This is a genomic window from Amycolatopsis alkalitolerans (assembly GCF_006152065.1).
Classification (GTDB): domain Bacteria; phylum Actinomycetota; class Actinomycetes; order Mycobacteriales; family Pseudonocardiaceae; genus Amycolatopsis_E; species Amycolatopsis_E alkalitolerans.
Window position 1 is genome coordinate 1 of the sequence record NZ_VDFW01000043.1, and the last position, 50,352, is coordinate 50,352.

At 71.4% G+C, this 50,352-nt stretch carries 45 protein-coding genes and 1 pseudogene; 23 read left to right on the top strand and 23 right to left on the bottom strand.

Annotated elements, in window-relative coordinates; genetic code table 11:
* Positions 1 to 90 precede the first annotated feature (90 nt).
* Both FG385_RS30785 and FG385_RS30790 read right to left on the bottom strand, forming a co-directional pair.
* Positions 91 to 537, bottom strand: a complete 447-nt coding sequence (locus tag FG385_RS30785) for a CBS domain-containing protein (RefSeq protein ID WP_139100318.1) — start codon at positions 535 to 537, stop codon at positions 91 to 93.
* A gap of 230 nt (positions 538 to 767) precedes the next feature.
* Positions 768 to 1,949 carry an APC family permease gene (locus FG385_RS30790; RefSeq protein ID WP_235022900.1) on the bottom strand — a complete coding sequence of 394 codons (1,182 nt, stop codon included), beginning with the start codon at positions 1,947 to 1,949 and terminating at the stop codon, positions 768 to 770.
* Between the two features lie 112 nt (positions 1,950 to 2,061).
* Between FG385_RS30790 and FG385_RS30795 the strand changes: the two genes are divergently transcribed.
* From FG385_RS30795 to FG385_RS30805, 3 genes are all read left to right on the top strand, one after another.
* Positions 2,062 to 2,814: an arsenate reductase/protein-tyrosine-phosphatase family protein gene (locus FG385_RS30795; RefSeq protein ID WP_139100320.1), complete on the top strand. Its 753-nt coding sequence runs from the start codon at positions 2,062 to 2,064 to the stop codon at positions 2,812 to 2,814.
* The gene (locus tag FG385_RS30800; protein WP_139100321.1) at positions 2,811 to 3,188 is read left to right on the top strand and encodes a VOC family protein; all 378 of its coding nucleotides are present in this window, start codon (positions 2,811 to 2,813) and stop codon (positions 3,186 to 3,188) included. Before FG385_RS30795 ends, FG385_RS30800 begins: the two co-directional genes overlap by 4 nt.
* A gap of 74 nt (positions 3,189 to 3,262) precedes the next feature.
* A complete protein-coding gene (locus FG385_RS30805) occupies positions 3,263 to 4,153 on the top strand; it encodes a 2OG-Fe(II) oxygenase family protein (RefSeq protein WP_139100322.1) in 891 nt (296 codons plus the stop codon).
* 8 nt (positions 4,154 to 4,161) lie between these two features.
* Here FG385_RS30805 and FG385_RS30810 read toward each other — a convergent pair whose 3' ends face one another.
* A complete protein-coding gene (locus FG385_RS30810) occupies positions 4,162 to 5,025 on the bottom strand; it encodes a phytanoyl-CoA dioxygenase family protein (protein WP_200834742.1) in 864 nt (287 codons plus the stop codon).
* 101 nt (positions 5,026 to 5,126) lie between these two features.
* On the opposite strand from FG385_RS30810, the pseudogene FG385_RS35370 reads away from it, so the two are divergent.
* From FG385_RS35370 to FG385_RS30840, 6 genes and pseudogenes are all read left to right on the top strand, one after another.
* Positions 5,127 to 5,237 (top strand): annotated as a pseudogene (locus FG385_RS35370) (adenosine deaminase); the annotation flags it as partial.
* Between the two features lie 179 nt (positions 5,238 to 5,416).
* On the top strand, positions 5,417 to 6,526 hold the full coding sequence (locus FG385_RS30820; RefSeq protein ID WP_139100323.1) for an ABC transporter substrate-binding protein: 1,110 nt from the start codon (positions 5,417 to 5,419) through the stop codon (positions 6,524 to 6,526).
* Positions 6,527 to 6,701: 175 nt separating this feature from the next.
* Positions 6,702 to 7,367: an ABC transporter ATP-binding protein gene (locus FG385_RS30825; RefSeq protein ID WP_235022901.1), complete on the top strand. Its 666-nt coding sequence runs from the start codon at positions 6,702 to 6,704 to the stop codon at positions 7,365 to 7,367.
* The gene (locus FG385_RS30830; RefSeq protein ID WP_139100324.1) at positions 7,367 to 8,143 is read left to right on the top strand and encodes an ABC transporter permease; all 777 of its coding nucleotides are present in this window, start codon (positions 7,367 to 7,369) and stop codon (positions 8,141 to 8,143) included. The genes FG385_RS30825 and FG385_RS30830 overlap by 1 nt, the downstream gene beginning before the upstream one ends.
* Positions 8,140 to 8,958 carry an ABC transporter permease gene (locus FG385_RS30835; RefSeq protein WP_139100325.1) on the top strand — a complete coding sequence of 273 codons (819 nt, stop codon included), beginning with the start codon at positions 8,140 to 8,142 and terminating at the stop codon, positions 8,956 to 8,958. The genes FG385_RS30830 and FG385_RS30835 overlap by 4 nt, the downstream gene beginning before the upstream one ends.
* A gap of 4 nt (positions 8,959 to 8,962) precedes the next feature.
* A complete protein-coding gene (locus tag FG385_RS30840; protein WP_139100326.1) occupies positions 8,963 to 10,600 on the top strand; it encodes an ABC-F family ATP-binding cassette domain-containing protein in 1,638 nt (545 codons plus the stop codon).
* A 30-nt stretch (positions 10,601 to 10,630) separates the two neighbouring features.
* On the opposite strand, the gene FG385_RS30845 is transcribed toward FG385_RS30840, so the two are convergent.
* Entirely contained in the window at positions 10,631 to 11,962 is a 1,332-nt protein-coding gene (locus FG385_RS30845; RefSeq protein ID WP_139100327.1) for a Rieske 2Fe-2S domain-containing protein, read from the bottom strand.
* Positions 11,963 to 12,171: 209 nt separating this feature from the next.
* Positions 12,172 to 13,509, bottom strand: a complete 1,338-nt coding sequence (locus FG385_RS30850; RefSeq protein WP_139100328.1) for an MFS transporter — start codon at positions 13,507 to 13,509, stop codon at positions 12,172 to 12,174.
* A 69-nt stretch (positions 13,510 to 13,578) separates the two neighbouring features.
* On the opposite strand from FG385_RS30850, the gene FG385_RS30855 reads away from it, so the two are divergent.
* A complete protein-coding gene (locus tag FG385_RS30855) occupies positions 13,579 to 14,013 on the top strand; it encodes a MarR family winged helix-turn-helix transcriptional regulator (RefSeq protein ID WP_139100329.1) in 435 nt (144 codons plus the stop codon).
* Between the two features lie 6 nt (positions 14,014 to 14,019).
* Here the strand turns inward: FG385_RS30855 and FG385_RS30860 are convergent, their stop codons facing one another.
* The 3 genes from FG385_RS30860 to FG385_RS30870 all read right to left on the bottom strand — a co-directional run bounded on the left by FG385_RS30860 (position 14,020) and on the right by FG385_RS30870 (position 22,374).
* On the bottom strand, positions 14,020 to 19,497 hold the full coding sequence (locus tag FG385_RS30860) for an ATP-binding protein (RefSeq protein ID WP_139100330.1): 5,478 nt from the start codon (positions 19,495 to 19,497) through the stop codon (positions 14,020 to 14,022).
* Positions 19,498 to 19,927: 430 nt separating this feature from the next.
* A complete protein-coding gene (locus FG385_RS30865) occupies positions 19,928 to 20,605 on the bottom strand; it encodes a hypothetical protein (protein WP_139100331.1) in 678 nt (225 codons plus the stop codon).
* A gap of 41 nt (positions 20,606 to 20,646) precedes the next feature.
* Positions 20,647 to 22,374: a serine/threonine-protein kinase gene (locus tag FG385_RS30870; RefSeq protein WP_160148930.1), complete on the bottom strand. Its 1,728-nt coding sequence runs from the start codon at positions 22,372 to 22,374 to the stop codon at positions 20,647 to 20,649.
* An 80-nt stretch (positions 22,375 to 22,454) separates the two neighbouring features.
* On the opposite strand from FG385_RS30870, the gene FG385_RS30875 reads away from it, so the two are divergent.
* The 3 genes from FG385_RS30875 to FG385_RS30885 all read left to right on the top strand — a co-directional run bounded on the left by FG385_RS30875 (position 22,455) and on the right by FG385_RS30885 (position 25,202).
* Positions 22,455 to 23,252, top strand: coding sequence for an FHA domain-containing protein (locus FG385_RS30875; protein WP_139100333.1), 798 nt, complete (start codon positions 22,455 to 22,457; stop codon positions 23,250 to 23,252).
* A gap of 73 nt (positions 23,253 to 23,325) precedes the next feature.
* Complete coding sequence (locus tag FG385_RS30880) at positions 23,326 to 24,129, top strand: ribosome hibernation promotion factor (RefSeq protein ID WP_139100334.1); 804 nt, start codon at positions 23,326 to 23,328, stop codon at positions 24,127 to 24,129.
* Positions 24,126 to 25,202, top strand: coding sequence for a CapA family protein (locus FG385_RS30885; RefSeq protein ID WP_235022898.1), 1,077 nt, complete (start codon positions 24,126 to 24,128; stop codon positions 25,200 to 25,202). The genes FG385_RS30880 and FG385_RS30885 overlap by 4 nt, the downstream gene beginning before the upstream one ends.
* A gap of 1 nt (position 25,203) precedes the next feature.
* Here the strand turns inward: FG385_RS30885 and FG385_RS30890 are convergent, their stop codons facing one another.
* Both FG385_RS30890 and FG385_RS30895 read right to left on the bottom strand, forming a co-directional pair.
* Entirely contained in the window at positions 25,204 to 25,410 is a 207-nt protein-coding gene (locus FG385_RS30890; protein WP_139100335.1) for a DUF1918 domain-containing protein, read from the bottom strand.
* Complete coding sequence (locus FG385_RS30895) at positions 25,391 to 25,996, bottom strand: CBS domain-containing protein (RefSeq protein ID WP_139100336.1); 606 nt, start codon at positions 25,994 to 25,996, stop codon at positions 25,391 to 25,393. The genes FG385_RS30890 and FG385_RS30895 overlap by 20 nt, the downstream gene beginning before the upstream one ends.
* A gap of 124 nt (positions 25,997 to 26,120) precedes the next feature.
* Here FG385_RS30895 and FG385_RS30900 point away from each other — a divergent pair, with 124 nt between their 5' ends.
* Entirely contained in the window at positions 26,121 to 26,738 is a 618-nt protein-coding gene (locus FG385_RS30900; protein WP_139100337.1) for a DUF2267 domain-containing protein, read from the top strand.
* On the opposite strand, the gene FG385_RS30905 is transcribed toward FG385_RS30900, so the two are convergent.
* On the bottom strand, positions 26,732 to 27,793 hold the full coding sequence (locus FG385_RS30905; RefSeq protein WP_139100338.1) for a baeRF3 domain-containing protein: 1,062 nt from the start codon (positions 27,791 to 27,793) through the stop codon (positions 26,732 to 26,734). The genes FG385_RS30900 and FG385_RS30905 overlap by 7 nt on opposite strands.
* 151 nt (positions 27,794 to 27,944) lie before the next feature.
* Here FG385_RS30905 and acsA point away from each other — a divergent pair, with 151 nt between their 5' ends.
* From acsA to fbp, 6 genes are read left to right on the top strand one after another with little or no spacing between them, the layout of a single operon-like run.
* The gene (acsA, locus tag FG385_RS30910) at positions 27,945 to 29,699 is read left to right on the top strand and encodes an acetate--CoA ligase (protein WP_139100339.1); all 1,755 of its coding nucleotides are present in this window, start codon (positions 27,945 to 27,947) and stop codon (positions 29,697 to 29,699) included.
* Entirely contained in the window at positions 29,696 to 30,670 is a 975-nt protein-coding gene (pdhA, locus tag FG385_RS30915; RefSeq protein ID WP_200834743.1) for a pyruvate dehydrogenase (acetyl-transferring) E1 component subunit alpha, read from the top strand. Before acsA ends, pdhA begins: the two co-directional genes overlap by 4 nt.
* Complete coding sequence (locus FG385_RS30920; RefSeq protein ID WP_139100340.1) at positions 30,667 to 31,641, top strand: alpha-ketoacid dehydrogenase subunit beta; 975 nt, start codon at positions 30,667 to 30,669, stop codon at positions 31,639 to 31,641. The genes pdhA and FG385_RS30920 overlap by 4 nt, the downstream gene beginning before the upstream one ends.
* A gap of 1 nt (position 31,642) precedes the next feature.
* Positions 31,643 to 32,845: a dihydrolipoamide acetyltransferase family protein gene (locus FG385_RS30925; RefSeq protein ID WP_139100341.1), complete on the top strand. Its 1,203-nt coding sequence runs from the start codon at positions 31,643 to 31,645 to the stop codon at positions 32,843 to 32,845.
* Positions 32,842 to 33,087: a phosphopantetheine-binding protein gene (locus FG385_RS30930; protein WP_139100342.1), complete on the top strand. Its 246-nt coding sequence runs from the start codon at positions 32,842 to 32,844 to the stop codon at positions 33,085 to 33,087. Before FG385_RS30925 ends, FG385_RS30930 begins: the two co-directional genes overlap by 4 nt.
* A 23-nt stretch (positions 33,088 to 33,110) precedes the next feature.
* Positions 33,111 to 34,223, top strand: a complete 1,113-nt coding sequence (gene fbp, locus FG385_RS30935; RefSeq protein WP_139100343.1) for a fructose-1,6-bisphosphate aldolase/phosphatase — start codon at positions 33,111 to 33,113, stop codon at positions 34,221 to 34,223.
* Here the strand turns inward: fbp and FG385_RS30940 are convergent.
* The 6 genes from FG385_RS30940 to FG385_RS30965 all read right to left on the bottom strand — a co-directional run bounded on the left by FG385_RS30940 (position 34,217) and on the right by FG385_RS30965 (position 38,350).
* Positions 34,217 to 35,536: a nicotinate phosphoribosyltransferase gene (locus FG385_RS30940; protein WP_139100344.1), complete on the bottom strand. Its 1,320-nt coding sequence runs from the start codon at positions 35,534 to 35,536 to the stop codon at positions 34,217 to 34,219. The genes fbp and FG385_RS30940 overlap by 7 nt on opposite strands.
* The gene (locus tag FG385_RS30945; protein WP_139100345.1) at positions 35,533 to 36,015 is read right to left on the bottom strand and encodes an adenosine-specific kinase; all 483 of its coding nucleotides are present in this window, start codon (positions 36,013 to 36,015) and stop codon (positions 35,533 to 35,535) included. The genes FG385_RS30940 and FG385_RS30945 overlap by 4 nt, the downstream gene beginning before the upstream one ends.
* 13 nt (positions 36,016 to 36,028) lie before the next feature.
* Positions 36,029 to 36,619, bottom strand: a complete 591-nt coding sequence (locus FG385_RS30950; RefSeq protein WP_139100346.1) for an Rv1733c family protein — start codon at positions 36,617 to 36,619, stop codon at positions 36,029 to 36,031.
* Positions 36,616 to 37,173, bottom strand: coding sequence for a flavodoxin domain-containing protein (locus FG385_RS30955; RefSeq protein WP_139100347.1), 558 nt, complete (start codon positions 37,171 to 37,173; stop codon positions 36,616 to 36,618). Before FG385_RS30955 ends, FG385_RS30950 begins: the two co-directional genes overlap by 4 nt.
* A gap of 108 nt (positions 37,174 to 37,281) precedes the next feature.
* Positions 37,282 to 37,992, bottom strand: a complete 711-nt coding sequence (locus tag FG385_RS30960) for a dienelactone hydrolase family protein (protein ID WP_139100348.1) — start codon at positions 37,990 to 37,992, stop codon at positions 37,282 to 37,284.
* Between the two features lie 28 nt (positions 37,993 to 38,020).
* A complete protein-coding gene (locus FG385_RS30965; protein WP_139100349.1) occupies positions 38,021 to 38,350 on the bottom strand; it encodes a cupin domain-containing protein in 330 nt (109 codons plus the stop codon).
* Between the two features lie 71 nt (positions 38,351 to 38,421).
* Here FG385_RS30965 and FG385_RS30970 point away from each other — a divergent pair, with 71 nt between their 5' ends.
* Positions 38,422 to 38,868, top strand: coding sequence for an SRPBCC family protein (locus FG385_RS30970; RefSeq protein ID WP_139100350.1), 447 nt, complete (start codon positions 38,422 to 38,424; stop codon positions 38,866 to 38,868).
* Positions 38,869 to 38,876: 8 nt separating this feature from the next.
* On the opposite strand, the gene narI is transcribed toward FG385_RS30970, so the two are convergent.
* The 6 genes from narI to FG385_RS31000 form a co-directional block, all read right to left on the bottom strand.
* A complete protein-coding gene (gene narI, locus FG385_RS30975) occupies positions 38,877 to 39,605 on the bottom strand; it encodes a respiratory nitrate reductase subunit gamma (RefSeq protein ID WP_139100351.1) in 729 nt (242 codons plus the stop codon).
* A complete protein-coding gene (narJ, locus tag FG385_RS30980; RefSeq protein ID WP_139100352.1) occupies positions 39,602 to 40,192 on the bottom strand; it encodes a nitrate reductase molybdenum cofactor assembly chaperone in 591 nt (196 codons plus the stop codon). Before narJ ends, narI begins: the two co-directional genes overlap by 4 nt.
* Entirely contained in the window at positions 40,189 to 41,841 is a 1,653-nt protein-coding gene (narH, locus tag FG385_RS30985; RefSeq protein ID WP_139100353.1) for a nitrate reductase subunit beta, read from the bottom strand. Before narH ends, narJ begins: the two co-directional genes overlap by 4 nt.
* The gene (locus tag FG385_RS30990) at positions 41,841 to 45,485 is read right to left on the bottom strand and encodes a nitrate reductase subunit alpha (RefSeq protein ID WP_139100354.1); all 3,645 of its coding nucleotides are present in this window, start codon (positions 45,483 to 45,485) and stop codon (positions 41,841 to 41,843) included. The genes narH and FG385_RS30990 overlap by 1 nt, the downstream gene beginning before the upstream one ends.
* A gap of 79 nt (positions 45,486 to 45,564) precedes the next feature.
* Positions 45,565 to 46,014, bottom strand: a complete 450-nt coding sequence (locus tag FG385_RS30995) for a hemerythrin domain-containing protein (RefSeq protein ID WP_139100355.1) — start codon at positions 46,012 to 46,014, stop codon at positions 45,565 to 45,567.
* Entirely contained in the window at positions 46,014 to 47,216 is a 1,203-nt protein-coding gene (locus FG385_RS31000) for an MFS transporter (RefSeq protein WP_235022899.1), read from the bottom strand. Before FG385_RS31000 ends, FG385_RS30995 begins: the two co-directional genes overlap by 1 nt.
* 226 nt (positions 47,217 to 47,442) lie before the next feature.
* Here FG385_RS31000 and FG385_RS31005 point away from each other — a divergent pair, with 226 nt between their 5' ends.
* Together FG385_RS31005 and FG385_RS31010 are read left to right on the top strand one after the other, a co-directional pair.
* Entirely contained in the window at positions 47,443 to 49,602 is a 2,160-nt protein-coding gene (locus tag FG385_RS31005; protein ID WP_139100356.1) for a phosphocholine-specific phospholipase C, read from the top strand.
* A 31-nt stretch (positions 49,603 to 49,633) separates the two neighbouring features.
* Positions 49,634 to 50,263 (top strand): LysR substrate-binding domain-containing protein, encoded by a 630-nt coding sequence (locus tag FG385_RS31010; protein WP_139100357.1) that lies wholly within the window; start codon positions 49,634 to 49,636, stop codon positions 50,261 to 50,263.
* Positions 50,264 to 50,352: the final 89 nt, after the last annotated feature.

Consider the following 50,352-nt stretch of genomic DNA (forward strand, 5'->3'; position numbering starts at 1 on the left):
ATCTTCGGGACCCGCTCAGACGCGATCAACAGATAAGCCACCACAAACACCACAACCGCCACCACGGTGCTCATCACACCGCCCCAGCCGTCAGCGTGGGTTGAGCGCCAGCTCCAGCAACCGGGACGCGGTGATCACCCCGACCAGCTCGCGCCCGGCCAGCACCGCGACCAGGGGCGAGCGAAGCCGCGCCATCAGTGCCGCGACCTCGACGATCGTGTCGTCGGCGTGCACGGTCGGCAGCTCGCTGTTCTCCGCGGGCAGCAACGCCTTGACCGTCTTGCCGGCCAGCTTGTCGGCGACCCGGTCGGCCATCGACTCCGACAGCACCCCGGCCAGGGACGGATCGTCCTGCACGTACGTGGGCACCAGGAACCGCACCACCTGCGAGGCGGGCAGGACCGAGCACGGGCACCCGGAGGGGTCGGTCACCACGATGCCCGGCAGCCTGCGGTCGGCCAGCAGCCGGGCGGCCTCCAGCGCGTCCGAGTCCATCGCGACGACGGGGAACTCCTCGGCCATCTGCGACGCGTGCATACCGGCAGAGTACGACCAATCGGTCAGGCACGCGCCGGCTGTTGCCACAATCTTGACGCGAGGTCACCGCGTCGAACACCACCGGCACCCGCACACTCCCGCCGTCGCCGAGCTGCCCAGCCCCGGTTCCGGGGGTGGGATGCCGACCAGACTTCCCGGCGCGCCGTAGGTAAACATGCCGCAAAGACCCGGGCGAGGCAAACCTGCCACGCGGCGACGTGACCGGCGCCTCAGGCCCGCCGCACCGCCGCCCGGCCGGCCAGCCCGATCGCGAACATGATCACCCCGGCGAGCACGGACTGCCAGGGCAGGGTCGCGACCAGCACCAGGCATCCCGCCACGCCGAGCAGGTTGAGCGCGCGCGGCCACCGGCGCTGCCCGGCGGGCTGGGTGAACGCGGCGGCGTTCGCGATGGCGTAGTAGATCAGCACGCCGAACGAGGAGAAGCCGATCACCCCGCGCAGATCGACGGTGGCCACCAGCGCGCTGACCACGACGGCGAGCGCGATCTCGGCGTGGTGCGGGACCTGGAACCGGGGATGGACCGCGGCCAGCCACCGCGGCAGGTCGCCGTGCCGCGCCATCGCGAGGCTGGTGCGGCCGATCCCCGCGATCAGCGCCAGCAACGCGCCCAGCGCCGCGAGCGCCCCGCCGACACGCACCACGGGCGCGAGCCCGCCGGCACCGGCCGCCTGCACCGCCGTGGTCAGCGGCGCGGCGGACGCGGCGAGCCGCGCCGGCCCCGCGGCCAGCAGGACCGCCACCGCGACCACGAGGTAGACGGCCACCGTGATCAGCAGCGCGATCGGGATCGCGCGGGGAATGGTGCGCCGCGGATCGCGGACCTCCTCCCCCATCGTCGCGATCCGGGCGTAGCCCGCGAAGGCGAAGAACAGCAGCCCGGCGGCCTGCAGGATCCCGTAGCCGCCGCCGATCGCCGGCCAGCCGCCGAGGTTCTCCGGACCGGCCCGGCCACCCGCGGCGATACCGGCGACTACGACCGCCAGCGCGGCCAGGCTCGTGGCGACCAGGATGCGGGTCAGCTGCGCGGTTTTCGTGACGCCCCGGTAGTTCAGCGCGGCGAGCGCCAGTACGCCGGCGACCGCGACCACCCGCTGCGCCCACCAGGGTCCGGGCACGGCGTAGGAGGCGAAGGTGAGCGCCATCGCGGCGCACGAGGCGGTCTTGCCGACCACGAACCCCCAGCCCGCCGTGTAGCCCCACCAGTGACCGAGCCGCTCGCGGCCGTAGATGTAGGTCCCGCCCGAGGTCGGGTACGCCGCCGCGAGCTGCGCGGACGCGGTGGCGTTGCAGTACGCGATCACGGCCGCGATCGCCAGGCCGATCAGCAGGCCGGTGCCCGCGGCGCGCGCGGCGGGACCGAACGCGGCGAACACCCCGGCGCCGATCATCGAGCCGAGCCCGATGACGACCGCGTCCGCGGTGCCCAGCCGCCGCGCGAGTGGACCGGACACCCGGCCACCTCCCTAGTCCATCAAACTATTTTGATGTATCCTGCTGGGCATGACCTTCCCGGGTCAAGCCGCCCCAGCCTTCGTCCGCCTGGCCGCGCATCCGGTCCGGTGGCGGCTCCTGAGCGAGCTCGCCACGAGCGACCACCGGGTCCGGGAACTCGTGCGGTCGCTCGGCGAGCCGCAGAACCTGGTCTCCTATCACCTGCGGCTGCTGCGTGACGGCGGTCTGGTGACGGCGCGGCGCAGCAGTTTCGACGGCCGCGACAGCTACTACCACCTCGATCTCGAGCGCTGCGCGGACGCGCTCGCCGCGACCGGTGCCGCGCTCCATCCCGCCCTCCGGCTCGCGCCGCCCGCGCCCGCGGGCCGGCCTCGCGTGGTGTTCGCGTGCACCGGGAACAGCGCCCGCTCCCCCATCGCCGAGGCCCTGCTCCGGCACCACACCGGCGGCCACGCCGAGGTCACCAGCGGCGGCAGCCACCCCAAGGAGCACCTGCACCCGGGCGCGGTCCGGGCGCTGCGCGAGCGCTACGGGATCGACGTCGCCGGACAGCGGCCGCGCGGCCTGGACGGGCTGACCGGCCGCCGCTTCGACTACGTGATCACCTTGTGCGACAAGGTCCGGGAGGTCTGCCCGGAGTTCCCCGGCCGCCCGCGGCTGGCGCATTGGAGCATTCCCGATCCCGCCACGGAAAAGGGCGGCTACCGGGCTTTCGCGCGCGCCGCCGCCGAGATCGACACCCGCGTTCGCCAGCTGCTTCCGGTGCTCGCGAGCACGACCGAACAGGAGGTCCGACCATGACCGAGCAACTCGCCGGAGTCCGCTACGTCGTCGAAGACGTGCAGGCCGCCGTCGACTTCTACACCAAGCACCTGGGCTTCACGGTGCGGCTCAACGCCGCTCCCGGGTTCGCCGACGTCGTCCGCGGGCCGCTGCGGCTGCTGCTGTCCGGCCCGGCCAGTTCCGGCTACCGCGCCACGCCCGCCGACGCGGCCGTCGCCGGGCGCAACCGCATCCATCTCACGTTCGACGATCTCGACGCGGAGATCGACCGCCTGCGCGCCGCCGGGCTGTCCTTCCGCACCGAGGTCGTGAGCGGTCCCGGCGGGCGCCAGATCCTGGTCGCCGACCCCGCCGGCAATCTCATCGAGCTGTTCCAGCCCGCGGTGCGCTAACCTGGGCAGGAGATCGGGTATCTACCAGCCAACGGCGGTATGGCGGCCCTCCGACGCCCTCGCTGGAGCAGCCCATGAAACCCGCCCCTGTCCCCGTCCTCGATCTGGCCACCGCGACCGGTGCCGAGCTGGTCGCCGGGCTTCAGTCGTCCTCGTGCGTGTTCCTCACCGGGATGGCCACGTTCGGCGCCGACCTGGCCGCGATGCTGGCCTCGGCGCGCGCGTTCTTCGCCTTGCCCGAACGGGAGAAGTCGCCCGTCCGCTGGGACGGGACCGGTCCGTGGCAGGGCTGGCAGCCGGTGTACGACAGCGGTCCGGCGGCGAGCCCGATGGAGCGCTTCGAGCTCGCGCTGCCGGATCCGGATCCCTTCCCGGATGCCGACGAGTGGGCCGGCGCGTTCGGGCAGTGGCCCGGGCATCCGGCCGAGTTCAGGTCCACCTGGGCGCGCTATTACCGCACGATGCGGGAGCTGGCGAACCACCTCGTCACCGAGCTCGCGAAAGCGCTTTCCGCACCGGCGGCGGACCTGCCGGCGTGGACCGCGCGCCAGCATTCGAACCTGTGCGTCAACCACTATCTGGCCCAGGCCGAACCACCGGAACCCGGCGCGATCCGGTCCGGCGCGCACACCGACATCGGCGGGATCACGTTGCTGTGGGCGGAGAACAACCCCGGCGGCGGGCTGGAAGCACGGCTGGACGGCGCGTGGGTTCCGGTCGTGTTCCCACCGGACGCGTTGCTGCTGCAGGCCGGGGACCTGCTGCGCTGGTGGTCTGGCGGGCTGATCCCGGCCAACGAGCACCGCGTGATCAACCCGCGCCGCGCTCCGGACGTCGAGCAGACCGACCGGTACTCGGTGGTGTTCTTCCACCATCCCGATCTCGACGCCCCGGTCGGCCCCGCCGCCACCGCGCGGACGCACGTCATGCGGCGGCAGCAGGACTCCTACACGCTGCCGTCCTGAGTAGACGGTCAGCGAGCGGCGTTCTTGAGGAACTGCCCGGCCTGCTCGCTCGCCCGGTTCCCGCCGAAATACCCGCCGCGCACATGGCGGCGCGTGGTGTTCTCGTCGGTGGCCCGCGCGGCGGAATGCCACAGATAGGCGTCGTGCAGGATGATGTCCCCGCGTTCGGTGTACACCGGGATCTCACCGGGAACCGCTTCGAACCGCATGGGCATCTCGTAGGGCGGTTCCACATCGGAGTAGCCGCCGGCGGGTTTCGCGTCCGGCGGCACTTCGATGTCGTTGACGTTCTTGTACGGCGCCGGGGTGGCCCACTGGTGACTGCCGGGCACCACGCGGAGGAAGCCGTTCGCGGGTGAGGTTCCGTCAAGGTGGAAGGTGAACGCGGTGGACGGCCAGATGTCCAGGCTCGGCGCGGACTGCCAGTCCGAATGCCAGCCGATGCGGCTGTACCCGGATTCCTTGCCGGGCCTGGCATCCTGGTACACGATGCCGAACCGGCTGCCCTCGCGCAGCCACGCGTCCTCGCCGAGCAGCCGCCGCAGCACGGCGACGAGCGCGGGATGGGTGGCCGCCTCGCGGACCGCGGGCGAAAGCTCGTTCACGAACTCCACATAGTTCGCGAATCGTTCGGCTTTGGCGGCGTCGTCGAGGAACACCGTCGAGCCGTAGCGTTCCGGCAGCTCCCGCGCCACGACTTTCCGCTGGGCGTCGACACATTCGGCTTCCATCCGGTCCGTCAGGTCCACGCTGAAGACCCCGCGCAGCACCACGAACCCGTTGTCCCGGTAACACAGTTCGAGAGAATCCATCGTGGCCTGGTCGAGCACCGGCCCGAAGACCGCGGCCTGGGCGGCGGGAAGAATCGGCATGCCTTTCAGTATGCGCAACGAATTCCGCCCGGACCGGACCGCCGATTCATTTAACGTGACCGACACACGCTTTTTCTCCCGCCGCGCCTATCGTCGTCGGTATGACCGGTCGTTCACTGCGAGCGCTGCCGAAGGCCCGCCTGCACGTGCACCTGGAAGGCGCGATGCGCCCGTCCACGCTGGCCGATCTCGCGCGCCGCTACGGGATCGAGGTGCCCCCGACCCGCGGTTACGGATCGTTCACCGAGTTCGTCGGCCAGTACCGGGCCGCCTGTGCGGTGTTGCGGACATCGACGCCTGGCTGTCACACGGCTGAAACCGGCGCGACGCTCGCGGAAACGTGCCGCCCCTACGCTGCACGCCCAGACAGCCGATCCACACAGGAGTGTTCATGCGCCCATCGCCCCAGCTTTCCGGTCCCGTCCTCGGCAGGCGACGCCTGCTCCAGCTCGGCGGTCTCGGTGCCGCCACGCTCGGCGCGGGCGCGCTGCTTTCGGCCTGTGGCGACGGTTCGTCCGCGAGCGGCTCGGGCGGCGGCTTCGGGGATCTGTCGATCCAGCTGTCGTGGATCAAGAACATCGAGTTCGCCGGCGAGTACTTCGCCGACGCCAAGGGCTACTACAAGCAGGCCGGGTTCGGCAGCGTCAACCTGATCGCCGGCGGCTCCGCCGGGACGAGCGCCGAAGCCGCGGTGGCCACCGGCAAGGCACTGGTGGGCCTGTCCTCACCGACCATCACCGCGCCGGCGATCATGAAGGGTGCGCCACTCAAGACCATCGCCTCGACGTACCAGAAGAACCCGTTCTGCATCCTTTCGCTCGACGCCAAGCCGATTCGCGACGTGGCGGCGCTCAAGGGCAGGAAGATCGGCGTGCAGTCGGGCGGCAACACCACGATCTTCAACGGTCTGCTCGCCGCGAACGGCATCGATCCCTCGGCCCTGTCGATCGTGCCGGTGCAGTACGACCCCACGGTGCTGACCACCGGAGAGGTCGAGGGATACATGGCCTACACCACCAACGAGCCGATCCTGCTCGCGGGCAAGGGCGTCAAGACCGCGGTCCTGTCCTTCGCCGACGCGGGCCTGCCGTTCGTGGCCGAGACGATGGTCGTGAGCCAGAGCGCGATCGACAACCAGCGCGACAAGCTCAAGGCGCTGCTGGTCGCCGAGATCAAGGGCTGGACCGGCGCGGTGGCCGACCCGCGGCAGTCCGCGACCTACGCGGTGACGCAGTACGGCAAGGACCAGAACCTCGCGCAGAACGAGCAGGAGCAGGAGGCCGGCGCGCAGAACAAGCTCGTCGTCACGCCCGACAGCGTCAAGAACGGGCTGTTCACGATGACGGGCGCGCTGGTCGAGGAGAACATCAAGTCACTGGAGGCGATGAAGATGCCGGTGTCCGCGGACAAGCTCTTCGATCTGTCGCTGCTGAGGGAGGTCTACACCGAGCACCCGGAGCTCATCAGCGCGTTCGCCGCGGCGGCAGGCCCGGCGAAGTAGGGAGGAGGGGGCGTGTCGCAGTCACTCACCGCACCGGCCGGTACGGACGGGTCCACCCCGGCCGCCACGGGAATCAGCTTGCGCGGGCTCGGAAAGACGTTCTCGCTAGGCCGTCGCGAGGTCCTCGCGCTCACCGAGACCCGACCTGTCCAGCGAACGCGGCGAGTTCCTGTCGCTGCTCGGGCCGTCCGGCTGCGGCAAGTCCACCATCCTGCGCATCCTCGCCGGGCTGGAGACCCCGACGGCCGGGGCGGTGACCGTGGACGGGATGAGCCCGGCCCAGCTGCGGCGCGAGCATCATCTCGGCATCGCGTTCCAGGACCCGGCGCTGCTGCCCTGGCGGAGTGTGCGGACCAACATCCGGCTGCCGCTCGAGGTGGCGGGCTTGCCGGTCGACGCCGGGCTCATCGACGAGCTCATCGATCTGGTGGGGCTCGCCGGGTTCGAGAAGGCCAGGCCGGCTCAGCTGTCGGGCGGGATGCGCCAGCGCGTGTCGATCGCGCGGGCGCTGGTGGTCAAACCGTCGGTGCTGCTGCTGGACGAGCCGTTCGGCGCGCTGGACGATATGACGCGGCAACGGCTGAACCAGGAGCTGCTGCGCATCTGGACGGAGAAACCGGCCACCACGCTGATGGTCACGCACGGCATCGCGGAGGCGGTGTTCCTCTCCGACGTGGTCGCCGTGATGTCCCCGCGGCCCGGGCGCGTCGTGCGGACGGTGCGGATCGGGCTGCCGCGGCCCCGGCATCCGGAGATCCTGCGCACCCCCGAGTTCCACGCCTACCACGACGAGCTGTCCGAGCTGCTGTTCGGGCACGGCGAGCAGGCGGCGACGGACTGATGGGCAGGCGCTTCGGCGGGGTCGCCGGTGCCGTCCTGATCGTTCTCCTGTGGACGGTGCTCGCGCTCACGGCGTTCCGGGCCAGCGGCGCGGTCCCGACCCCGCTCGCGGTACTGCGGCAGTACGGCACCGACGGGTTCGCCTTCTACTGGCACAACATGAGCGTCACCCTGCGCGGCGCGCTGCTGGGCTTCGGCTGGGGCAACGCGCTGGGCATCGCGATCGCGCTGGTGGCGTTGTTGCTGCCCCGGTTCGAAGGCGTGGCGGCCCAGCTCGCGGTGATCTCCTACTGCATCCCGCTGACCGCGATCGGCCCGGTGATCCTCGTCGTGCAGGGTGGCCGCGCGCCGACGGTGTTCCTGGCCGGCATGTCGGTGTTCTTCACGACGCTGGTCGGCGCGCTGCTCGGGCTCAAGGCGGCGGACGAGACCTCGCTGGACCTCATCCGCGCCTACGGCGGCGGGCGATGGCGGCAACTGGTCAAGGTGCGGATCATGGCGGCGCTGCCGGCCACGTTCGGCGGGCTGCAGATCGCCGCGCCCACGGCGTTGCTGGGTGCGATCCTCGGCGAATACCTGGGCGGGGTGGACAACGGGATCGGGGTGGCGCTCACGGCTTCGCAGCAGTCGTACCAGGTCGCGCGGACCTGGGGCCTCGCCCTCGCGTGCGGGGTGGTCGCGGGCGCCGGGTATCTGGCGATCGGCTTTCTCGGGCGGCTGCTGACCCCGTGGTCGGGACCTTCGCGGCAGGCTCTCGCGCAGGGAGGTGGGGCATGACGGCGCCGGCCGAGCGGTCGCACGCCATCGCGCGGGCCACGTGGTCGCTGCTGTGGCCGATCGCGGTCGCGGTGGTGATCATGCTCGCCGCCTGGGTGGCCTATCTCGGGTTCTTCCACGTGGACTCGTCGGTCGGCAAATCCCCCGCGGCGGTGTGGCAGTACCTGGTGACCTCCCCGGGCGCCGCCGGGCACCGGGATCTCGTGTTCGGCGCGCTCGCGAAGACGCTGGCCGACGCGGCGCTCGGCTACGTGAGCGGGCTCGTCGCGGCGGTCGTACTTGCCGTCGCGTTCGTCCTTTTCGGACCGCTGGAGCAGGCCTTCCTGCCGATCGTGATGCTGGCCCGGTCGGTACCGCTGGTCGCGATGACCCCGGTGGTCCTGCTGGCGTTCGGCCGCGGCCCGGCCGGGGTCGCGGTGATCGGCGGGATCGTCGTGTTCTTCCCCGCGATGGTGAACGTCGTGCTGGGCCTTCGCGCCACCTCGCGCGAGGTCACCGAACTGATCCTCGCCTACGGCGGCAACCGGCTCACGGTCGTGCGGAAGGTCGCGCTGCCCTCGGCGATGCCGGCCCTGTTCGCCTCGGCGCGGATCTCGGTGCCCGCGGCGCTGATCGGCGCGCTGGTAGCCGAATGGCTCGCCACGAGCGGCGGGATCGGCGGCGCGATCCCGAACGCGATCGGCGGGTTCGACTACGACCAGGTGTGGTCGGACATCGTCGTGCTCACCGGCGCCTCCCTGGTGATCTACACCGCGGTCGCCGTGGTGGAGTCGACGGTCCTCGCGACCCGCGGGTTCGGCGCCCGGCATCATTGAGGCCGTGAGTGCCACCCTTGTCGCGAAAGACCTGGCCGCCGGGTACGGCGACCGCACCCTGTTCTCCGGCCTCGATCTCGTGGTCGCCCCTGGCGAGGTCATCGGGCTGGTGGGGGTGAACGGCGCGGGCAAGTCGACCCTGCTGCGGACGCTGGCCGGCCTGGTGAAACCCGAGCACGGCGAGATCAGGGTGACCCCGCCGGCCGCGACGGTCGGGCATCTGCCCCAGGAGCCGGACCGGCGGCCCGGGGAATCCGTGCGCGCGTTCCTCGCGCGCCGCACCGGGGTCGCGGCGGCGCAGGCGGATCTCGACGCCGCGGGCGAGGCGCTCGCCGCCGGGGCCGATGGGGCGGACGACCGCTACGCCACCGCACTCGATCGCTGGCTCGCGCTCGGCGGCGCCGATCTCGACGAGCGCACCGGTGGCGTGGCCGCCGAACTCGGGCTGACCGTGGACCTCGACCAGCCGATGACCTCGCTCTCGGGTGGGCAGGCGGCCCGGGCCGGACTCGCGTCGCTGCTGCTGAGCCGGTACGACGTGCTGCTGCTCGACGAGCCCACGAACGATCTCGATCTCGACGGGCTGGCCCGGCTGGAGCGGTTCGTCACCGGGCTGCGCGCGGCAACCGTGCTGGTCAGCCACGATCGCGAGTTCCTCGCCAGGACGGTCGACCGGGTGCTGGAGCTGGACCTGCCGCAGCAGCAGGTCCGGCTCTACGGCGGCGGTTACGAGGCCTACCTGGAGGAGCGCGCGGTCGCCCGCCGCCACGCCCGCGAGCGGTACGAGGAGTACGCGACGACCCGCGCCGGGCTCGAGGAGCGGGCCCGGACGCAGCGGGCCTGGATGGAGAAGGGCGTGAAGAACGCCCGCCGCAAGGCCACCGACAACGACAAGGTGGGCCGCAAGTTCCGCGCCGAGGCCACCGAGAAGCAGGCGTCGAAGGCGCGCCAGACCGACCGGATGATCGAACGGCTCGACGTCGTCGAGGAGCCGCGCAAGGAGTGGGAGCTGCGGATGGAGATCGCCGCCGCCCCGCGCGCCGGTGCCGTCGTGGCGACGTTGCGCGGGGCGGTGGTGCGGCGCGGCGGGTTCACGCTCGGCCCGGTGGACCTGCAGATCGACTGGGCGGACCGGGTCGCGATCACCGGCGCGAACGGCGCGGGGAAGTCGACGCTGCTGGCCGCGCTGCTCGGCCGAGTGCCGCTGGAGGAGGGCACGACCGCGCTCGGGCCGGGCGTCGTGGTCGGCGAGGTCGACCAGGCGCGGCGGCTGTTCCTGGGCGAGGTGCCGCTGGCCGACGCCTTCGCGCGCGAGGTCCCCGAGCTGACCGGGGCGGACGTCCGCACGCTGCTGGCGAAGTTCGGCCTGAAGGCCGCACACGTGCTCCGCCCGGCGGCGACCCTTTCCCCCGGCGAACGAACCCGCGCGGCGCTCGCGCTCCTGCAGGCACGCGGGGTGAACCTGCTGGTCCTCGACGAGCCGACCAACCACCTGGACCTCCCGGCGATCGAGCAGCTGGAGTCCGCTTTGGACGGTTATCCGGGAACGCTGCTGCTGGTCACCCACGACCGCCGCATGCTCGACGCGGTCCACGTGACGCGCCGCCTCGAAGTCGCCGGAGGCAAGGTCGCCGAGCGGTGAGTGCTACCGCGTCGTGCCGCGACCTCCAGGTCAGTCCCGCGGTTCGGCGGTCAGCATCGCCTCCTGCACGACCGGATCGTCGTCCGTACCCAGGACGCGCCAGTCTTCCCCGTTCTCCAGGATCTTCTCCGCGGAGCGGATTTTCGAGAAGTCGTGCCCCGGCGCGGCCAGCGCGGGCGGTTCGGCCCCGTCCGCGAGGCTCTTCGCCGCCTTGAGCAGGATGGTGCGCATCCGGATCACCGCCCGGTCGCTGGTGCCCAGATGTTCCCGCGTGCGGTCGTAGACCGGGCCCATCGATTCGGTGACCATGAAGTCCTGCGAGACGAAGTCGCGCACCCCGCTGTAGGTCTCGGTGCGCTGGACCTCCCGGTCGATCCGGTAGTCGTTCTCGGCGGTGTACTCGCGCGGGGTGATGCCACTGCGCGGGTTCATGAACGGGGTGTCGAACGGCACCGAGGAGAACAGGGGCGCGCCGCCGTACCCGTTGGGGTTCCGGTCGATCTGCGAGGTGAAGTTGTAGCGCCAGCAGTTCTCGTCGTCGATCGGGACGACCATCAGCTGCCGCGTCGTGAACGGGTTCGACGCCACGATCGTGGTGTAGGGCACGCAGTAGTCGGTGATGCGGACGTAGGCGTTCTCGTTGGGCGTGACCCGGATGGCCGCGTACCGGTAGCCGTACCACGTGTCGTGCACCTCGAGCCGTGGCGCGCCGTCGTGCTGCCAGAACTTCCACGCCATCGCGTTCGAGGGATAGCCCGGTTTGTCCGAGCCGTCGTCGGGAATGTCTGCGGCGCCGTTGTACTGGTGCAGGAACGAGATATGGGAGCTGTCGAGGTTTCCCTCCATCGTCTGCACCCAGTTGCACCTGGCGAGCTGCTTGCGCGCGTACACGCGTTCCGGCGGCAGGGTTTCGGTGCCGAAATCGCGGAACGGCGTCACGGTTTCGGCCGGGCCCAGGTACGCCCACACGATCCCGCCCGATTCGTGCACCGGATACGACGTGAGCCTGACCCGGTCCTTGAAGGTGCTGGTCGCCGGTTCGCTCGGCATGTCGACGCAGGTGCCCTCGGTGTCGAACTTCCAGCCGTGATAAGGACAGCGCAGCCCGCGTTCCTCGTTGCGCCCGAAATACAGCGACGCCCCCCGGTGCGGGCAGGCCTCGACGACCAGGCCCACCTCGCCGTTCGTATCCCGGAACGCCACCAGGTCCTCACCCAGCAGCCGGGTCCGCACCGGCGGGCAGTCGGGTTCGGGGATCTCCATCGAGAGGCACGCCGGCGTCCAGTACCGGCGTAGCAGCTCGCCCATCGGCGTGCCCGGCCCCACCCGGGTCAGGATCTCGTTGTTCTCCTCGGAGAGCATCTTCGACCTCCCTGTCGACGACGGGACGACGCGGCGGTCTTTCGATGCTATTCCCGGGATTCGCGCGGTGATGACCGGCCGAGTCGACCTTTTCGCGCGATGGCAACGTCGCCGGGAAACGCCACCCTGAATCGGTCAGGAATGGTATGGTCCGCCGCGTCATTCGTCGTTCCCCCAGACGTTCGCGACCCTTGCGTGCCCGGCACGCCCTACGGGGCCTCGGTCGTCATGGCCGGACCGGCGCGGACCACCACGGCCGCCTCCTCGTCGCGGGCGCGGCGGGTCAGCGCGCCGGTGTGCGCGATCAGGACCGCGACGCCGGAGATCACGGTCATCCCGGCGAGGTACACGCCGATCATGAACGAACTGCCGGTCGCGGCGAGGATGCCGGTGGCGATCATCGGCGCGAACGAGCCGCCGACGATCCCGCCGACCTGGTAACCCAGCGAAGAACCGCTGTAGCGCACGTTCGTCGGGAACAGGTCGCTCATCACCGCGGGCAGCGGCGCGTACTGGGCCACGTTCGAGGTCGCGCCGAACACGCAGGCCAGCAACGCGACCACCCAGATCTTGGTGTCCAGCAACGGGAAGAGCAGCAACGCGGCCGCCACCTGCACCGCGGTCCCGATCATCATCGTGCGCAGCCTGCCGGACCGGTCCGCCACCAGCCCCGCCCACAGCATCGCGAACATCTGCACGAAACTCGCGACGATGCCCATCAGCAGGATGTCGTTCCGGCTGAACCCGTCCACCTTCGGCCCGTACGACAGGGTGAACGTCAGCACCGTGTAACCGATCGCCGGCGAAGCGGCGGTCGCGAGGATCGCGATCAGCACACCGGCCGGGTACCGGCGCAGCAGATGCAGCAGCGGGACGCGGGCGGGACCGTGGCGTGCCGCCTTCGCGAACAACGGGCTTTCGGTCAGCTGCCGCCGGATCACCAGGCCGTACACGACGAGCGCGAGGCTGGCGACGAACCCGATCCGCCAGCCCCAGTCGGTGAACCCCGCGCCGGTCAGCCAGGACAGCAGCAGCATCATCAGGTTCGACAGGATCGCCCCCGCGGGCACCCCGAGTTGCGTGGCCGAGCCGTACAGCGCGCGGCGCTTCGGCGGCGCGTGCTCGACGGCCATCAGCGCGGCGCCACCCCATTCGGCGCCGACGGCCAGCCCCTGTACCAACCGGAGCACGACCAGCAGCACCGGCGCGGCCAGGCCGATCTGCGCGTAGTTGGGCAGCACGCCGACGAGCACCGTCGAGGAGCCCATCACGACCAGCGACAGGATGAGGATGCGCTTCCGCCCGATGCGGTCGCCGAAGTGCCCGGCGATCATGCCGCCGACCGGCCGGGTCAGGAACCCGACCGCGAACGTCGCGAACGAGCCCAGCTGGCTGACCACGGGGTTGCCGGACGGGAAGAACTGCGGGCCGAAGACCAGCGCGGCCGCGGCGCCGTACAGGAAGAAGTCGTACCACTCGATCGTGGTGCCGATGAAACTCGCTCTCGCGACCTTGCGCGCCTCGCGCGTACCGACGGACTGCGTCATCGAAGCCTGCCTCAATGTCAGGGTTCCTGATGTGAACTAGATAGCAGGATTCCTGATACGGTGTCAACCATGAGCCGAGCTGATCTTCCGACCCGTACCGCCTACCTGGTCAAACAGCTCGAACTGGCGATGCGGGCCAGGCTGGACGCGGCGGTGCGTCCCTACGGGCTGACCACGATCCAGTACACGGCGCTCGCCGAACTGCGCCGGCATCCGGGCCTGTCCTCGGCGCAGCTCGCGCGGCGCTCGTTCGTCAGCGCGCAGACCATGCAGGAGCTCGTCGCCCGCCTCGAACTCCAGGGACTGGTGCGGCGCAAGCCGTCCGGACGCAACAAGCGCGTCCTTCAGGCGAGCCTGACCGCCGAGGGGCAGCGGATCCTGGCCGAGTCCGACGGCGAGGTCGACGAGATCGAGCGGGACATGCTCGCCGATCTCGACCCCGACCAGGTCACCGCGCTCCGCCACGCGCTGCGGCTGTGCACCAGGCGGCTGCTCAAGGACTGACCGCGATCACGCGCGTGCCAGCCCGGCCTCGATCGCCTCGATGATCCGCGGCCGGAGCCGGCCCGGTTCGATGATCGCGTCGACCGAACCGACCTCGACGGCACGCTGGATGCTGTGCACGCCGTCGAATTCCGCGGCCACCTCGCCCAGCTTCTCCGCCCGCACCGACGCGCGCGCCTCCTCCAGCCGCGCGGCCAGCGCCGCCCGCTCGCCCCCAGTCGCCGCGGCGACCTGAGCCTGCAGCCCCGCGACTCGCGGATCCTTGGCGGTGCGGGCGTTCACCTCGGCGGCGAACACGACCGCCGCCGCGGGCGCGCCACCGATGACGGACGCGAACGAACCGTCGACCGCGAGCACGGTCATGTTCGGGTTGAGGGCCTTCGAGAACACCACGAACGCGCCACCGTGGTACCGCGAGATCACGCAGAACACGATCGGGCCGCGGAAGTTCACGACCGCGCGGCCGATTTCCGCGCCGTACTCCAGTTGCAGCTTGCGCATCGACTCCGGCGAGCCGTCGAACCCGGACAGGTTCGCCAGCACGACCAGCGGCCGGTTCCCGCTCGCCGCGTTGATCGCGCGCGCCACCTTCTTCGACGAGCGCGGGAACAGGGTGCCCGCAGTGTAGGCGTCCGGCCCGTCGCTGGGCGGGAAACCGCGCCGTGGCACGGAAAGCGACTCGATGCCCACCAGGCACACCGGATGCCCGCCCAGGTGCACGTCGGTCACCACCGCGGTCTCGGCGTCGGCCATCCCCGCCCAGCGCTCCAGGATCGCGTGGTCCTGATCGGCCACCGCGCGCATCACCGTCCGGATGTCGAACGGCTTCTTGCGGTCCGGATTGGACTCGCGCGCGAAGATCTCGCCGACGGTGCGGAAGTCCGTGCCCGTCACCGCGTGCGGGTACCCGGAGACGTCCCGGTCGACCGGGTCGGTCGTCACCGCGCGCCGCGGCCCGCTCTCCCCCGGCGCGACGTAGGTGTGGTCGTAGTGCGACATCAGCACGTCGCGGGCCCCGGCGAGGTCGGCGGCCCAGTACTGGGCCTGCCCGTTCGGTCCCATCACCCGGTCGTACCCGCCGATGCCGAAGTTGTCCTCGGCGGACACCCCGCCGGAGAAGTCCAGTGCCTGCTTGCCGGTCAGCACCATCGCCGAATCCGGGGTCATCACCAGGATTCCCTTGGTGTGCATGAGCATCGTCGCTTCGGCGTTCCAGTACGGCTGGGCCCCGACGTTGATCCCGGCCACCACGATGTTGATCTCGCCACCGGCCTGGGTGAACCCGACGATGCGCCTGAGCGCGGCCGCGATCCAGTCCATGTTCTCCACCCCGGAGTCCATGGCGATCTTCGCGCCCGCGGACAGCGCGAACCATTCCACCGGCACGCCCATCCGCTCGGCGAGGTCCAGTGCGGCGATGATCCGGGTGCATTCCGGCTCCGCCAGCGCGCCCAGCGCCCGCGTCGGGTCACCGAGCAGCACCACGCGCGTGACGCCCTCGGGGTGGCGCGTGGTCGGCGTCGCGACCACACCGGCCACAATGGACGCCTTGTTGAGCCCCTTCAGCCGCTCGACGGGCACGAGCGCGCCCTTGTCGTCCAGGTCGTACTCGGTGAACTTCCCGCCGGGGCCCGAAAGCATCCCGGTCAGCTCGTACGGGTACACGGTCTCGCGGCGCCGCGCGCGCAGCACCTTCTGGTCGTAGTCGTCCAGCGGCTGGATGAGCTCCGCGGGCGGGTCGGTCAGCCCGATCCGGACGCCGGAACCCAGATCGTAGGAGATCCGCACGGCGATTTCGCGCAGTTCCCCGGTCGCCCGGTCACGACGGCGGCCGAGGAACAGGACCTCCTCGATCCCCGCGCCCGCCGTGGTCGGCACGACGCGCCGCGCCACCGCGTTCAGCTCGTCGACGGTCAGCTCGCTCGGCGGCCACACGTAGATGAAGATCCGGTTGGTGTCGAACCGCTTCTTCGCGGGCACCGTGGTCCGGGCCTTGCGGATCGCGTCCAGGCACGCCTCGAGCGCGCCTTCCACCGCGGGCAGCGCGATCAGCCGGTCTTCCGAATCGCGCAGCGGGGTCAGGTCGCGTACCTGCGCCATCGCGACCAGGCGCTCGTCGGCGGGGTTCGTCGGCGCCACGCACCGGAACAGGTGCACGTCCTCGTCGGCCGTGGGCAGCCGGGTCCGGTCGAAGTTCGCGAGCCGCTGCAGGTTCAGCCGCCGCGCGATCATCGGGTGCAGGCCGCGGATCAGCTGGTCCTCGGCGAACTCGCCGCCGGTGCGCCGGAACGTGAAATGGTGGTGCATCGCCGCGCCGCTGCGGCCGGCGACCGTCGTGGTCACCCGCTGGACCTGCGGCGGCAACGGCACCGACGCGAGCGCCTCGCCCAGTCGCGCGGACATCTCTCCGGCGTCCCCGGGCTGGTCGGGCCACGTCAGGTACAGATCGGCGGCGACGTCGGCACCGGCCGCGGCCTCTCCGATCGCGCGGAGGGCGCCGGGCAGCCCGGTGAACTCGGCCGCGGTCGCCGCGAGGGAGAACCGCGTCCCGTCGAGCTCGTACTCGGCGGTGAAGAAGGTGTGCCCGCCGATGGTGAAGCAGCGCGCCTTCTCGGTGCCACGGTTGGCGTAGTAGCGGCGGGACAGCACTTCCAGCAGGGGCCCGAGATCCGCGCCCGCCTGACCGATCCGCTGGCCCGCCAGCCGCACCAGCGGCTCCGGGCTCGCGACCATCGCCGCGATCCGCTCGGCGCGATCCGGCGCGCCGGGATGCCGGTCGAGGTAGCGCAGGTGGCCGCGAACCCTGGTGTAGACCTCGGCCCGGTTGCGCCGCAGCATCGGCTGCGCGAACCACCGGAACACCACGCTGCGCGCGAGATCGGACACCACCGGGAAACGCAGCTGGGTCGCGAGGATCAGGTGCTCGAGCGCGTGCCCGGCGTCCTCGCGCAGCCCGTTGGCCGGTGGGGGCTCCGAAAGCCACCGCTGCAGCAGGGTGGTCACGATCCGCGCGTCCGCGGCGGCGCGCCCCTGGGCGAGGAAGATCCGGAAGACGGCCTCCTCCAGCTCGGGGGTGCGGTCGAGCCCCTCGACCCCGTAGTAGGCCAGTACCTTGGCCAGCCGGTTCTGGAACGTCTCGGACAGCCCGGCGCGCTCGACGTCGAGGCTTTGCAGGTAGGCGTGGAAGAACTCGCGCGGACTGTGCACCCGCGTCTGCGCCTTCGTCTCCTCCCCCGCCGGCCGGTTGCGGGACAGCTCCGACAGGTCGGCGAACACCTGCAGCAGCGCGACCTCCGCCGCGAGCGGCGGCCTGGCCAGCTCGTCGCGGGCGGCGAGGTAGTTGTTCAGCAGGCGCCCTTCGTCGCTCGGGTCGACGTCGAACCCGAGCACCATGCCGCGCAGGTCCTCCTGCCCGCGAGCCGCCCGGTCGGCGGCGGAGACCCCGGCGGGTTCGGGCGGCAGTTCGAGATCCACCCCGGCCTCGGTGCCCGCGGCCTCGGCGGCCGCGTCGCCCACCGGCTCCAGCCGCAACAGCGGCGCGCCGGTGCCGACCTGGCTGCCGACCGAGACCACGCATTCCCGCAGCCGCGCGCGGAACGGGGCCCGCAACACGGTCTCCATCTTCATGCTCTCCAGCACGAGCACCGGGGCGCCCGCTTCGACCTCGTCGCCCACGGCGAGGGGGATCGCCACCACCAGCGCGGGCGCGGGCGAGCGCACGACGCCGCCCTCGTCGCGGCTGACCCGGTGCGTGACGCCGTCGACCTCGACGAGGTGGATCGGACCGTGCGTGCCCGACACGAGCCGGTGCCGCCGGCCGTTCACCACGATCTGGCCGGTGTGCTCGTCGAACCGTTCGAGCTCGACGTCCACGCCGAAGACCTGCTCGCCGGTGGCGACCGCGACCCGGAACCGCGACCGCCCGGTACGGGCGACCGTGACGCGGTAGCCGGCGCCGCGCAGCTTCAGCTCGATCGCGCGGCCCACCTCGTGCTGCACCTGCGGGCGGCCGCCGTGCGCGGTGGACAGCAGCCGTTGCCGCTCCACCTCTTCGGCGTCCTCGTACGCCTCGATGGCCGCTGCGGCGAGCGCGACCCCGGAATGCCGGGTGGAGACGAGCCTGCCCTCCGCGCGCACCCGGTCGATCCAGCCGGTGTCGGCGGCGCCGCTGATCACCTCGGGCTGCTCGAGCAGGTCCAGGACGAAGCTCTTGTTCGTGGTGCCGCCCTCGATGATCACCGTGGTCTGCGTCATCGCGCGGCGCAGCCGGGCGAGTGCCTCGTCGCGGGTGCGGCCGTAGGCGATGATCTTCGCGATCATCGAGTCGAAGTCGGCCGGGATGGTGTCGCCCTCGCTGACGCCGGTGTCGACCCGGATGCCCGGGCCCGCAGGCAGGTCCAGCAACTCGATGCGGCCCGGCGCGGGCGCGAAGTCCCGGTCCGGGTCCTCGGCGTTGAGCCGCGCCTCCACGGCGTGCCCGAACTCCGCGGGCGGCTCGCCGTCGAGCCGGCCGCCCGCGGCCACCTGCAGCTGGGCCTTGACCAGGTCCAGGTCCGTGGTGGCCTCGGTGATCGGGTGCTCGACCTGGAGCCGGGTGTTGACCTCGAGGAAGGCGAACAGCTTCTCGCCCGGGTGGTACAGGAACTCGACCGTGCCCGCGCCGCGGTAGTCCACGGCCAGCGCGAGCCGTTCGGCGGCCGCCTTGAGCTCGCGCACCTGCTCCGGCGCCAGCACCGGCGAAGCGGACTCCTCGATGATCTTCTGGTTGCGCCGCTGCACGGAACAGTCGCGCACGCCCAGGGCCCACGCCGCACCCTGGCCGTCGGCGATGACCTGCACCTCGACGTGCCGGGCGCCGGTCACGAGACGTTCGAGGAACACCACGCCGCTGCCGAAGGCGCGCTCGGCTTCGAGGCTGGTGCGCTCGTAGGCCTCGGTGAGCTCGTCGTCCGAGCGGATCACCCGGATCCCGCGCCCGCCGCCGCCCGCGGTCGCCTTGAGCATCAGCGGGTAGCCGATCTCGGCGGCCTTGGCCAGCGCCTCGCCGAGGTCCGCGACCGCGCCGCGGCTCCACGGCGCGACCGGCACCCCGACCTCTTCGGCGATGAGCTTCGCGCCGATCTTGTCCCCGAGCCGCCGCATCGCGTCGGCACTCGGGCCGATGAACGCCACCCCGAGCTTGTCGCACAGTTCGGCGAAGGCCGGGTCCTCCGCGACGAAACCCCAGCCGACCCACGCCGCGTCGGCCCCCGTCTCCAGCAGCGCGCGCTCGAGCACACCCAGGTCGAGGTACGGGCGCGCGGACGCGGGCCCGAGGCAGTAGCTCGAGTCCGCCTCGCGGACGAAGGTGGCGCCCGCGTCGGCGTCGGTGTAGAGCGCCACCGTCTCGACCCGTGGGCCGCCCTCCGCGTTCAACTCGCTGACGGCGTTGATCAGCCGCATCGCGGCCTCTCCCCGGTTGACGATGGCAACCCGATGAAACACTGACCGATCCTCACAAATGTCCGACGCCACTGAAGCGGGCGGCCCCGCTGCGCGCGGGATGGCTGTCTGCCCAGGTGCAGCCTGTCGCATACCGGCCGGTAACGCTTCGTCGGGCACGCCACGTCCTGAGCCCCTGTGTTTGTGGGGTTCCGCCAAAAACGGCCCTTCCGGTGACTTGCGCCACGCGACCGCCGGAGGACCACAGGGTGGTGCGGCCAAAGATGTCTTTGCGCGCGGGTGTGTTTGTTTGCCAGGGTGCTGAGTTGGCCCTTGGCGTCGCTGAGTTGGCTCGGGGCGTTATCGAGTTGGCCGGCCGCTGTCGCCTAGGGCAAAGTCAGCGACCGGACCAGCCAACTCGACACCGCAGCGGACAAACCCAACGACCCTACGGGCAAACACGGCAACGTAAACCGGACAGGATCACACGACACTAGGTACCCGGGGGAATCGCGTCGTCCGGTTCGCCGGGACGGACCCGGCTCGTGACCCGCTGCCCGATCCGGCTGAGCGCGTTGCCCACCGCCGCGCGCAGTCCGGACGGGGCCGCGCCGTCCGGATCCGGCTGCTGCCAGTGGTGCCCGACCAGGGAGGCGTAGACGCTGAGCGTCTGCGCCGCCGTGGCGAGATCGAGCGTGCTGACCAGTTCGTCGGCCAGGCCGAAGGGCACCGACGTGAGCAGCGGACCGCGCGCGTACTCCACGGCCCACACGCCGGCCGTGAAGTTCATCGCCCGCGCCTGCCCCGGCCCGACGTACACGCGATCGCCCGGCCGGTAGACGCGCTTCTCGAACTGGCCCTCGCCGTAGTACCACATCTCGCCGTCGATCACCGTGTCCCAGAAGCCGACCGCATGCCGCCCGGAATGGCCCTCCGAGCCGATCGGCGTCCCCCAGACCATGACGTATTCGGTCAGCGACGCGTAGTAGAGCTTCATCTCGATCATCGCGCCGCCCGCGTTGCTGAAGATCCACGGCTGGTCGACCACGAGCCGGCCGGGATAGCGCCGGTCCATCTCCTCGGCGAAGACCTCGAACATCGCCGGTTTGGCCAGCCCGAGGCTCGCCATCGCGCACTCGTGGACGACAGCGGGATCGAAGACGTGGTTCACGACCTGCTCCTTTCGCACCGGGACTCGCCATTGTCCCGCGCTCAGGGCAGTTTCGCGGCCGCCGCGGCGGCGAAGTCCCTCGCCATCGGGCAGAACCGCGCCCCCGTGCCGTCGCCGGCGACGATCACCTTCATGATCTCGTCGAGCGGGTCGCCGTTCTGGTCGGGGAACTCGCGCTGGACCACCTTCGCGGTGCAACTGTGGTCCTGGTCGTCGTCGGCCTTGACGAAGGCGTCGCGGCCGGCGACGCGGGTGGGGGTGCCGTCGTCGGCGCTCATCGGCTGCGAGTGGTCGAACAGGATCCGCACCGAGGTGTGGTCGATCGTGCTGTGCCAGGTGCAGTCCCAGCCGCCGAACCCGATCTCCGGGTGGATCGCGTCGACGCCGGGCAGGCGCGCGAGCGCGGGCCCGTCGAGCAGCCCGCACGCGTCGGTGGTGGCCAGCGAGCGCGGTGCGAACGGGGCCCGCCGCGGCAGCGGTCCCTGGCGGAGCCGGATGAGGGCCGCGTTGGTCGCGGTGTCGGCGACCGCGCACAGGTCGCGCGGCGGGTTGTCCATTTTCGCCGTGATCCACACGTCGTATCCGGTCGACACCGCTATCCGGCGATCGCACGCGTCGTCACTGAGCGGATGACGCTCCACCGGGAACTGCCCCGGCCGCACCGCCCCGGGCACGGACGCGGCGGCGAGTTCGAACTCGACGTCGAGCGGATCGCCGGCGCCGACGTCGATCAGCACGTCGCACCGGTCGAAGTTGCCGTACACCGGGTTGAGACTCGTGGTCCCGAAAGGACGGAGGGCGTGCTGGCCGGCCAGGGCGCACGGATCCGCGGTCGTCGGGTCACCGATCACGTCCACAGTGGACGGTTCCGGCGCCGGGCCGGTGGCGAGCACCGACCAGGTGAAGACGGCCGCAGTGACGACCACGACCGCGGCGGCCACGGCCCACCACGGCGTGAAGCGGCGGGACGGGGACGGCGGTACCTCCGGCGGCCGCCACGGGCCGGCGATCTCGGCGAGGCGGCTCCGCACCTGCTCGGCGGCCGGCCGCTGCCCGGGCCGGACCGCCAGCATCTCGCCGAGCAGCGGCGCGAGCGGTCCGGCGTGGCGCATCGGTGGAATCTCACCGCGGCGAGCCCGCGCGAGCACCGCCTCCGGAGCGCCGGTGCCGAACGGCGGAGTGCCCTCGACGGCGGCGAACAGCGTCGCGCCCAGGGAGAACACGTCCGAAGCCGCCGTCGCGGCCTGCCCGCGGGCGACCTCGGGCGCCATATACGCCGCGGTGCCGCTGATGCGGCCGTCCTCGGTGAGCGTCGCCTCCCGCCAGACCGAGATGCCGAAATCGGTCAGCTTCGCCAGATCGCCTTCGCCGACGAGGATGTTGCCCGGTTTCACGTCACGATGGACCACTCCGCGCGCGTGCGCGGCGGTGAGCCCGGCCGCGATCTGCATCCCGATCCGCGCCACCCGGCCGGCGGGCAGCGGGCCCGCCGCCACGATCCGGTCCAGCCCCCGCGAGGGCAGGTACTCCATCACCAGCCAGTCCGGGTCGACGGTGTCGAACACGGAGATGACGTGGGGATGGTGCAGGCGGGCGGCGTTACGCGCCTCGCGCCCGAACCCGGACGCGCTCGGCACCCCGTGCGCCCGCTTCAGCGCGACGGTTCTGTGCAGTTTGGTGTCGTAGGCGCTCCACACGACGCCCCCGGCACCCGAACCAAGTTCGTCCTCGAGCCGGTATCGCCGGTCGATCACGTCCCCAGTGCGCACCCGCGAGATAGTAACCAACCGGGGAGGGGTCCCCGGGGCGGTGTGTCACGGTGGGCCGGACAGCACGCAGGGAGGTCATCATGCGCGAATTCCCGCCAAGGCCGGGCGGCGCCCGGCTGGCCCCGGACCACGACAGCCTCGCCTTCGGCGTACCCGGCGCCGCGGCGGGCACCATCTTCGCGCTCGCCATCGGGGGCGGCATCACCATGGGCCCGCGCGAGGGCCGCACGCTGGTGTTCGGGCGCAACCGCCCCGACGTGCACGTCTGCATCGGCGAGGACGACCGGCGGGTCAGCCGGCACCAGGGAGAACTGACCCACCACGCGGACCAGTGGTGGGTGCGGTCCGTCGGGCGGATCCCGCTGCGGCTGCCCGGTTCCCGGCTGCTGTTCCCCGACGACGAGCCGGTGCCGCTCGCCACCGGCTACACCCCGCTGTTCGTGCGCGGCTCCGGCCGCCGTGAGCACCTGATGGAACTGTTCGTCGCCGGCGACGGCGACCGCCCGCCCGCCGCGCGCCATGACGAGACGACGCAGGCGCCGAAGATCTGGAAGCTGTCCGCGACGGAACGCCTCGTGCTGGTCGTGCTCGCGCAGCGCTACCTCTACCACGAAGCCCATCCGCAGCCGCTGACCTGGCGCCAGGCCGCCGACCACCTCGGCGAACTGCGCGCCGGCGAGAGCTGGGGGCCGAAGAAGGTCGAGCATCTCGTGGCCGCGGTACGGGCGCGGCTTTCGCGCCAGGGCGTCGCCGGGCTCACCCGCGAGGAAGTCGGCGAACCCGTCGGCAACTCGCTCAACCACAACCTGCTGCGCGAGCTGATGGAGACCACCACTCTGGTGCCACCGGACCTGCGCGTGCTCGACGGGGACGAGTAGCCACCAGCGGCTCAGCCGGACAGGGGTCCTTGGTCCCTGGCGCGGGACGGGTGGAGGGTTCTACGACGGGAGTATGACGTCTTTCGCCGCTACCGACATCCGGGCGACCACCGATGGCAGGCTGCCGCCGGGAACGGCCGCCTACGCCCAGGAAAAGATCGCCGCGACGCTGCACCTGGCCCACCGGCCGGTCCTGTCCGCGCGGGTCCGGGTGACCCGGCACGGCGATCCGGCCGTGCCGAATCCCGTGGTGGCCCAGGTGAACCTCGACGTGAGCGGGCGCCTCGTGCGTGTTCAGGCCGAAGGCGACAACGCGCACGAAGCGATCGACCTCGCCCAGGCGCGCCTGCGGCGGCGCCTCGAGCGGATCGCCCAGCACTGGGAGGCACGGCGCGGCGGGATGCCCTCGGGCGAACCGCACGAGTGGCGGCACGAGTCCGAACCGGCGCATCGCCACCGCTGGTACCCGCGCCCCGCGCCGGAACGGGAGATCGTCCGGCACAAGTCGTTCGCACTGGCCCGCTGCACCGTCGACGAGGCCGCGAGGGACATGGGCCTGCTCGACTACGACTTCTACCTGTTCACCGAGGCCGGCACCGGCCGGGACAGCGTCCTCTACCGGGCCGGCGCGACGGGGTACCGGCTCGCGCAGCTCACCCCGCCCGGCCCGCATGAGCTGGCTCCCTGCGGCCTCCCGCTGACCATCAGCGACCAGCCGGCCCCGGAGCTGACCACGGACGAGGCCGCGAACCGGCTCGGCATGCTGGGCCTGCCGTTCCTGTTCTTCCTCGACGCCGAACGTGGGCGCGGCGCGGTCATCTACCACCGCTACGACGGTCACTACGGGCTCATCACCCCGGCCCTCGGCGAACGGTGACGGTCACCGTCTTCGTGTGCGGCGATGTCATGACCGGGCGTGGCATCGACCAGGTACTGCCCCGCCCCGGGAACCCGGCGCTGCGCGAGCCCTCCGCGACCGACGCGCGCGCCTACGTGCGGCTGGCCGGGCCCATCGGCCAGCCGGCCGGGTTCGCCTGGCCATGGGGAGACGCGCTCGCGGTGCTCGACGGTTTCGCCCCCGACATCCGGCTCATCAACCTGGAGACGGCGATCACCGCGGACGGGTGGTTCGCCCCGCGCAAAGCGGTGCACTACCGCATGCATCCGGGCAATCTGGGCTGCCTGACCGCGATCCGGCCGGACGTGTGCGTCCTGGCCAACAACCACGTCCTCGACTTCGGCCCCCGCGGCCTCGCCGACACGCTGGAAACGCTGGCGGGGGCCGGAATCCGCACCGCCGGCGCCGGGCTCGACGCCGGCCAGGCGGAGCGGCCCGCCGTGCTGCCGGTCCCCGGGGGCGGCCGGATACTCGTCGCCGCGGGAGGGATGGCGTCCAGCGGTGTCCCCCGAAGCTGGGCCGCGACGGACGGACCGGGGGTGGCGTTCGTGCCCGATCTGTCCGGCCGCAGCGCGGACCGGCTCGCCAAGCGGGTGGTGGCCGGCAAGCAGCCCGGTGACGTCGCGATCGTGTCACTGCACTGGGGCTCGAACTGGGGTTACACCGTCGAATCGGACCAGGTCCGCTTCGCGCGGCGCCTGATCGACGCCGGCGTGGATCTCGTGCACGGGCACTCGTCGCACCATCCACGGCCGATCGAGCTGTACCGGGGAAAGCTGATCCTCTACGGCTGCGGGGACCTCGTCAACGACTATGAGGGCATCAAGGGCTACCAGGCCTACCGGGACGATCTGCGGCTGCTGTACTTCGCCACGATCGGCGCCGGAGCCACCACCCTCCGGATGGTTCCCCTGCGGGCCCGGCACTTCCGGCTCCGGCACGTCACGGACGAGGACGCCGAATGGCTGCGGTCCGCGCTCGAGCACATCAGCCTTCGCTTCGGGACGCGGGTCACCCGCGGGGACGGCGTGCTCACCGTCCCCGCGGCGTGAACTACCGCTTGTGGCTCGCGAGCTCCTCGGGCGTCATGACGACCGCGTCCGGGCCGGGGTACACCGTCGTCACGTGGCCGGACTCCCACCGCACCACATATGGCGGCGCGCCGTCGGCCGACCGCACCTCGGTGATCTCCCCGCGCTGGTCCGGCTGCTCGACCGTCGGGCCCATGATCACCAGCCAGTCACCCACCTTGGCCTTCATCGACTGCTCCTTTCGTTGCCGGGCTTGCGGTTTCGCGGATCTCGGCGCGTACGACGCCGGGTACGGTGCGGGCGAGGATGCCGATGAGGTTCCGCTCGGCGTCGCCCGCGAACTCGCCGGAAACGGTCGCGACGCCGTCGCTGACCTCGACCTCCCACTCGCTGGTCCGGTGCAGGTAGGTGGCCAGCAGCGACCGCAGGTCGGCGGTGACCGTTTCGTCGCGGCGGAACAGCGGGCGCAGCACGTCGCGACGGCTGACCACCCCGACGAGGACACCGTCCTCGACGACGGGGATGCAGCGCCGCCGGTCGTCGAGCATCTGGCGGGCGATCCTGGCGACGTCGGTCTCGGTGGACACCACGTCGGCCGGGGCGGTCATATAGGCGGCCACCCGGCTGCCTTCCCCGCCCGTCCCGCTGGCCCGCAGCGCGTCCGCTTCGGTGAAGATGCCGACGACACGCTGGTCGGCGTCCACGACCGGCAACGCGGCGAAGCCGTACTGGACCAGCAGGGCCGTCGCATCGGGTACCGGCGTCGACGGCCCCACCCGGACGACCGGTTTGCTCATGATCTCCCACGCACGCATACCTTCACCCTCATCCCCGCGCGGGCGCGCGGCTAGCGACGAAAGTCCTCACCGCGAAGTCTCTTGTCCACTGTGGATCTTCGAACCTCCGGCGGAGCCTGGAGGGAACCGGAAGGAGGATGCCATGACACACCACGATCCGCTCACCCACGCCCACCAGTCGGCCGGGGAATGGCTGGGCACGGTCGCACACCATCTGGGCACCGAGGACCGCCATTTCACGTTCCGGGTGCTGCGGGCCTGGCTGCACCTGGTGCGTGACCGGCTCACCGTCGACGCCGCCGCGCATTTCGCGGCCCAGCTGCCCGAGTTCCTGCGCGGGGTCTACTACGACGGCTGGACACCGGCCAAGGTGCCCGTCCGCTACGACGCCGCCGGGTTCACCAACCTGTTCGCCGACCGGGCCGGGATCAGCCCCGCCGACGTGCCGGCCGTCGCGAGCGGGGTCTCGTCCGCGATGAGCGCGTTGTGCTCGCCCGGTCAGCTCGACCACGTCTTCGCGCTGATGCCCGCGAACCTGCGAGGCGAACTCGAAGGCGAGACCCCGGCGCCGCCGCCACGCGCTACCTCGGAACGGCTTCGCATCAACGCCCTGGAGGACAGGGTGCAGGCGCTCACCGAGGCCGTCGGGGCGCTCGCCCGTGGCCTGGAACAGCTTCCGGACAGCGAACCGGCCGCCGACCGCACCGCGAAGGCGGCGCAGGAGGCGCACCGGATCCTGATGACGGACGCCGTTCAGTAGCGGAACACCGCCGCGATCGTTCCCCGGCCCGGCACGGCCGCGCCGGGGACGACGTAGACGGTGCCACCGGTCCGGATCGTCCGCACCGCCGCCGGTTCGAGCGCGGCCAGGTCACCAGCGGCCGCGAACAGGGTCTCGACCCGGCCCGATTCGGCCGCCGCCGCGACCTCCTCGGCGTCGTCCGAGGTCAGCCCGGTTCCGGCGGCCTTCTCGTAGCGCGCCGCGGCGTCGTCCCGCTCGCGGGTGGCCAGCGGCCCGACCACTTCCCACGCCGCGCGGTGCAGTTCGGCGACCGGCACCCGGTCGGGGCTGCCGGAGACGCCCGAGGCCAGCAGGTGCGGGTACCCGGAGATCTCGTGGTACGCCCCGCGGATCGCGTCGACTCCGGCCAGCACCAGCGGCAGGCGCCGGCCGGCCAGCACCGGGTCGACCGCGTGCCGCACGGCGTGCAGGTAGCGGCCGAGCCGTTCCTTCTGCACCTCGCCGCCGATCCCCTGCCCGTGCGTGACGGTCCGCACCGCCAGATGGTGACCGCGCTGCTTTTCCGGTTCGTCGTACCGCAGCGCGTCCTTCACCCCGTGCGGCAGGTCCGGTACGCCGATCGCCTGGAGACCGGACCGGTTGCCGCGGTAGAGCTTCGCCTCGTTCTCGCTCAGCGCCAGCAGGAAGAACATCTCGTCCCCGGTCAGCAACGGGAGCAGCGGATACACGCGGAAACCGTCCGACACGGCCACCAGCTCGCCGAACCGCACCGGCAGCCGGAAGGCACGCCACCACCCCGGCCGGAGGAAGACCGCGAGCCCCTCACCGCGCTCGCGCCAGAAGTCCGGATCCCCGGCGAGGGCACGGGCGGACGCCAGGATGTCCTGTGCCTCCGGCCGGCGCAGCCCGCCGGCGATCAGTTCGGTCTCGGCGCGGCGGGCCAGGTTGACCAGCGTCACGGCATCCTGCCGCGTCTCGGGATCAGTGCGGTGGGTCGGCAGGTACAGCGAAACCGACCACGCGCCGGCTCGCTCGATCAGGGTGTCCAGATCTTGCCGGGTGAACGTGTCCACGACCGCTCCCTCCACTCGTGTTGCCCGTATCCACGGTCCGTTCGCGATCAGCCGGCCCGACAGAGGAGAAAGTCACCGGAGGACCTTCCGCCCTTCCTGCCCGTTACCTCCGGCTCTGCCCACGTCGCGCGGGGTGCCGCATCGTGACCACATGCCGTGGGAGCCGATCCGCAAGCCGGCCGAGGTCCGGGCGCACACCAACCTCGGTGACTACGACCAGACCCGCCGGCGGTTCAGCTGGTCGGCGGCTCGCGAGACCATGTCCGGGCTCGGCGGCGGAGCGCTGAACATCGCGTACGAGGCGGTGGACCGCCACCCCGCCGGGCGCACCGCGCTGCGGTGGGTCCGCCAGGACGGCGTCGTGCGGGAGTTCAGCTACGGCGAGCTTTCCCGGCAGAGCAACCGGTTCGCGCACCTGCTGCGCGCGCTCGGCGTGCGCCGCGGAGATCGGGTCTACACCCTGCTCGGCCGGGTGCCCGAGCTGTATGTCGCCGTGCTCGGCGCGTTCAAAGCCGGGTGCGTCGTGTCCCCGCTGTTCTCCGCGTTCGGACCCGAACCGGTCCGGCAGCGGCTCCGGCTCGGCGAGGCCGCCGTCCTGGTCACCTCACCGCAGCTGTACGACCGGAAGGTCGCGCGCGTCCGCGATTCCGTACCGTCGCTGCGGCACGTCCTGCTCACCGGGGACGGGGACCGGCCCGGCACCATCGCCCTCGGCCCCGCGCTCGCCGGGGCCGCGCCGGAGTTCGAGATCGAGCGAACCCGCCCCGGCGACCCCGCGCTCCTGCATTTCACCAGCGGCACCACCGGCACCCCCAAGGGCGCCATCCACGTCCACGAGGCCGTCGTGGCGCATCACGTCACCGCGGCCTACGCCCTCGATCTGCGCGGCGAGGACGTGTTCTGGTGCACCGCCGATCCCGGCTGGGTCACCGGGATGTCCTACGGCGTGATCGCCCCGCTCACCCACGGCGCGACCCTGGTCAGCGACGAGGGCGAGTTCGACGCGCGCCGCTGGTACTCCGTGCTCGCCGGGCAGGGCGTCACCGTCTGGTACACCGCGCCGACCGCGCTGCGCATGCTCATGCGGCACGATCCCGGGCTGGCCAAGGAGTACGACCTGGCCGCGCTGCGGTTCGTCGCGAGCGTCGGCGAACCGCTGAACCCGGAGGCGGTCGTCTGGGGCCAGGAAGCGCTGGGGCTGCCGGTGCACGACAACTGGTGGCAGACCGAGACCGGCGCGATCATGATCAGCAACTTCGCCGGTGAGGAGATCCGGCCCGGCTCGATGGGCCGCCCGCTGCCCGGCGTCGAAGCGGCCTTGCTGAAACAGGGTGAAGGCGGGCGCGCGGAGGTCGCCGGCGGGCAGGTCACCGAACTGCGGGGCGGCGGCTGCCAGGGCGAACTCGCCCTCCGGCCGGGCTGGCCGTCGATGTTCCGCGGCTACTGGCACGATCCGGAGCGGTACGAGAAGGCTTTCGCCGGCGGCTGGTACCTGACCGGTGACGTGGCGCGCCGCGACGAAGACGGCTACTACTGGTTCGTCGGGCGCGCGGACGACGTCATCAAGTCCGCCGGGCACCTCGTCGGGCCGTTCGAGGTGGAAAGCGCGCTCATGGCCCATCCGGCGGTGGCCGAGGCGGGCGTGATCGGCAGGCCCGATCCGGTCGCCGGTGAGCTGGTCAAGGCGTTCGTCTCGCTGCACGAGGGGTTCTCGCCGTCCGAGGACCTGCGGGCCGAACTGCTCACCTTCGGCCGCCGCGCGCTCGGCGCCGTCGCGCCCAAGGAGATCGAGTTCGACCAGCACCTGCCGCACACGCGCAGCGGCAAGGTGATGCGGCGGCTGCTCAAGGCCCGCGAACTCGGGCTGCCCGAAGGTGATCTGTCCACAGTGGAGGGTTCGTCATGATCGAGCGCCCGCCCGCCAAGGAGCGGCTCGAGCTGTTGCGCCAGATGGTGCGCATCCGCCGGTTCGAAGAACGCTGCGTCGAGCTCTACAGCGCAGGGAACATCCGGGGGTTCATGCACCTGTGCATCGGCGAGGAGGCGATCGCCGCGGGCGTGCTGCACGAGGTCGGGCCCGAGGACGCCATCGTGTCGACCTACCGCGAGCACGGGCACGCGCTCGCCCGCGGCCTGCCGATGGACGCCGTGCTGGCCGAGATGTACGGCCGCACCACCGGAACGAGCCGGGGGCGCGGCGGTTCGATGCACCTGTTCGACGTCAAGCGCCGCTTCTACGGCGGGAACGCGATCGTCGGCGGCGGGCTGCCCCTTGCCGTCGGGCTCGCGCTGGCGACGGCGATGACCGGCCGCCCGCTGGTCACGGTGTGCCTGTTCGGGGACGGCGCGGTCGCCGAGGGCGAGTTCCACGAATGCCTCAACCTGGCCGCGCTGTGGCATCTGCCGATCCTGTTCTGCTGCGAGAACAACCTCTACGCGATGGGCACCGCGCTCGCCCGCGCGCAGGCGGAGACCGATCTCGCCCTGCGTGCCGCCTCCTACGGGCTGACCGCCTGGCCGGTCGACGGGATGGACGCGCTCGCGGTCGCCGACGCCACCGGACGCGCCGTCGAGGCGATCCGCGGCGGCGCGGGCCCGCACTTCCTGGAACTGAAGACCTACCGGTTCCGCGCGCACAGCATGTACGACGCCGACCGGTACCGCACGAAGGAAGAGATCGCGCGCTGGAAGGAACGCGACCCGATCCCCGCGCTCGCCGCGACCATGCGTGCGGACGGTGAGCTCACCGACGACGACTACGGCGCACTGGAGTCCGAAGTGGACAAGGAGATCGACGGCGCCGTCGCCGCGGCCGAGGCCGGTCCGCTCGAACCCGTCGAGGAGCTCACCCGGTTCGTCTACTCGGAGCGATCATGACCACCATCAGCTATCGCGAAGCCATGCGCGCCGCCATCCGGGAGGCGCTGCGACGGGACGACCGGGTCTTCCTGATGGGCGAGGACGTCGGCGCCTACGGCGGTTGCTTCGGGGTGAGCCTCGGCCTGCTGGAAGAGTTCGGGCCGGAGCGGATCCGCGACACGCCGCTGTCGGAATCGGCGTTCGTCGGCGCCGGGATCGGCTGCGCGATCGGCGGGATGCGCCCGATCGTCGAGATCATGACGGTCAACTTCAGCCTGCTCGCGCTGGACCAGATCATGAACAACGCCGCGACGCTGCTGCACATGTCCGGCGGCCAGGTCAACGTGCCGCTGGTGATCCGGATGACCACCGGCGCCGGGCGCCAGATCGCCGCGCAGCACTCGCACAGCCTCGAAGGCTGGTACGCCCACATCCCCGGGCTGCGGGTGATCGCGCCGGCCACGCTGGAGGACGCGCGCGGCATGCTGTGGACCGCGCTGGCCGACCCCGATCCCGTGCTGCTGTTCGAGCACGGCTCGCTCTACAACTACTCCGGCGAGCTGAGCGAGGACGCCGGAGCCGTCGACATCGACCGCGCGGCGATCCGGCGGCCGGGCAAGGACGTCTCGCTGATCGCCTACGGCGGCACCGTCCACACCGCGCTCGCCGCGGCGGAGGACCTCTCAGCCAAGGGAATCGACGCCGAAGTCGTGGACCTGCGGTCGCTGCGCCCGCTCGACGACGAGACCATCCTCGGTTCCATCGAGCGCACGCACCGGCTCGTCGTGGTCGACGAGGGCTGGCGCAGCGGCAGCCTGTCCGCGGAGATCGCCGCCCGGGCCGCGGAAAGGGCCTTCTACTCCCTGGACGCCCCCATCGAGCGCGTGTGCACCGCCGAGGTGCCCATGCCGTACGCCAAGCAGCTCGAGGACGCGGCGCTCCCCCAGCCCGAGGACGTGATCGCGGCCGCCATGCGGGCGGTGGGCTGAGATGGCCGAATTCCTCATGCCCTCACTCGGCGCGGACATGGACGAGGGCACCGTGCTGGAGTGGCTGGTCAAACCCGGCGACACGGTGCGCCGCGGCGACGTGGTCGCGGTGGTCGACACCGCGAAGGCCGCGGTCGACGTCGAGTGCTTCGTCGGCGGCACGGTCGCGGAACTGCTTGTGCCGGAAGGCGAGAAGGTTCCCGTCGGCACCCCGCTGGCGCGCATCGACACCGGCGAACCGGCACCCGCCCGGCGCCCGCTCGCCTCGCCGCCGGTACGCACCTACGCCGCGCACGCCGGGGTCGACCTGACCGCCGTGCACGGCACGGGCCGGGGCGGCGCCATCACGCGCGCCGACGTCGAGCACGCCATCCCGCACAAGGCCGCGCCGAAACCCACCGGGCCGCGCGTGACGCCGTACGCGCGCAAGCTCGCCGAAGAGCTAGCGGTCGATCTCGCGACCATCGACGCCGATCCCGTCACGGCCGAGGACGTGCGCGCGGCCGCGAAGGCTCCGCAGCCAGCACCGGCCACGCGCGACCAGAGCGCGATGCGCCAGGCCATCGGCGCGCTGATGGCGCGCGCCAAGCGCGAAATCCCGCACTACTACCTGACGACCACGATCGACCTGCACGCGGCCACGGAATGGCTGCGCGAGCACAACCGGGAAGTGCCCGTCGCCGACCGGCTCGTCCCGGCCGCGCTCCTGCTCAAGGCGACCGCGCTGGCGGCGAAACGCGTCCCCCAGCTCAACGGGCACTGGGTGGACGGCGCCTTCCGGCCCGCCGACGCGGTCCATCTGGGCGTCGCGATCGCGCTGCGCGGCGGCGGTCTCGTCGCCCCGGCCATCGAGAACGCGGACACCCTGAGCACCGGGGAGCTGATGGCCCGGCTCCGCGACCTCGTCTCGCGGACCCGTTCGGGGCGGCTTCGCTCGTCGGAGCTGACCAGCGCGACCATCACCGTCACCAGCCTCGGCGACCTCGGCGTCGAATCGGTGCACGGCGTCATCTACCCGCCCCAGGTCGCGCTCGCCGGGTTCGGCGCCGTCACCGAACGGCCCTGGGCGGTCGACGGGATGCTCGCCGTCCGGCCCGTCGTCGTCGCGACCCTGTCCGGCGACCACCGCGCCAGTGACGGCGCGACCGGTGCCCGCCTGCTCAACGCCGTCGACACCCTGCTGCAGCATCCGGAGGAGCTATGACGTCACCGAAACCGGCGATCTACGAGGCACTGCGCGGGTTCGCCACCGAGGCCGAACTCGACGCCCTCTCGCCCGACGAGAACCTGCGCGAGGCGCTCGAGCTGGACTCACTCGACTTTCTGTCCTTTGTGGAACGGCTGTCCGCGGCGACCGGGCACCGCATCGAAGAGGACGACTACCGCCGGCTGGGCACGATGCGCTCCTGCGTCGAGTTCCTGACGGCGCTCGAGCGGCAGCACTGAAGAAATCCGAAAGGAAGCCGAAAATGACCACACTGAGCATCATCAAGGCCGACACGGGCGGCTTCGTCGGCCATTCCAGCGTCCACCCGGACATGCTCGCTGCGGCGAGCGAAGCGCTGCGGGAGGCGATCGGGGACGGGTTGCTGATCGACGGGCACGCTTCGAGCTGCGGCGACGACATCTCGCTCATCATGACCCACGAGCACGGCCCCGACGCCGAGCCCGTGCACTCCTTCGCCTGGCACCTGTTCGGCCAGACCACCACGATCGCCAAGCGGCTCGGCCTCTACGGCGCCGGGCAGGACCTGCTTTCGGACGCCTTCAGCGGGAACCTGCGCGGGATGGGTCCCGGCTACGCGGAGCTCGAGTTCACCGAGCGCCCGAGCGAACCGGTGATCTGCTTCCTGGCCGACAAGACCGAGCCCGGCGCGTGGAACCTGCCGCTGTACAAGATGTTCGCCGACCCGTTCAACACCGCCGGCCTGGTCATCGACTCGAAGATGCACGCCGGGTTCTCGTTCGAGGTCTACGACCTGTACGAGGAGAAGCGGATCGTGTTCGACGCCCCGGCGCAGCTTTACGACCTGCTCATGTACATCGGCGCCCCGGCGCGCTACGTCGTCCACAGTGTCCACTCGAAGACGCTCGGCGAGCAGGCCGCCGCGACCTCGACGCAGCGGCTGTCGCTGATCGCCGGCAAGTACGTGGGCAAGGACGATCCGGTGATGATCGTGCGCGCGCAGTCCGGGCTGCCCGCCGTCGGTGAGGTCCTCGAACCGTTCGCGTTCCCGTACTCCGTCGCGGGCTGCATGCGCGGCTCGCACCACGCGCCGATCATGCCGGTGTCGATCGCCCAGGCCCATCCGGCCCGGTTCGACGGCCCGCCGCGCATCGTGGCACTCGGCTTCCAGATCAAGGACGGGAAGCTCGTCGGGCCGCGCGACCTGTTCGACGACCCGTCGTTCGACCGCGCCCGCGCGCAGGCCAACGAGATGATGGACTACCTGCGCCGCCACGGCCCGTTCGAGCCGCACCGCCTCGCGCTGGAAGACCTCGAGTACACCACGATGCGCCAGCTCGAGGAGCGGCTCGCGGACCGCTGGGAAGCCATGGCGCCGGTCGCGGTGCGTCAGTGACGCACCGGATGCGCGAGCCGGGTCCGCGCGGCCAGTCCGGTCAGTGCGGCGGAGAGCCGGACCTGCGTCCGGTCCGGCTCGCGCAGCCGCCGCGCCCCGGGAGGTAGCGCGGCGAGGTCGTGCTCCAGGCGTTCCCGGGCGTCGGCCGGCGTGTGCCGGCCCGGAACCCGCCGGCCCGCTCGCAGAACCGGTTCGAGCAGTGGCCGGTGCCCGGGTGGCGGTTCCTCGTCGCGCAGCGCCAGCACGTCGCCGTCGGCGCCCCGGTAGACCTGCTTGGCGCCGGGCAGGGTCGCCTTGCCCGGCGACAGTTTCATCACCGGACGCCCCGCGTACTCGACGAGTTTGTAGGCGCTGTCGAGGTAGGGCGCGTCCGCGGACACACCGACCTTCGTGCCGACGCCGTAGGAGTCGATGGGCGCCCCGGCCGCGGTGAGCTCCGCGAGCGCGTACTCGTCGAGGCTGCCGCTGGCCATGATGCGCGCGCCGGTGAGACCGGCTTCGTCCAGCAGCACGCGGGCCCGGCGGGACAGCTCCAGCAGGTCGCCCGAATCCAGCCGGATGCCCACCCGTTCGGCCGGGAGCCCGGCGCGCCGGGCGACCTCGATGGCCTGTTCCACGCCCGCGATCGTGTCGTAGGTGTCGACGAGGAATACCGGCGCCACGGGAAAATCCTCGGCGAAGGCTTCGAAGGCCGAGCGCTCGTCGCCGAACGCCTGCACGTAGGAATGCGCCATCGTGCCGACCGGCCGCAGGCCGTAGCGCAGCGCCGACGCCACATGGCTCGTCCCGGAGAACCCCGCGAGCGCGGTGAGGCGGGCCACGGTGAAGGCCGCGTCCGTGCCCTGGGTCCGGCGGGCGGCGAAGTCCACGAGGTCCGCTCCCCCGGCCGCCAGGCGGCAGCGGACCGCCTTGCTCGCGACCGTCGTGCCGAACGTGAGGAAGTTCAGCATCGCGGTCTCGATCAGCTGTGCCTGCGGGAGCGGAGCGGTGATCTCCAGGAGCGGCTCGTCCGCGTGCACCACCGTGCCCTCGGGCACGGCCCACGCTTCGCCGGTGAACCGCATGCCGGCCAGTTCGTCCACATCGGACTGTGGCAGGCCCACGACTTGGCGCAGGTAGGCCAGTTCCTCGTGGTCGAAGGCGAAACCGGCGAGGAAGTCCAGCGCCTCGGCCAGGCCGGCGGCGACGAGGAACCCGCGGTGCCGCGGGAGCCGGCGCGCGAACAGGCTGAAGACGGCCGGTTCGGTCATCCCGCGGCGCAGGTAGCTCGCGGCCATCCGGATCTCGTACAGATCCGTGTGCAGCGCGGTCACAGCTTGTACCCGATCCGCCGCAACAGCGCGCGGCGATCGGCTTCGTCGGCTTCGGTTTCGACCCCGGCCGGTGACGCGCCGTCCACGACACCGACGATGCCGCGGCCCAGCGCCGTCTCGGCGACGAGCACCTCGACCTCGTTCGCCGTGGCGCAGAAGATCCCGCACACCTCCGGCACTGCCCGCAGCGCGCCGAGCACGTTGACCGGGAAGCCCTCTCTGAGGAACACGACGAACGAGTGCCCGGCGCCGATCGCGAGCGCGTTGCGCACGGCCAGCTCGACCAGTTCGGGATCGTTGCCGGACCGGCGCACCAGGCGCGGGCCGGAGGCTTCGCAGAAGGCGAGGCCGAACTTGAGATGCGGGCTCGTCCCGGCGAGCGCTTCGTGCAGGTCCTCGACCGTCTTGATGAAATGCGCCTGCCCCAGCACGACGTTGAGCCCCTCCGGCCTGCGCACCGGTACGGCGATGATCTCCATCCGCCCTCCCCGCTCAGTACCGGCTCGAGTCGCGGCCGAACCGTTCCCATTCGCGGGCCAGGCTCGCCTGGCGCAGCCGGCCGAAGACCAGGCGGGCCCCGGTGATCAGCATTGCCGCCGCGACGGCGGCCACGAACGCGACCAGCGCGCCCGCCGCGGTCGCGATACCGGCCGCGTCAGCGGGCGAGACCGGCCTCGCGGTCAGGCCACCGGCGGCGTCCAGCCAGACCGGCACGGCCGTCCCGGCCGCGGTCCCCGGCTCGACGGCCGTGGTCCCGGTCCGTGCTTCGCCACCGGGCAGCGTCCAGCGGACGGTGACCTGCTCAAGCTGAAAGGTCACCACATCGCCCGCCACCGCCGCGGCGGGCGGCGCCTCGTCGACGGTGACCGCGGTCGCCTGATGCCGGACGTCGGACTGGCGTTCGCCGAGCAGAACCTGTGCGTTGTAGACAGTCGAACCGACCAGCGCCGCGACCGGCAGCGCCAGCACGCTCAGCACGATCGCGACCGCGAGGAACCTCGCCTCGATCCGCTCCCAGCGGCCCGCGAGCGGGCTGTTCCCCGCCCGCAGGAGCCGCCACTCGCGCTTCAGCCAGGTAGTCATCGCCGGCTCGCCAGTGCGGGGGACGCGAGCGGCGGGGACATCTCCTGCGCCGCCCGCAAGGTCGTCGCGATGGTGTAGGCCCAGTTGCGGATCTCCAGCCAGTTCCGGTAGTCGCCCGTGCCGACCTGCAGGGAGACCGCCGCGGCGCGCTCGTCGGTCGCCAGGCGCGGCCAGTCCACCCGGCCCACGAACGTCCGGTGCTCATACGCCCGGGTCCGGCCGCGCACCTCGCCCAGTTCCGCCGGGTCCTGCACGACCGCGAGCGGGGAACCGACCGCGCCGACGGAGAACAGCCAGACCGGCATCAGCGCGAGATCGTCTCCGGCCTGATCGACCAGTTGCCGGGCCGATTCCACCCACCGCCGCTCGTACACGGCGCTGCCGAGCACGGCCGCGTCGTAGCCGCGCACCGTGCTGACGGTTTCCGCCCGGCACACGCTGACGCCCGCCGGTTCGCCGAGCAGGCCGAGCGCCTCGCCGAGCCGGAACCCGATCTCCTCCGCGATCTCGAACGTCGCGCCATGTCTGCTGGCGGCGCATACCAGGACCTTCATCCGTGTTTCACCTCGCCTCACCCGGAAAACTACGGCCAGCCTCGCCTGGCGCCCGGCCCGCGCGGGAGGGCACGGTGGCCTCGCTTCGGGGACTTTGGCCCCTGCCTGTCAGCCCTGGCCGAGATGGGTGTGGAAGAAGGCCGCGATCCGGTGGCGGGCGTCACGGGCGGACACGTCGTGGTAACCGATCCGGGCGACGCGCATCAGCTTCGACATCAGGTCATGGTGGTCGTTGAGGAACGCGTGCCCGGCGTCGGGATATTCGACGATGTCGTGGTCCACGCCCGCCGCCGTGAGCGCCGTCTCCAGCCGGGCGGCGGCCCCGCGCGCTCCGGGTGTGTGGTCCTTGGCACCGAAGCTGCCCACGATCGGGCAGGCCCCTCGCAGCAGGCTCCCCGCGTCGCCGGGCACGGTCCCGTAGTTCACGCTCGCGGCGGAGTAGCCGTGGCCGGGCGCGAGCAGCAAGGCGAAGCCGCCGCCCATGCAGTACCCGATGACGCCGATCTTCCCGCTGCAGTCGGTGCGGGCGAGCAGGAACTCTCGCGCCGCTTCGAGATCATCGAACGCGGGCCCGCGCCGGGCGCGGGCATCGCGGATGAACGCGCGCAGGCACCTGACCGGCCGTCCGCCACGGAACAGATCCGGTGCCAGCGCGAGAAAACCGGCCGAAGCCAGCCACTCCGCCTGATGCCGCAGGTCCTCGCTCATCCCGGCCGCATCGTGAACCACCACGACGCCCGGCCACGGCCCGGCCCCTTCCGGCGCGGCGAGGTAACCGGGCAGCGGGCCGCCGGCGGCCGGGATCGTCACGTCCGTCATCCAGGCAACCCTCCGGCAACTGAGGGGATCATCGCAGCGCCACGGTGAGCAGCACGGCGGCATCGGTCAGCGCGTCGAGCCCGTGCCGTTGCGGTGGCAGCGACAGCAGTTCGCCGGTCTCCAGGATCCACTCGCGGTCATCGGTGTGCACGCGCACCCGGCCGGTGAGCACCTGCAGGGTCGCGGCCGCCGGGGCGTCGTGGTCGGCGACCGCGGCGCCGGACGCCAGCGCGATGACCGTGGCCCGCAGCGACGTGCCCGAGGCGATCGTCCGCGCGGCGCGCTGGGAATGGTGACCTCGCGCCTGCTCCAGCAGTTCGGCGACAAGTGCCTCGAGCCGCACTCCGGTATCCGTCACGGCACACGCTCCCGGTTCTGAGGTCCTTCGCCCCTTGGCGAAACCGTGCCCGCCGCCGAGCATCGGGCACCATGTGGCAGATCGAAGATGAGATCGTGATCGCGCGCCCCGTCGGGGAGGTTTTCGACTTCGTGGCCGACGAGACCAACGAACCCGCCTACAACCCCGGCATGGTCCGCGCGGAGAAGGTGACCGCGGGGCCGCTCGGCGTGGGCACCCGGTTCGTCACCACCATGAAAACGTGGGGCCGTCCGCTGCGCGGGCAGGTCGAGTACACCGCTTTCGACCGGCCCGCCCGGCTCTCCTCGGTGACGCAGATGGCGAACACCGAGATCACCGGCACACTGACGTTCCAGCCCGTGCCGGCGGGCACCCGGCTCCACTGGTCCTGGCAGCTGCGGCCACACGGCGCCGCGAAACTGCTCGCGCTGGCGCTGCGGCCGGTGGGTGCCCGGCAGGAGAAGACCAACTGGCGCAGGCTGAAACACCACCTGGAAACCGCGCCGCCGCGGCGCTGACCGGCCCGTCACGGCACCTTCTCCCATCCCCTCCGCGGCGCGCGGGCGCCGAGCCGGGCGTCCCGGCTGCGGTAGACGATGTAGGGCCGCGTCAGGTAGCCCAGCGGCATCGAGAACACGTGGACCAGCCGGCTGAACGGCCAGAACGCGAACAGCACCCACGCGGCGATCACGTGCGCCCGGAACCCCCACGGCGCCTGCTTGATCAGCGCGGTCTCGGGATGCAGGTAGAAGACCGAGCGGAACCACGGCGCGACGGTTTCGCGGTAGTCGTGCGGATGACCGGTGACGTTGCCGAGCACCGTCGTGCCCAGCCCCAGCAGGATCGTGCCGATCAGCAGCACGTACATGACCTTGTCGTTGCGGGTGGTCGCCGAGAACACCGGGCCGACGGTGCGGCGCCGGTAGATCAGGATCGCCGCCCCGCCGAGCGTGCACACGCCCGCGACGGTGCCGAGCGTGAACGCGCCGGCGTGGTAGGCGGTTTCGCTGATCCCGAGCGCCTCGGTCCAGTTTTCGGGAATCAGCAGCCCCACGACGTGGCCGAGCACGACGAACAGAACGCCGAAGTGGAACAGCGGGCTGCCCAGCCGCAGCAGCCGCCGCTCGTACAGCTGCGAGGACCGGGTGGTCCAGCCGAACTTGTCGTAGCGGTAGCGCCAGTAGTGGCCCACCACGAAGATCGCGATCGACACGTACGGGATCGCGATCCACAGCAGAGCGTCCAGCACACTCATACGACGCCTCCGAAAGGTTCAAGCCCGACTTCTTCCTCCGGCGGCCCCTGCGCGACCAGCCGCGCGACCGCGTCATGGTCGCGGCCGCGCAGGGGCGGCAGGGTCGCCGAGACAGAGTCGAGCACCGGCGCCCACGGCGAGCCGGTCTCGCGCAGCCCCAGGCGAAGCAGTTCGAGTCCCGCGCGGTGCTCGGTGAGCAGCCGCGTCCCGGCCTCCGGAGCGCCCGCGGCGAATTCCAGCACGACCGCGAGGTGGTCGGGCAGTTCGGACTCGGCCAGCTCGAGCCCGGCCGCACGGTAGGCGTGGGTGAAGCGCAGCAGCGCCATCCCGCGTTTGCGGGTGTCGCCGTAGCTGTAGTAGGTCAGGTACAGGCTGCCGAGCTTCCGGTGGTCGAAGGTCGCCACGTAGTCTTCGGCCAATATGGACAGTGGCGTCGCGGCACAGTGGTCCAAAAAGGACACGAGTGGCGCGCCGACGGGTTCGGGCAGGCCGCGGGCGACCTCCCGCAGCAGCGGCATCCGCTCGGGCAGCGCCGGGGCCGGGTAATCCAGCAGCAGGGACTGCGCCTGCCACGCGGTCGCGTTCATGATCCCTCGTTCCGCGGCGGGAACAGGCCATCGGGCCTGCCCTTCCCGTCCCAGTTGAGCAGGTTGACCCGGCTCTCCTTGTGTACCGGGGCCGCGACCGTGTCGGAGGTCTGCCGGTGCTGCAGCATCCGGAAGTTCTCCACCGCGATCGGCGACGCGCCGCCGGAACCTTCCCCGAAGGGCCCGGTCATGCCGGGTCCGCCGTCGTAGTCGAGGCTGCACTCGGTGGCCAGCTCTTCGAGGCCGTGTGCCTGTTCGGCGTGCGCGGGCGGGATCACGTACCGCTCGTCGTACTTGGCGAGCGCGAGCAGCCGGTACATGTCGTAGACGTCTTCCGCGCCCATGCCGACCTTCGCCACGATCTCCTCGCGCGGTTCCCGGCCGAGGTTGATGTCGCGCATGAACGAGCGCATGGCCGCGAGCCTGCGCAGCACGGCGTCCACCGGCGCGGTGTCGCCCGCGGTGAACAGTTCGGCCAGGTACTCCACCGGGATGCGCAGCGCCTCGATCGCGGCGAACAGGTTGCCGTGATCCTCCGCGTCGTGCCCGGTGTCGCGCACGACGTCGACGACCGGGGACAGCGGCGGGATGTACCACACCATCGGCAGCGTGCGGTACTCCGGATGCAGCGGCAGCGCGATCCGGTAGGTGTTGATCAGCTTGTAGACCGGGGAGCGTTGCGCCGCCTCGATCCAGTCGCGCTGGATGCCCGCGCGCTCGGCTTCGTGGATCACCTCGGGGTCGTGCGGGTCGAGGAAGACGCCCCGCTGCGCCTCGTACAGATCCTGATCATCCTTTGTGGACGCGGCCGCGAGCACCTTGTCTGCGTCGTAGAGCATCAGCCCGATGTAGCGCAGCCGCCCGACGCACGTCTCCGCGCAGACCGTCGGGATACCGACCTCGACGCGCGGGAAGCAGAACGTGCACTTCTCGGCCTTGCCCGTGCGGTGGTTGAAGTACACCTTCTTGTACGGGCAGCCGGACACGCACATCCGCCAGCCGCGGCAGCGATCCTGGTCCACCAGCACGATGCCGTCCTCACTGCGCTTGTACAACGCGCCCGAAGGGCAGGATGCGACGCACGACGGGTTGAGGCAGTGCTCGCAGATCCGCGGCAGGTAGAACATGAAGGTGCGGTCGAACTCGAACTTCACCTTGTCCGAGATGTTCTTCAGCACCGGATCGGCGCGCGCGAGGTCGGGCGCGCCGCCGAGGTCGTCGTCCCAGTTGGCCGACCACGAGATCTTCGTGTTCTCCCCGCTGATCAGCGACCGCGGCCGGGCCACCGGGGTGTGCTCGGCCAGCGGGGCGCTGGTGAGGTTCTCGTAGTCGTAGGTCCACGGCTCGTAGTAGTCGTCGATCCCCGGCAGTTTCGGGTTCGCGAAGATCGTGAGCAGCTTGCGGAACCGGCCGCCGCCCTTGAGCGCCAGCCGGCCGCGCCTGTTCAGCGTCCACCCGCCGCGCCAGCGCTCCTGGTCCTCGTAGGTACGCGGATATCCCTGCCCCGGCCGGGTTTCCACGTTGTTGAACCAGACGTACTCGGTACCGGACCGGTTGGTCCACGCCTGCTTGCAGGTGACCGAGCAGGTGTGGCAGCCGATGCACTTGTCGAGGTTCATCACCATCGCCATCTGGGCCATAACACGCATCAGTACTCCACCTCCTGGCTCCTGCGGCGGATCACGGTCACCTCGTCGCGCTGGTTGCCCGTCGGGCCGAGGTAGTTGAAGGCGAAGGACAGCTGAGCGTACCCGCCGATCAGGTGTGTCGGTTTGATCAGCAGCCGGGTCAGCGAGTTGTGGATCCCGCCGCGGCGGCCGCTCGTCTCGCTGCGCGGCACGTCGATCAGCCGGTCCTGTGCGTGGTACATGTAGACGGTCCCTTCCGGCATCCGGTGCGACACCACCGCCCTGGCGACCACCACGCCGTTGCGGTTGACCGCCTCGATCCATTCGTTGTCGGCGACCCCGACCTTCGCCGCGTCCTCTTGGGACATCCAGATCGTCGGGCCACCGCGGGACAGGCTCAGCATGAACAGGTTGTCCTGGTATTCGGAGTGGATCGACCACTTCGAATGCGGGGTCAGGTACCGCACCGCCACGCCCAGCTCCCCGTTCTCCCCGACGCGCGGCTCGCCGAAGAGCGCGTCCATCCGCAGGGGCGGGCGGAACACCGGCAGCCCCTCCCCCAGTTCGGCCATCCAGTCGTGGTCGAGGAAGAAATGCTGCCGGCCGGTGAGGGTGTGCCAGGGCTTGCGGCGCTCCACGTTGATGGTGAACGGCGAGTAGCGGCGGCCACCGGTCTCCGAACCCGACCACTCCGGCGAGGTGATCACCGGCGTGGGCGCCACCTGCGTGTCGGCGAAGGTGATCTGCTTGCCCTCGTGCTCGCCCGCGAGATCCGCGAGCCTGGTCCCGGTGCGCTTCTCCAGGGTGTGGAACCCTTGCGTGGCAAGGTGCCCGTTCGTGGTGCCGGACAGCGCGAGGATCGCCTCGCACGCGTTGACGTCCCGCGCGAGCGACGGGCGGCCAGCCGCCGGTCCACTTCGGACGGTGCCGTTCTTGTGCCGCAGGTACTCGACGCCCTGGCCGAGCTCGAACGTGACGCCCTTCGTGGTCGCGCCGAGCGAGTCGGCCAGCGGCCCGAGCGCGCCCATCTTCGCCGCGACCGCCGGGTAGTCGCGTTCGACCACCACGAGCTTCGGCATCGTCTTGCCCGGTACCGGCTCGCACTCCCCCGCGGCCCAGTCCGCCACCTTCCCGTGCGGGGTCGCCAGTTCGTCCGGGGTGTCGTGCAGCAACGGCATCGCGACGACGTCCCGGCGCACACCGAGATGCGTCTCGGCGAGCTTGCTGAAGGCCCGCGCGATCGTGCCGAAGGCGTCCCAGTCGGTCCGGGTCTGCCACGGCGGGCTGATCGCGGCGTTGAACGAGTGCACGAACGGGTGCATGTCGGTGCTGCTCAGATCGTGTTTCTCGTACCAGGTCGCCGCCGGGAGCACTACATCGGAGTAGACGGTCGTGCTCGTCATCCGGAAGTCCAGCGTCAGCAGCAGGTCCAGCTTCCCGGTCGGCGCGTCTTCCCGCCACACCACGTCTTTCGGCCGCGCGTCCGCAGGCGCCTCGTCGGCGCGGACGGCGGAGTCGGTGCCGAGCAGATGCTTGAGGAAGTATTCGTTGCCCTTCGCCGAGGACCCGAGCAGGTTGGCGCGCCAGATCGTCAGCACGCGCGGGAAGTTCTCCGGGGCGTCCGGATCCTCACCCGCGAACCGCAGCCGCCCGGCCTTCAGCTCCGACACGACATGCTCACCAATGGGCGTCCTCCCCGCCTCGTCCGCCAGATCGAGGGGGTTGCGGTCGAATGTCGGATACGAGGGCATCCAGCCCATCCGCGCCGACTGCGCGAGCAGGTCCGCCGTCGTCTTCCCGGCGAACCCAGCACCCGCGGCGAACCGGCCGGCGTGGAAGGGGTCGTAGCGGAACTGGTCGGTGTGCAGGTACCAGTACGCGGTCTGGATCATCTGCCGGGCCGGGCGCTGCCAGTCCGACGCCGTGGCCAGCAGCGAGTACCCGGTGATCGGCCGGACCTTCTCCTGCCCGACGTAATGGGCCCAGCCACCGCCGTTGACGCCCTGGCAGCCCGTCAGCGTGGTCAGCGTCAGGAACGCGCGGTAGATCGTGTCGGAGTGGAACCAGTGGTTGGTGCCCGCGCCCATGACGATCATCGAACGGCCGCGGGACTCTTCGGCGTTCGCGGCGAACTCGCGGCCGATGCGCGCCGCGGCCTGCGCGGGCACGCCGGTGATCGCCTCCTGCCACGCCGGGGTGTACGGCTCGGCCGCGTCGTCGTAGCCGGCCGGCCACACCCCGGGCAGGCCGTCGCGCCGCACCCCGTACTGAGCCAGCAGGAGATCGAACACCGTGGTCACCAGATGCCCGCCGATCCGGCGCACCGGCACGCCGCGCCGCAGGGTGCCCGCCGCCCCGTCCGGGGTGTCGAATCGCGGCAGTTCGACTTCGGCCGCCTCGCCGCCGAGCACCGACAGCAGCGGATCGACGTCCCCGAGATCGAGGTTCCACCGGCCCTCGCCCTGCTCGCCGTACCGGAAACCGAGCGAACCGCCCGGTACCACCGGATTCCCCGCCGAGTCCAGCAGCACGGTCTTGAACGCCGCGTTCTCGCCGGTGTCGCCGAGGTCCTCCGCGGTGAGGAACTTCCCGGGCACGTAACCGTTTCCGCGTTCCTCCAGCCGCACCAGGAACGGCAGATCGGTGTACTGCTTGACGTAGCCGAGGAAGTACGGCACCGCACGCTGGACGAAGAACTCCGTGAGGATCACGTGCCCCATCGCCATGGCGAGCGCGCCGTCGGTGCCCGGCTGCGCCGGGAGCCATTCGTCGGCGAACTTCACGTTGTCGGCGTAGTCGGGCGAAACCGCGATCACCTTCTGGCCGCGGTAGCGCGCCTCGGTCATCCAGTGCGCGTCGGGGGTCCGGGTCACCGGCAGGTTGGCGCCCCACATGATCAGGTACCCGGCGTCCCACCAGTCGCCGGACTCCGGCACGTCGGTCTGGTCGCCGAAGACCTGCGGGGAAGCCACGGGCAGGTCGGCGTACCAGTCGTAGAACGACAGCATCGCGCCGCCGAGCAGCGAATAGAACCGAGCGCCCGCGGCGTGCGACACCATCGACATCGCGGGGATCGGCGAGAACCCGGCCAGCCGGTCGGGGCCGTAGCGGGCGATCGTGTGCACATGGGCCGCGGCGATCATCTCGACCGCCTCGTCCCAGCTCGCGCGAACCAGACCGCCCTTGCCGCGCGCGGACTTGTACGCCCGTGCCCGCTCCGGATCGGACACGATCTCCGCCCACGCCGCCACCGGGTCCCCCGTGCGGGCCCTGGCCTCGCGGTACATCTCCAGCAGCACGCCGCGCACGTACGGGTACCGCACGCGGGTCGGCGAGTAGGTGTACCACGAGAACGCGGCGCCTCGCGGGCAGCCGCGCGGCTCGTACTCGGGTCTGTCCGGCCCGGTCGAGGGGTAGTCGGTCTGCTGGGCCTCCCAGGTGATGATCCCGTCCTTGACGTAGACCTTCCAGGAGCACGACCCGGTGCAGTTGACCCCGTGCGTGGAGCGGACGACCTTGTCGTGGCTCCAGCGATCCCGGTAGAACTCGTCGGCCTGGCGGCCGCCGATCTTGTACAGCGTGCGCAGATCCGGCGATACCTCGCCCCGGGTGAAGAATCGCCGGGTGCGCACGAGCGCGTCGGATACCTCGCTGTCCAGACTCATCGCGGCCCCTTCGCCGTAGCTGCTGATTGATCGCGAGAGCTGCACCGACCGTAACAGCGCTCGCGGGATGCCGCAGGTGTCACCGCGTGGTGCCCACGCGGGCGCGGACCGCGTCCACCGCGGCCCAGTCTCCGGTGCTCAGAAACCCCAGCGCGGCGGGGAAAACCCCGTCCTGCTCGGTGAGGATGTGCTCGCGCAGCACGTGCAGCGCGCCGAGCAGCCGGCCCGGCCAGGCTGGATCACCGGGCACCCCGTGCGCGGCCTCCGCGAGCACCGCCTCGATCTGCCGGTGCTCGGCGGTCAGTGCCTCGACGTGTTCGCCGAACTCGCCGGACAGCGCCGGGAAAAGACCTTCCTCTTCGACCGCGGTGTGCGGGGCGAGCACCGCGGCGATCTCTCGCGCGAGCTCGGCCATCTCGGCGGCGTCACCGCTGGTGCGCACCCGGCTGATCAGGGCGACCACGCGGTCGTGCTCGGCGGTCAGGTCCGCGATCTGAGGCAGGGCCTGGCAGCCGCAGTACTCGCACATCAGGCCACCTCGGTGCGCGTCTGCGCCGCGTGCCGGACGCCGGTCACGGTGAACAGCAGCGCGGAGACGGCGACCAGCGCCAGCGCCACGAGCCCGAGCAGGTACGAGGAAAGCGCGCTGTAAAGGGCGCCCATCAGCAGCGGCGGCACGAACCCGCCGAGCCCGCCCGCGGCGCCGACGATCCCGGTCACCGAGCCGACCCGGTCCGGTGGGGCGAGCAACGCCACGAGGGCGAACACCGCGCCGCTGCCCGCGCCGAGCGCGCCCGCCATCGCCAGGAAAGCGGCCGTCCCCCACGGCATCAGCGGTGGCGTGACCGCCTGCACGGCGGCGGCGACCCCCACCACGCCCAGCACCCACGACAGCACCCGGATCGGGCCGTACCGGTCCGACAGCCAGCCACCGGCCGGGCGCATGAGCACCGCAAGCACGACGAATCCGGCCATCCGGTTCGACGCGTCCACCTGAGCCAGCCCGTACGCGGTCTTCAGGTAGGCGGGCAGGTAGACCGAAAACGCCACATACCCGCCGAAAAGGACCGCGTACAGCGCCGAAGCCTGCCAGGTGACCGGCAGCCGCATGGCCGCGGTGAGCCGCCGGCCCAACGATTCGCTCGGGGCGGCCCGGCCCGGCGCGTCTCGCAGCCACAGGGCGGAAACGACCGCATAGACCGCGAGCACCACGGCGGTCACCACGAACGGTGCCGGCAGGCCCCACGCCGTCGTCAGGTTGACCGTGGTGAGCGCGCTGATCGCGGTGCCGCCCATCCCGGCGCCGAAGATCCCGATCGCCAGGCCGCGCCGGCGCGGCGGGAACCAGGCCGACACGAACGGCACCCCGACCGCGAACGACGTGCCGCCCATACCCAGCACGAACCCGCCCACCAGCAGTGCCGTGAGCGAGGAGTGCCCGGCCAGGCCTAGGTACAGCACCGGAAGCATGGTGACGGCCGAGACGAGCGGCAACATCACGCGCCCGCCGTAGCGGTCGGTCAGCGCGCCCACCGGGATCCGCCCGAGCGAGCCGACCACTACCGGCACCGCCACTACGAGCGACTGCTGGAACGCGTCGAGCCGCAACGCGTCCTTGAGCAGCGGGGCGAGCGGGCTCAGCAGCGCCCACGCCCAGAAGTTCACCGCGAACCCCACCGTCACCAGCGTCAGCATCAGCGCGGGGCGCCGCGCCGTCCGGCTTTCCGTCATCGAAACTCCCTCACCAGTTCCCGGTTCGATGGTGCCGTCCGGCGGGGGCCCGCAGCAGAGATCAACGGCCCCGGTGCCCGGTGACTTCGGTCCTCTTGATCAAGGACTTCCGATCCGTTGCTTCCCGCTCGCTTCGGCGGCTGTTCAGCTTTCGTTCCCGCGAACAGCGTCCGGCGCACGTAGCTTCGGCCGGTCCGCCTGTTCACCCCAGGGAAGGCGTAATAGGATGTCCGATCTGTCTCGTAGAGGTTTTCTCGGTGCCGCCGCGGCCGTCACCGGTGGCGCTGTGGTGGACGCGGCCCTGCCGGCCACCGGCGCGCAGGCCTCGCCCGGCCACCGGCCCTATGGGGACCTGCGGGATGTCCGGCATGTGGTGATCCTGATGCAGGAGAACCGCAGCTTCGACCACTATTTCGGCTCGCTCAAGGGAGTCCGCGGGTTCGGCGACCGCTCGACGATCACGCTCCCCGGTGGCCTTCCGGTGTTCCGGCAGCCGGCGACCGCGCCCGGCGCGCCGGTCACCTCGACCCAGTACCCGTGGCCGCTGGCCGCCGCCCCCGTCTCCGCCTACCCGGCGGGTCACCAGCCGCCGGACTCCGAAACCGGCGCCCAGGGCTACGGCGGCACGTCGCATAGCTGGGACGACCAGCACCTGGCCTGGAACGGCGGGCTGATGAACGGCTGGATGCACGCCAAGGGCGGCCCGACGACGCTCGGTTACCTGGAGCGCAAGGACATCCCGTTCCACTACGCGCTGGCCGACCTCTACACCGTCGGCGACGCCTACCACTGCTCGGTGCTCAGCGCGACCGGTCCGAACCGCACCTACCTGTGGGGCGGCACGATCGACGCGCAGCGCAAGTTCAGCGATTTCGTCGCCTACAACGGCGGCGACGAGCGGGGCAAGTTCCTGCCGTGGGAGTCCTACGCCGAGACGCTGCAGAAGGCGGGCGTGTCCTGGCGGGTCTACCAGTGCGAGGACGACTACGGCGACAACGGCGCGGAGTACTACGCGACGTTCGCGAAGCTCGACCCGACGCAGGGCGGCACGGCGGAACCCGGAAACGTCTTCTACGAAAACGGCGTGAAGAACGTCCCCGAGCCGCTCACCGGCATCTCCGCGAACGCCGACAACCTCGCCAGCGCGATCAAGGCCGACGTGCTGGCGGGCACGTTGCCGCGGGTGTCGTGGGTCGTGACGAACCAGGCCTTCTCCGAACACCCGGACGGCGCGCCGAACGACGGGGCCTACTACATCAAGGGCGTACTCGACGCGCTCAACGCCGATCCCGGCGTGTTCGACTCGACGCTGGTGATCATCAACTACGACGAGAACGACGGGCAGTTCGACCACGTGCCGCCGCCGGTGCCCGCACCCGGCACGAAGGACGAGTTCTACGCCGAAACCTCCGGCCCGCTCGCCGGCGCCGGGATCACCCAGCCGCTCCCGGTCGGCCTCGGCTTCCGGGTGCCGCTGCTGCTGCTCTCGCCGTGGACGCGCGGCGGCTGGGTCACCTCCGAGGTCAGCGACCACACCTCGGTGATCCAGTTCCTGGAGAAGTGGACCATGGCACTGGGCACCCCGGCGATCTGCCCGAACATCAGCGACTGGCGGCGTAGCGTCTGCGGCGACCTGACCGCGGCCCTCGACTTCACCTCACCCGTCTACGGCCTGCCGGACCTGCCCCCGGTGACGGTGATCGGGGATCCGCCCGGCGGCTCGTACCAACCGCCGGCCACCACGAACGGCATGCCGGCGCAGGAACCCGGGACCAGGCGGGCCAGGGCGCTGCCGTACCAGCCGAACGCGAACCTCGACGGGTTCACCGGGAACCGGGCGAACCTCTCGTTCACCAACAGCGGCCCGCAGGTGCGCAAGGCGAGCCACTTTTCGGTGTACGACAACACCGCGCCGGCGCGGACGCTCGCCGACTACCCGGCGAAACTGCCGGGGCAGTACACCGTCGCGCCCTCGCGCACGGCGACCGGTTCGGTGGAGGTCACGGGCGGCGAGTACGACCTGACCGTCGTCGGCCCGAACCGCTTCCTCCGGCATTTCACCGGTGATCTCGCCGCGGCCGGAAAAACGGCGGAGGTCTCCGCGTCGTACTACGGCGGGGCGTTCGGCCCGAAACCGCATCTGGTGCTCGAACTGGTCAACACCGGCCCGGCGGCAGTGACCTTCACCGTCGCGCCGGACAACTACGCGAAGGACCGGCCGAAGACCTACCGGGTGCCCGCCCACGGCCGGGCCGTGCACGTCGTCGATCCGCTCGCGACGAGCGGCGGCTGGTACGACGTGTCGGTGACGTTGCAGGGTGACGCTTCCTGGTCACGCCGGTACGTCGGGCACCTCGAGGACGGCACGAACAGCATCACGGGCTGACCCGGCGTACGCGGGCGGTAGTCTCGGCCGCATGACCTTCCGGCTCGCTTATGTCCCGGGCGTCACGCCCGGCAAATGGGTCCGGATATGGGGCGAACGGGTGCCCGAGGTGCCACTGGTGCTGCTCCAGGTGCCCGCGGCCGGGGCCGCCGGCCTCGTCCGCGCGGGCGAAGCCGAGGCCGTGCTCCTGCGGTTGCCCACGGATCGCGCCGGCCTGCACGCCATCCCGCTCTACACGGAGACCAGCGTCGTCGTGGTGCCGAAGGACCACGTCGTCACCGCGGCCGACGAGGTGGACTCCGAAGATCTGGCCGGCGAAGTCCTGCTCCACCCGCTCGACGACACGCTCGACTGGGAGGGGCCGCCCGGCCTGCCCGCGATCGAGCGTCCCGCCACGACGGCCGGCGCGATCGAACTGGTCGCGGCCGGGGCCGGGCTGGTCGTCGTCCCGCAGTCGCTCGCCCGGCTACACCACCGGCGCGATCTGACCTACCGCCCGGTCTCCGGCACCCCGCGGTCACGCGTCGCGCTGTCGTGGCTCGAAGACGAGACCACCGAACTCATGGAACAGTTCATCGGCATCGTCCGTGGCCGGACGGTCAACAGCAGTCGCGGGCAGGCGGCCCCGGCCCCCCGGCGGGGGAAAACTCGCCGCCGGTAAGGACTTGCGGCCCTAGGGCCAAAGCCGTTCAGTTAGCGGTCGTGGCTGCTGGTCAAGGATCTTGTTGTGGCGTGTCGGTGCCAGAGATG

Coding starts and splice junctions, on each gene's coding strand:
- FG385_RS30810 (WP_200834742.1), bottom strand. CDS start 5,025: ATGCCGATTCTTCCCGCCGCCCAGGCCGCGGTCTTCGGGCCGGTGCTC.
- FG385_RS31010 (WP_139100357.1), top strand. CDS start 49,634: ATGACCTTCCGGCTCGCTTATGTCCCGGGCGTCACGCCCGGCAAATGG.
- FG385_RS30945 (WP_139100345.1), bottom strand. CDS start 36,015: ATGGAGATCATCGCCGTACCGGTGCGCAGGCCGGAGGGGCTCAACGTC.
- FG385_RS30785 (WP_139100318.1), bottom strand. CDS start 537: ATGCACGCGTCGCAGATGGCCGAGGAGTTCCCCGTCGTCGCGATGGAC.
- FG385_RS30900 (WP_139100337.1), top strand. CDS start 26,121: ATGACACACCACGATCCGCTCACCCACGCCCACCAGTCGGCCGGGGAA.
- FG385_RS31005 (WP_139100356.1), top strand. CDS start 47,443: ATGTCCGATCTGTCTCGTAGAGGTTTTCTCGGTGCCGCCGCGGCCGTC.
- FG385_RS30930 (WP_139100342.1), top strand. CDS start 32,842: ATGACGTCACCGAAACCGGCGATCTACGAGGCACTGCGCGGGTTCGCC.
- FG385_RS30875 (WP_139100333.1), top strand. CDS start 22,455: ATGCGCGAATTCCCGCCAAGGCCGGGCGGCGCCCGGCTGGCCCCGGAC.
- FG385_RS31000 (WP_235022899.1), bottom strand. CDS start 47,216: ATGACGGAAAGCCGGACGGCGCGGCGCCCCGCGCTGATGCTGACGCTG.
- FG385_RS30790 (WP_235022900.1), bottom strand. CDS start 1,949: ATGATCGGCGCCGGGGTGTTCGCCGCGTTCGGTCCCGCCGCGCGCGCC.
- FG385_RS30970 (WP_139100350.1), top strand. CDS start 38,422: ATGTGGCAGATCGAAGATGAGATCGTGATCGCGCGCCCCGTCGGGGAG.
- FG385_RS30855 (WP_139100329.1), top strand. CDS start 13,579: ATGAGCCGAGCTGATCTTCCGACCCGTACCGCCTACCTGGTCAAACAG.
- FG385_RS30795 (WP_139100320.1), top strand. CDS start 2,062: ATGACCTTCCCGGGTCAAGCCGCCCCAGCCTTCGTCCGCCTGGCCGCG.
- narI (WP_139100351.1), bottom strand. CDS start 39,605: ATGAGTGTGCTGGACGCTCTGCTGTGGATCGCGATCCCGTACGTGTCG.
- narJ (WP_139100352.1), bottom strand. CDS start 40,192: ATGAACGCGACCGCGTGGCAGGCGCAGTCCCTGCTGCTGGATTACCCG.
- FG385_RS30805 (WP_139100322.1), top strand. CDS start 3,263: ATGAAACCCGCCCCTGTCCCCGTCCTCGATCTGGCCACCGCGACCGGT.
- FG385_RS30845 (WP_139100327.1), bottom strand. CDS start 11,962: ATGCTCTCCGAGGAGAACAACGAGATCCTGACCCGGGTGGGGCCGGGC.
- FG385_RS30895 (WP_139100336.1), bottom strand. CDS start 25,996: ATGCGTGCGTGGGAGATCATGAGCAAACCGGTCGTCCGGGTGGGGCCG.
- FG385_RS30880 (WP_139100334.1), top strand. CDS start 23,326: ATGACGTCTTTCGCCGCTACCGACATCCGGGCGACCACCGATGGCAGG.
- FG385_RS30835 (WP_139100325.1), top strand. CDS start 8,140: ATGACGGCGCCGGCCGAGCGGTCGCACGCCATCGCGCGGGCCACGTGG.
- FG385_RS30800 (WP_139100321.1), top strand. CDS start 2,811: ATGACCGAGCAACTCGCCGGAGTCCGCTACGTCGTCGAAGACGTGCAG.
- pdhA (WP_200834743.1), top strand. CDS start 29,696: ATGATCGAGCGCCCGCCCGCCAAGGAGCGGCTCGAGCTGTTGCGCCAG.
- fbp (WP_139100343.1), top strand. CDS start 33,111: ATGACCACACTGAGCATCATCAAGGCCGACACGGGCGGCTTCGTCGGC.
- FG385_RS30820 (WP_139100323.1), top strand. CDS start 5,417: ATGCGCCCATCGCCCCAGCTTTCCGGTCCCGTCCTCGGCAGGCGACGC.
- FG385_RS30960 (WP_139100348.1), bottom strand. CDS start 37,992: ATGACGGACGTGACGATCCCGGCCGCCGGCGGCCCGCTGCCCGGTTAC.
- FG385_RS30920 (WP_139100340.1), top strand. CDS start 30,667: ATGACCACCATCAGCTATCGCGAAGCCATGCGCGCCGCCATCCGGGAG.
- FG385_RS30850 (WP_139100328.1), bottom strand. CDS start 13,509: ATGACGCAGTCCGTCGGTACGCGCGAGGCGCGCAAGGTCGCGAGAGCG.
- FG385_RS30950 (WP_139100346.1), bottom strand. CDS start 36,619: ATGACTACCTGGCTGAAGCGCGAGTGGCGGCTCCTGCGGGCGGGGAAC.
- FG385_RS30890 (WP_139100335.1), bottom strand. CDS start 25,410: ATGAAGGCCAAGGTGGGTGACTGGCTGGTGATCATGGGCCCGACGGTC.
- FG385_RS30955 (WP_139100347.1), bottom strand. CDS start 37,173: ATGAAGGTCCTGGTATGCGCCGCCAGCAGACATGGCGCGACGTTCGAG.
- narH (WP_139100353.1), bottom strand. CDS start 41,841: ATGCGTGTTATGGCCCAGATGGCGATGGTGATGAACCTCGACAAGTGC.
- FG385_RS30990 (WP_139100354.1), bottom strand. CDS start 45,485: ATGAGTCTGGACAGCGAGGTATCCGACGCGCTCGTGCGCACCCGGCGA.
- FG385_RS30995 (WP_139100355.1), bottom strand. CDS start 46,014: ATGTGCGAGTACTGCGGCTGCCAGGCCCTGCCTCAGATCGCGGACCTG.
- FG385_RS30830 (WP_139100324.1), top strand. CDS start 7,367: ATGGGCAGGCGCTTCGGCGGGGTCGCCGGTGCCGTCCTGATCGTTCTC.
- acsA (WP_139100339.1), top strand. CDS start 27,945: ATGCCGTGGGAGCCGATCCGCAAGCCGGCCGAGGTCCGGGCGCACACC.
- FG385_RS30925 (WP_139100341.1), top strand. CDS start 31,643: ATGGCCGAATTCCTCATGCCCTCACTCGGCGCGGACATGGACGAGGGC.